Annotated in this window: 59 protein-coding genes and 1 tRNA gene (2 of these 60 only partly in view); 28 read left to right on the plus strand and 32 right to left on the minus strand. The window is 33.7% G+C overall.

Annotation, left to right across the window (positions count from 1 at the left end; genetic code table 11):
- On the plus strand, positions 1 to 370 hold the 3' end of the coding sequence (gene pafA / locus J0383_RS15865) for an alkaline phosphatase PafA (protein ID WP_207294964.1). The gene continues 1,250 nt to the left of window position 1, outside the view; the window shows 370 of its 1,620 coding nt (coding positions 1,251–1,620); its start codon lies off the left edge, out of view; it ends in the stop codon at positions 368 to 370.
- A 124-nt stretch (positions 371 to 494) separates the two neighbouring features.
- Here pafA and ald read toward each other — a convergent pair whose 3' ends face one another.
- Positions 495 to 1,613, minus strand: a complete 1,119-nt coding sequence (gene ald, locus J0383_RS15870) for an alanine dehydrogenase (RefSeq protein ID WP_207294965.1) — start codon at positions 1,611 to 1,613, stop codon at positions 495 to 497.
- 200 nt (positions 1,614 to 1,813) lie between these two features.
- Between ald and J0383_RS15875 the strand changes: the two genes are divergently transcribed.
- Positions 1,814 to 2,272, plus strand: a complete 459-nt coding sequence (locus J0383_RS15875) for an Lrp/AsnC family transcriptional regulator (protein WP_207294966.1) — start codon at positions 1,814 to 1,816, stop codon at positions 2,270 to 2,272.
- Positions 2,273 to 2,333: 61 nt separating this feature from the next.
- On the opposite strand, the gene J0383_RS15880 is transcribed toward J0383_RS15875, so the two are convergent.
- Together J0383_RS15880 and J0383_RS15885 are read right to left on the minus strand one after the other, a co-directional pair.
- On the minus strand, positions 2,334 to 3,782 hold the full coding sequence (locus J0383_RS15880; protein WP_207294967.1) for a glyceraldehyde-3-phosphate dehydrogenase: 1,449 nt from the start codon (positions 3,780 to 3,782) through the stop codon (positions 2,334 to 2,336).
- 199 nt (positions 3,783 to 3,981) lie between these two features.
- Positions 3,982 to 5,382 carry a Do family serine endopeptidase gene (locus tag J0383_RS15885; RefSeq protein WP_207294968.1) on the minus strand — a complete coding sequence of 467 codons (1,401 nt, stop codon included), beginning with the start codon at positions 5,380 to 5,382 and terminating at the stop codon, positions 3,982 to 3,984.
- A 163-nt stretch (positions 5,383 to 5,545) separates the two neighbouring features.
- Here J0383_RS15885 and dapF point away from each other — a divergent pair, with 163 nt between their 5' ends.
- From dapF to J0383_RS15905, 4 genes are all read left to right on the plus strand, one after another.
- On the plus strand, positions 5,546 to 6,328 hold the full coding sequence (gene dapF / locus J0383_RS15890) for a diaminopimelate epimerase (RefSeq protein WP_207294969.1): 783 nt from the start codon (positions 5,546 to 5,548) through the stop codon (positions 6,326 to 6,328).
- A 64-nt stretch (positions 6,329 to 6,392) separates the two neighbouring features.
- Positions 6,393 to 6,932 carry a GNAT family N-acetyltransferase gene (locus J0383_RS15895; protein ID WP_207294970.1) on the plus strand — a complete coding sequence of 180 codons (540 nt, stop codon included), beginning with the start codon at positions 6,393 to 6,395 and terminating at the stop codon, positions 6,930 to 6,932.
- A gap of 6 nt (positions 6,933 to 6,938) precedes the next feature.
- Positions 6,939 to 7,979: an endolytic transglycosylase MltG gene (gene mltG / locus J0383_RS15900; RefSeq protein ID WP_207294971.1), complete on the plus strand. Its 1,041-nt coding sequence runs from the start codon at positions 6,939 to 6,941 to the stop codon at positions 7,977 to 7,979.
- Positions 7,980 to 8,372: 393 nt separating this feature from the next.
- Entirely contained in the window at positions 8,373 to 9,017 is a 645-nt protein-coding gene (locus J0383_RS15905) for a peptidoglycan-binding protein LysM (RefSeq protein WP_207294972.1), read from the plus strand.
- A gap of 28 nt (positions 9,018 to 9,045) precedes the next feature.
- On the opposite strand, the gene scpA is transcribed toward J0383_RS15905, so the two are convergent.
- From scpA to dnaA, 10 genes are all read right to left on the minus strand, one after another.
- Positions 9,046 to 11,187 (minus strand): methylmalonyl-CoA mutase, encoded by a 2,142-nt coding sequence (gene scpA, locus J0383_RS15910; protein WP_207294973.1) that lies wholly within the window; start codon positions 11,185 to 11,187, stop codon positions 9,046 to 9,048.
- A 42-nt stretch (positions 11,188 to 11,229) separates the two neighbouring features.
- Complete coding sequence (locus tag J0383_RS15915; protein ID WP_207294974.1) at positions 11,230 to 12,591, minus strand: methylmalonyl-CoA mutase subunit beta; 1,362 nt, start codon at positions 12,589 to 12,591, stop codon at positions 11,230 to 11,232.
- An 18-nt stretch (positions 12,592 to 12,609) separates the two neighbouring features.
- Positions 12,610 to 12,942 carry an FtsB family cell division protein gene (locus J0383_RS15920; protein ID WP_207294975.1) on the minus strand — a complete coding sequence of 111 codons (333 nt, stop codon included), beginning with the start codon at positions 12,940 to 12,942 and terminating at the stop codon, positions 12,610 to 12,612.
- A gap of 86 nt (positions 12,943 to 13,028) precedes the next feature.
- Positions 13,029 to 13,637, minus strand: coding sequence for a uridine kinase (gene udk / locus J0383_RS15925; RefSeq protein ID WP_207294976.1), 609 nt, complete (start codon positions 13,635 to 13,637; stop codon positions 13,029 to 13,031).
- Between the two features lie 264 nt (positions 13,638 to 13,901).
- Positions 13,902 to 14,783 (minus strand): SDR family oxidoreductase, encoded by an 882-nt coding sequence (locus J0383_RS15930; RefSeq protein WP_207294977.1) that lies wholly within the window; start codon positions 14,781 to 14,783, stop codon positions 13,902 to 13,904.
- Between the two features lie 75 nt (positions 14,784 to 14,858).
- A complete protein-coding gene (locus J0383_RS15935) occupies positions 14,859 to 15,986 on the minus strand; it encodes a methionine aminotransferase (protein WP_207298713.1) in 1,128 nt (375 codons plus the stop codon).
- Entirely contained in the window at positions 15,970 to 16,452 is a 483-nt protein-coding gene (locus J0383_RS15940; protein ID WP_207294978.1) for an energy transducer TonB, read from the minus strand. Before J0383_RS15940 ends, J0383_RS15935 begins: the two co-directional genes overlap by 17 nt.
- Before the next feature lie 22 nt (positions 16,453 to 16,474).
- Positions 16,475 to 17,188: an SAM-dependent methyltransferase gene (locus tag J0383_RS15945; protein WP_207294979.1), complete on the minus strand. Its 714-nt coding sequence runs from the start codon at positions 17,186 to 17,188 to the stop codon at positions 16,475 to 16,477.
- Between the two features lie 60 nt (positions 17,189 to 17,248).
- The gene (locus J0383_RS15950) at positions 17,249 to 17,716 is read right to left on the minus strand and encodes a low molecular weight protein-tyrosine-phosphatase (RefSeq protein WP_207294980.1); all 468 of its coding nucleotides are present in this window, start codon (positions 17,714 to 17,716) and stop codon (positions 17,249 to 17,251) included.
- An 8-nt stretch (positions 17,717 to 17,724) separates the two neighbouring features.
- Entirely contained in the window at positions 17,725 to 19,152 is a 1,428-nt protein-coding gene (gene dnaA, locus J0383_RS15955) for a chromosomal replication initiator protein DnaA (protein ID WP_207294981.1), read from the minus strand.
- Between the two features lie 186 nt (positions 19,153 to 19,338).
- On the opposite strand from dnaA, the gene J0383_RS15960 reads away from it, so the two are divergent.
- A complete protein-coding gene (locus tag J0383_RS15960) occupies positions 19,339 to 19,743 on the plus strand; it encodes an acyl-CoA thioesterase (RefSeq protein WP_207294982.1) in 405 nt (134 codons plus the stop codon).
- A 31-nt stretch (positions 19,744 to 19,774) separates the two neighbouring features.
- Here the strand turns inward: J0383_RS15960 and J0383_RS15965 are convergent, their stop codons facing one another.
- From J0383_RS15965 to ribD, 3 genes are read right to left on the minus strand one after another with little or no spacing between them, the layout of a single operon-like run.
- Positions 19,775 to 20,407 carry an IMPACT family protein gene (locus J0383_RS15965; RefSeq protein ID WP_207294983.1) on the minus strand — a complete coding sequence of 211 codons (633 nt, stop codon included), beginning with the start codon at positions 20,405 to 20,407 and terminating at the stop codon, positions 19,775 to 19,777.
- An 11-nt stretch (positions 20,408 to 20,418) separates the two neighbouring features.
- Complete coding sequence (locus J0383_RS15970; RefSeq protein WP_207294984.1) at positions 20,419 to 21,021, minus strand: HAD family hydrolase; 603 nt, start codon at positions 21,019 to 21,021, stop codon at positions 20,419 to 20,421.
- Positions 21,014 to 22,063, minus strand: a complete 1,050-nt coding sequence (ribD, locus tag J0383_RS15975) for a bifunctional diaminohydroxyphosphoribosylaminopyrimidine deaminase/5-amino-6-(5-phosphoribosylamino)uracil reductase RibD (RefSeq protein WP_207298714.1) — start codon at positions 22,061 to 22,063, stop codon at positions 21,014 to 21,016. The genes J0383_RS15970 and ribD overlap by 8 nt, the downstream gene beginning before the upstream one ends.
- A gap of 128 nt (positions 22,064 to 22,191) precedes the next feature.
- On the opposite strand from ribD, the gene J0383_RS15980 reads away from it, so the two are divergent.
- Together J0383_RS15980 and prmC are read left to right on the plus strand one after the other, a co-directional pair.
- Positions 22,192 to 22,689 carry a GNAT family N-acetyltransferase gene (locus J0383_RS15980; RefSeq protein WP_207294985.1) on the plus strand — a complete coding sequence of 166 codons (498 nt, stop codon included), beginning with the start codon at positions 22,192 to 22,194 and terminating at the stop codon, positions 22,687 to 22,689.
- 76 nt (positions 22,690 to 22,765) lie between these two features.
- Positions 22,766 to 23,620: a peptide chain release factor N(5)-glutamine methyltransferase gene (gene prmC / locus J0383_RS15985; protein WP_207294986.1), complete on the plus strand. Its 855-nt coding sequence runs from the start codon at positions 22,766 to 22,768 to the stop codon at positions 23,618 to 23,620.
- 67 nt (positions 23,621 to 23,687) lie between these two features.
- Here prmC and J0383_RS15990 read toward each other — a convergent pair whose 3' ends face one another.
- Positions 23,688 to 24,929 (minus strand): ABC transporter permease, encoded by a 1,242-nt coding sequence (locus J0383_RS15990; protein ID WP_207294987.1) that lies wholly within the window; start codon positions 24,927 to 24,929, stop codon positions 23,688 to 23,690.
- Between the two features lie 240 nt (positions 24,930 to 25,169).
- Here J0383_RS15990 and hisS point away from each other — a divergent pair, with 240 nt between their 5' ends.
- The 11 genes from hisS (at position 25,170) to J0383_RS16045 (ending at position 35,371) form a co-directional block, all read left to right on the plus strand.
- Positions 25,170 to 26,594 (plus strand): histidine--tRNA ligase, encoded by a 1,425-nt coding sequence (gene hisS, locus J0383_RS15995; RefSeq protein ID WP_207294988.1) that lies wholly within the window; start codon positions 25,170 to 25,172, stop codon positions 26,592 to 26,594.
- A gap of 162 nt (positions 26,595 to 26,756) precedes the next feature.
- Positions 26,757 to 26,830, plus strand: a tRNA-Trp gene (locus J0383_RS16000).
- Between the two features lie 332 nt (positions 26,831 to 27,162).
- Positions 27,163 to 27,741: a nucleotide exchange factor GrpE gene (locus tag J0383_RS16005; RefSeq protein ID WP_207294989.1), complete on the plus strand. Its 579-nt coding sequence runs from the start codon at positions 27,163 to 27,165 to the stop codon at positions 27,739 to 27,741.
- A 72-nt stretch (positions 27,742 to 27,813) separates the two neighbouring features.
- A complete protein-coding gene (gene dnaJ, locus J0383_RS16010; protein WP_207294990.1) occupies positions 27,814 to 28,923 on the plus strand; it encodes a molecular chaperone DnaJ in 1,110 nt (369 codons plus the stop codon).
- Between the two features lie 159 nt (positions 28,924 to 29,082).
- Positions 29,083 to 30,012, plus strand: coding sequence for an ABC transporter ATP-binding protein (locus tag J0383_RS16015; protein ID WP_207294991.1), 930 nt, complete (start codon positions 29,083 to 29,085; stop codon positions 30,010 to 30,012).
- A gap of 79 nt (positions 30,013 to 30,091) precedes the next feature.
- Positions 30,092 to 31,408 carry an ABC transporter permease gene (locus J0383_RS16020; protein ID WP_207294992.1) on the plus strand — a complete coding sequence of 439 codons (1,317 nt, stop codon included), beginning with the start codon at positions 30,092 to 30,094 and terminating at the stop codon, positions 31,406 to 31,408.
- A 191-nt stretch (positions 31,409 to 31,599) separates the two neighbouring features.
- Positions 31,600 to 32,763, plus strand: coding sequence for a sigma-54-dependent transcriptional regulator (locus tag J0383_RS16025; protein ID WP_207294993.1), 1,164 nt, complete (start codon positions 31,600 to 31,602; stop codon positions 32,761 to 32,763).
- Between the two features lie 99 nt (positions 32,764 to 32,862).
- Positions 32,863 to 33,522 (plus strand): DEAD/DEAH box helicase, encoded by a 660-nt coding sequence (locus J0383_RS16030; protein WP_207294994.1) that lies wholly within the window; start codon positions 32,863 to 32,865, stop codon positions 33,520 to 33,522.
- 219 nt (positions 33,523 to 33,741) lie between these two features.
- Positions 33,742 to 33,960 (plus strand): putative signal transducing protein, encoded by a 219-nt coding sequence (locus J0383_RS16035; RefSeq protein WP_207294995.1) that lies wholly within the window; start codon positions 33,742 to 33,744, stop codon positions 33,958 to 33,960.
- Positions 33,961 to 34,043: 83 nt separating this feature from the next.
- A complete protein-coding gene (locus tag J0383_RS16040; RefSeq protein WP_239023084.1) occupies positions 34,044 to 34,835 on the plus strand; it encodes a Cof-type HAD-IIB family hydrolase in 792 nt (263 codons plus the stop codon).
- A gap of 5 nt (positions 34,836 to 34,840) precedes the next feature.
- Positions 34,841 to 35,371 carry a GNAT family N-acetyltransferase gene (locus J0383_RS16045; RefSeq protein ID WP_207294997.1) on the plus strand — a complete coding sequence of 177 codons (531 nt, stop codon included), beginning with the start codon at positions 34,841 to 34,843 and terminating at the stop codon, positions 35,369 to 35,371.
- 69 nt (positions 35,372 to 35,440) lie between these two features.
- On the opposite strand, the gene J0383_RS16050 is transcribed toward J0383_RS16045, so the two are convergent.
- On the minus strand, positions 35,441 to 35,962 hold the full coding sequence (locus tag J0383_RS16050) for a hypothetical protein (RefSeq protein ID WP_044048609.1): 522 nt from the start codon (positions 35,960 to 35,962) through the stop codon (positions 35,441 to 35,443).
- Positions 35,963 to 36,439: 477 nt separating this feature from the next.
- Between J0383_RS16050 and mtaB the strand changes: the two genes are divergently transcribed.
- A complete protein-coding gene (gene mtaB, locus J0383_RS16055) occupies positions 36,440 to 37,774 on the plus strand; it encodes a tRNA (N(6)-L-threonylcarbamoyladenosine(37)-C(2))-methylthiotransferase MtaB (RefSeq protein WP_207294998.1) in 1,335 nt (444 codons plus the stop codon).
- A gap of 85 nt (positions 37,775 to 37,859) precedes the next feature.
- On the opposite strand, the gene J0383_RS16060 is transcribed toward mtaB, so the two are convergent.
- From J0383_RS16060 to J0383_RS16090, 7 genes are all read right to left on the minus strand, one after another.
- Positions 37,860 to 38,375, minus strand: coding sequence for a hypothetical protein (locus J0383_RS16060; protein WP_207294999.1), 516 nt, complete (start codon positions 38,373 to 38,375; stop codon positions 37,860 to 37,862).
- Positions 38,376 to 38,466: 91 nt separating this feature from the next.
- Positions 38,467 to 39,183, minus strand: a complete 717-nt coding sequence (locus J0383_RS16065; RefSeq protein ID WP_207295000.1) for a 3-ketoacyl-ACP reductase — start codon at positions 39,181 to 39,183, stop codon at positions 38,467 to 38,469.
- A gap of 114 nt (positions 39,184 to 39,297) precedes the next feature.
- Entirely contained in the window at positions 39,298 to 39,885 is a 588-nt protein-coding gene (locus J0383_RS16070; RefSeq protein ID WP_207295001.1) for an LURP-one-related/scramblase family protein, read from the minus strand.
- 84 nt (positions 39,886 to 39,969) lie between these two features.
- Positions 39,970 to 40,383, minus strand: a complete 414-nt coding sequence (locus J0383_RS16075; protein ID WP_207295002.1) for a hypothetical protein — start codon at positions 40,381 to 40,383, stop codon at positions 39,970 to 39,972.
- Positions 40,384 to 40,451: 68 nt separating this feature from the next.
- The gene (locus tag J0383_RS16080) at positions 40,452 to 41,414 is read right to left on the minus strand and encodes a hypothetical protein (protein WP_207295003.1); all 963 of its coding nucleotides are present in this window, start codon (positions 41,412 to 41,414) and stop codon (positions 40,452 to 40,454) included.
- A 2-nt stretch (positions 41,415 to 41,416) separates the two neighbouring features.
- On the minus strand, positions 41,417 to 41,917 hold the full coding sequence (locus J0383_RS16085; RefSeq protein ID WP_207298715.1) for an RNA polymerase sigma factor: 501 nt from the start codon (positions 41,915 to 41,917) through the stop codon (positions 41,417 to 41,419).
- A gap of 223 nt (positions 41,918 to 42,140) precedes the next feature.
- Positions 42,141 to 42,977 carry a DUF6929 family protein gene (locus tag J0383_RS16090; protein ID WP_207295004.1) on the minus strand — a complete coding sequence of 279 codons (837 nt, stop codon included), beginning with the start codon at positions 42,975 to 42,977 and terminating at the stop codon, positions 42,141 to 42,143.
- A 113-nt stretch (positions 42,978 to 43,090) separates the two neighbouring features.
- Between J0383_RS16090 and J0383_RS16095 the strand changes: the two genes are divergently transcribed.
- Positions 43,091 to 43,969 (plus strand): PPK2 family polyphosphate kinase, encoded by an 879-nt coding sequence (locus tag J0383_RS16095; RefSeq protein WP_207295005.1) that lies wholly within the window; start codon positions 43,091 to 43,093, stop codon positions 43,967 to 43,969.
- Positions 43,970 to 44,101: 132 nt separating this feature from the next.
- Here J0383_RS16095 and J0383_RS16100 read toward each other — a convergent pair whose 3' ends face one another.
- Positions 44,102 to 44,620: a hypothetical protein gene (locus J0383_RS16100; protein ID WP_207295006.1), complete on the minus strand. Its 519-nt coding sequence runs from the start codon at positions 44,618 to 44,620 to the stop codon at positions 44,102 to 44,104.
- A gap of 190 nt (positions 44,621 to 44,810) precedes the next feature.
- Between J0383_RS16100 and J0383_RS16105 the strand changes: the two genes are divergently transcribed.
- The 4 genes from J0383_RS16105 (at position 44,811) to J0383_RS16120 (ending at position 49,197) form a co-directional block, all read left to right on the plus strand.
- Complete coding sequence (locus tag J0383_RS16105; RefSeq protein WP_207295007.1) at positions 44,811 to 46,196, plus strand: MATE family efflux transporter; 1,386 nt, start codon at positions 44,811 to 44,813, stop codon at positions 46,194 to 46,196.
- An 84-nt stretch (positions 46,197 to 46,280) separates the two neighbouring features.
- Entirely contained in the window at positions 46,281 to 46,508 is a 228-nt protein-coding gene (locus J0383_RS16110) for a hypothetical protein (protein WP_012026986.1), read from the plus strand.
- Between the two features lie 36 nt (positions 46,509 to 46,544).
- Entirely contained in the window at positions 46,545 to 48,485 is a 1,941-nt protein-coding gene (locus J0383_RS16115; RefSeq protein WP_207295008.1) for an LTA synthase family protein, read from the plus strand.
- A gap of 175 nt (positions 48,486 to 48,660) precedes the next feature.
- A complete protein-coding gene (locus J0383_RS16120) occupies positions 48,661 to 49,197 on the plus strand; it encodes a hypothetical protein (RefSeq protein WP_207295009.1) in 537 nt (178 codons plus the stop codon).
- 28 nt (positions 49,198 to 49,225) lie between these two features.
- Here J0383_RS16120 and meaB read toward each other — a convergent pair whose 3' ends face one another.
- The 3 genes from meaB to J0383_RS16135 form a co-directional block, all read right to left on the minus strand.
- Positions 49,226 to 50,317: a methylmalonyl Co-A mutase-associated GTPase MeaB gene (meaB, locus tag J0383_RS16125; protein ID WP_207295010.1), complete on the minus strand. Its 1,092-nt coding sequence runs from the start codon at positions 50,315 to 50,317 to the stop codon at positions 49,226 to 49,228.
- Positions 50,318 to 50,608: 291 nt separating this feature from the next.
- Positions 50,609 to 51,250 (minus strand): NAD(P)-dependent oxidoreductase, encoded by a 642-nt coding sequence (locus J0383_RS16130; protein ID WP_207295011.1) that lies wholly within the window; start codon positions 51,248 to 51,250, stop codon positions 50,609 to 50,611.
- Between the two features lie 57 nt (positions 51,251 to 51,307).
- Complete coding sequence (locus J0383_RS16135) at positions 51,308 to 51,715, minus strand: Rrf2 family transcriptional regulator (RefSeq protein WP_207295012.1); 408 nt, start codon at positions 51,713 to 51,715, stop codon at positions 51,308 to 51,310.
- Between the two features lie 215 nt (positions 51,716 to 51,930).
- Between J0383_RS16135 and J0383_RS16140 the strand changes: the two genes are divergently transcribed.
- Together J0383_RS16140 and J0383_RS16145 are read left to right on the plus strand one after the other, a co-directional pair.
- Positions 51,931 to 52,839 (plus strand): AEC family transporter, encoded by a 909-nt coding sequence (locus J0383_RS16140; protein WP_207295013.1) that lies wholly within the window; start codon positions 51,931 to 51,933, stop codon positions 52,837 to 52,839.
- Positions 52,840 to 52,949: 110 nt separating this feature from the next.
- A complete protein-coding gene (locus J0383_RS16145) occupies positions 52,950 to 53,588 on the plus strand; it encodes a peroxiredoxin (RefSeq protein ID WP_207295014.1) in 639 nt (212 codons plus the stop codon).
- 113 nt (positions 53,589 to 53,701) lie between these two features.
- On the opposite strand, the gene J0383_RS16150 is transcribed toward J0383_RS16145, so the two are convergent.
- The 3 genes from J0383_RS16150 to J0383_RS16160 form a co-directional block, all read right to left on the minus strand.
- On the minus strand, positions 53,702 to 55,978 hold the full coding sequence (locus J0383_RS16150; RefSeq protein WP_207295015.1) for a cation:proton antiporter domain-containing protein: 2,277 nt from the start codon (positions 55,976 to 55,978) through the stop codon (positions 53,702 to 53,704).
- A 175-nt stretch (positions 55,979 to 56,153) separates the two neighbouring features.
- Entirely contained in the window at positions 56,154 to 57,500 is a 1,347-nt protein-coding gene (gene purB / locus J0383_RS16155) for an adenylosuccinate lyase (protein ID WP_207295016.1), read from the minus strand.
- 68 nt (positions 57,501 to 57,568) lie between these two features.
- Positions 57,569 to 57,671, minus strand: partial view of a sterol desaturase family protein gene (locus J0383_RS16160; RefSeq protein WP_207295017.1) — the end only. The gene runs 590 nt beyond the window's last position; the window shows 103 of its 693 coding nt (coding positions 591–693); the start codon falls outside the window, past its right edge; it ends in the stop codon at positions 57,569 to 57,571.

Genomic DNA, 57,671 nt, shown 5'->3' on the forward strand with positions numbered 1-57,671 from the left:
ATTTTTAATTACTCAGCCTCAAGTTAAAAAAGTTTATACAGAAGAAGAAATTTTGGCAAATGCTGGAAATGATTATTCTCTTAATTTTGTAGCAAAAGGATATGATGTAACACAAAACGGTGATTTAGTTATTGTAGATAAGCCGGGAGATATAGAATATTCAACTACTGGTACATCTCACGGAACTATTTATAGTTATGATACACACGTTCCGGCCATTTTCTACGGATGGAATATTAAGAAAGGAGAATCTTATGATAAAAAGGCTATTACAGAAATTGCTCCGACAATAGCTCAGAAAATTAAAGTTACTTTTCCAAACGGAACTGAAGCTAAGGTAATGACTGAAGTTCTTGATAACAAGAAATAATAAAATATACTATTTTAAACCTGTCTTGTGTGAGACAGGTTTTTCTTATGCATAAAAAAAGGCTTTTCAATTAAGAAAAGCCTTTATAATAGTGACTTAGTAAGCACTTATATAAGTATTAGCACTATGCGTTTGCTAATACTATTTCTTCGTTAAAAGGAAGATTCCAAGCTTCAGCAACTCCTTTGTAAAGGATTTTTCCATTAGCTACGTTTAATCCTTTTTTCAATTCTTCATTTTCTGCACATGCTTTTTCCCATCCTTTGTTTGCTAATTGTACAGCATAAGGTAAAGTTGCGTTTGTTAAAGCTAAAGTAGACGTGTAAGGAACAGCTCCCGGCATATTAGCAACACAGTAGTGAACGATATCGTCAATAATGAAAGTTGGGTTTTCGTGAGTTGTTGGAGTACAAGTTTCAATACATCCTCCTTGGTCAACAGCGACATCAACAACAACAGTTCCTGGACGCATTAATTTAAGCATATCACGAGTAATTAAGTGAGGTGCTTTTGCTCCTGGAATTAAAACTGCTCCAACAATTAAGTCAGCATCTTTAATTGCTCTTGTAATATTATAATGGTTAGACATTTCGGTATTTACGTTAGCTGGCATAATATCGTCTAATTGACGTAAACGTGGCAAGCTTAAGTCCATGATAGTTACTTGAGCACCTAATCCAGCAGCCATTTTAGCAGCTTGAGTTCCTACAATTCCTCCACCTAAAACTAATACTTTCGCTGGTGGTACACCTGGAACACCTCCTAAAAGAATTCCTCTTCCTTTTAATGGTTTTTCAAGATATTTTGCTCCTTGTTGAATTGCCATACGACCTGCAACTTCAGACATTGGAACTAATAATGGTAAACTTCTGTCTGTTTTCTCTACCGTTTCGTAAGCTAAACAAACAGCTCCTCTTTCTAACATTGCATGCGTTAATTCCTCAGAAGATGCAAAGTGGAAATAAGTAAATAATAATTGATCTTTTTTGATCAATGGGTATTCAGAAGCAATTGGCTCTTTTACTTTGATGATCATTTCTGCAATTGCATAAACTTCTTCAATAGTTGGTAAAACTACTGCACCAGCCTCAGCATATTCTGCATCAGCAAAACCACTTCCTAAACCAGCAGTAGATTGTACATAAACTGTATGTCCGTGTTTTTTCATTTCAGAAACACCGGCAGGAGTTAGAGCAACTCTGTTTTCGTTATTTTTTATTTCTTTAGGAACACCTATTATCATTTTGTTATATTTTTTGTTTTTATTGAAATTGTTTTTACAAATCTACAGATAGAGAATAAATTATGGTTTAACATGCGATAAATAAGAAAATATTATTTTATTTTTTACTTTTACAGAAAAATATTCTGATTCTGTTAAGAATTGATTCTCCAAAAAGAAAAAATGACTAAATCAGCTTATTTTAATAAAACGTTTTCGTTATGGCTTTAGATGAAATTGACAAAAAAATCTTACGTCTTTTACAGGAAGATGCGCATTATACTTTAAAAGATATTGCAAACAAAATAAATTTGTCCTTGACACCTGTTCATGATAGGGTGAAACGTCTTGAAAAAGATGGTATTATCGAAAAATATGTGACGCTTTTAGACAAGAAAAAATTGGGAAATAATTTGACAGTTTATTGTCAGGTCACACTCGTAAAACAAACTTATGACACGTCTGAAGGATTTAATCAGTCAATTTTAAATCTACCCGAAGTTGTAGAATGTAATTATGTTTCTGGAAATTTTGATTACATGCTTAAAATTATCATTCCGGATATGGAAAGCTATCATCATTTTCATCAGAAAAAATTATCGGTTCTTCCAGAAGTTTCTCTAATTAATACTGTTTTTGTTATTTCGGAAGTGAAGAGTACCACAGTTCTGCCTATTTAAAACAAAATAAAAACCATCAGGAACTCCCGATGGTTTTAGAAAAAAGTTAGTTTTGGTTGAATTAATAATAGGTATAACGTCTTACTTTGGCAATATATTTTGCTAAACGAATAACTTGATGGCTATATCCGTATTCATTATCGTACCAGATGTATAAGACTATATTTTTTCCGTCTTTTGACACAATTGTAGCATTGCTATCATAAATAGATGGAGCAGAAGTTCCTACAATGTCAGACGAAACTAATTCGTTGTTTAAAGAATATTTTATCTGCTCTACCAATTCTCCTTCAAGAGCATATTTCTTCATGATTTTATTGATTCCAGAAATTGATGTTGCTTTTTTAACTTCTAAATTTAGAACAGCAAGTGATCCATTTGGCACCGGAACGCGAATTGCATTTGAAGTTAATTTCCCTTCTAATGATGGTAAAGCTTTTGCTACAGCGCTTCCTGCTCCGGTTTCGGTAATGACCATATTTAAAGCTGCAGCTCTTCCGCGGCGGTATTTTCTGTGCATATTATCAACGAGATTCTGGTCGTTAGTGTAAGCATGAATGGTTTCTAAATGCCCTTTTACAACACCAAGACTTTCTTCCACCACTTTTAAAACTGGTGTAATAGCATTTGTGGTGCAAGAAGCTGCCGAAAATATACTTATTTCGTCTGGATTAAAATCATTATGATTAACGCCATGAACAATATTGGGAACTCCTTTTCCAGGTGCGGTCAATAAAACTTTGTTTACTCCATTTGAAGTTAAATGTCTTTTTAGGGCTTCTTCTGTTGTAAAAGCACCTGTATTGTCAATTACTAAAGCATCATTGATTCCGTATGTTGTATAATCAATTTCTTCAGGTGAATTTGCAGTAATGATATGAACTGTTGTTCCATTAATAATCAAAGCATTATTTTTTGGATCGGCAATTACAGATCCCTGAAAATCGCCATGAATAGAATCATATCGCAATAGAGAAGCTCGTTTCTCTAAACTCGATGCATCATTTTTGTCACGCGTTACAATAGCTCTTAAACGCAGTTGATTTCCTTTTCCGGTTTTTGACATTAGCTCTCTTGCTAATAAACGCCCAATTCTTCCGAAACCATATAAAACAACATCTTTAGGTTGTATTTCTTTAGAAGATTTTGCTTTTTTCAATTTTTCAATAACAAAATATCGTGCATCAGGATATTTTTCATCTTCTAAACGATATTCGTAAGTTAGTTTTCCCAAGTCAATTTTGGCTGGTGGAAGATCTAAGGATAAAACAACTTTTGCGATTTCAACCGAATCAAAAATAGTGATTGGTTTACCCACAAATTCACCAGCATATTGATGAAGGTTAATAATATCGCTTACGTTTTTATCCAATAATTGATTTTTGAATAAAACCATTTCGATGGATTTGTCATACCATAAATCGCTTATGACTTTGATTAATTCGACACCGGCTTTTCGTCGGTCAACTTGTAATGTTACCTCTTTTTGGTACAATGATTTGTTACTCATAATTGAAAAAATAAAATGCTCACTATTTTAAAATTTTGCGCAAAAGTATCTATTTCAATCGATTTCGTAAACTATTTTAGCATTTATTTTTGAAAACAAAAAAGCCACCTTAAATTTTTAAGATGGCTTTTTATTTGTTTTCAGTCGGAGTCACTGTTTACAGTTTTGTTATACTAAAAACTGTGACCGAAAATTGCGACTATATAATAATTCTGAATATCTCCCCGTTTTTGTTGATCATTTCGATACGAACGCTTTGTCCTTCATCTTTTTTGTTCAAAAGTTTTGAAACGGTTTCAACATTTGTTGCTTTCACATTATCAATACTTAAAATGATATTGCCTTGTAATTCATTTTGATACTGCATCAAATTTTCATTAGTGATGTTTTTAATTTTTACACCATAATCAATTCTGAATTTTTTCTTATCGGCAGCGTCAATATTTTCTAATTCAATTCCTTTAAATTCAGTGCTGAAGAATTCATTTTTACTTAAAGTTACAGGAACTGTTTTAGTTTTGCCGTCTTTTATATACGTTACTTTTACAACATCGTTAGGACGTTTTGTATTGATGTAACCAGAAAGATCAGCAAAAGTAGAAATGTTTTGATCGTCTAATTTTACAATAATATCACCTTTTGTAAGCCCAGCTTTTTCTGCGCCAGAGTTTTTCGAAACTTTATTGATGTAAAAACCTTGAGTTTCTGTAACGCCTAATTCTTTTGAAGCTGTGCTATTAAGTTCGCCGCCTTCAACGCCCAGAATTCCTCTCTGCACATTTCCATATTCCATAATATCCTCAATAATTTTTCGGGCAATATTAGATGGAACAGCAAAAGAATATCCAACATACGATCCTGTCATTGACGAAATCATGGTGTTAATTCCAATTAATTCTCCTCTTGTATTTACTAACGCTCCACCGCTATTACCTGGGTTAACTGCGGCATCTGTCTGAATAAATGACTGAATTCCGCTTTGGTCTAAATTTCTGGCTTTCGCCGAAACAATTCCAGCAGTAACAGTAGATGTTAAATTATAAGGGTTACCAACTGCCAAAACCCATTCTCCAACTTTAACAGAATCTGAATTTGCAAATGCAGTGTAAGGTAATTTTTCATCAGCATTGATTTTTAATAATGCGATGTCCATTTTAGAATCCGTTCCTATAAGCTTCGCTTTGTATGATTTTTTGTTGTTTAAGGTAATCTCAATTTCAGAAGCATCTTTGATAACGTGATTGTTGGTTACGATATAACCATCTTCAGAAATAATAACACCAGAACCAGTTCCAACCTGTTCTTGCTGCTGTTGTCCGCCATATCCGTAAAAGAATTCCAGCATTGGGTTGCTAATTGTTCTTCTAGATACATTTTTTACGTGCACAACGGTGTGGATTGTTTTATCAGCTGCTTCGGTGAAATCAACTGCATCTCCGGGTAATCCAACTGTTTTTCCATATGAATTAGGGGCAAGGGTAACAACAGAATTTCCTTTTCCTAAAAGTGAATCACTGCCGTCAAATAATAACTTGTAAGCACCAAGTGTAGTAGCACCACTTAGAAGTGAAACTAAAAATAAGGTTGAAAATTTTTTCATATTACAGTTTATTTTTTTGAGTTGTTTAGATATTTGTTTTTAACATTTAGTAACGTAAAATTATGCCAAAAAATTATTTGAAAAAATGGTTTAACGCTCTTTAACAATGATTAACATTTCATTAATTAATAGTTCGTACTTTTGTATTTCTAACAACTAAAAAATGCAAATAGAATTTTATAAATATCAAGGAACTGGAAATGATTTTGTAATGATTGATAATCGTTCAGATTTCTTTCCAAAAAATGATGTAAAACTTATTGAGCGTCTGTGTGACAGACGTTTCGGAATTGGGGCAGACGGACTTATTTTGCTTGAAAATGATTCTGAAACTGATTTCAGAATGGTATATTACAATTCAGATGGAAATCAAAGTTCGATGTGTGGAAACGGCGGAAGATGCCTTGTTGCCTTTGCCAATCAGCTTGGTGTTATTGATGATAAAACTACTTTTATAGCTACAGATGGACTTCATCATGCTTCTGTAGGTGATGATGCCATTGTATCTCTTCAGATGATTGATGTGAATGAAGTACAAAAAAAAGATTCTTATACTTTTCTAAATACAGGATCACCACATCATGTTCAGCTTGTTGATGATTTAGAGCATTATAATGTAAAAGAAAATGGTGCAGCTATTCGTTACGGCGAATTGTACGGTGAAAAAGGAAGTAATGTTAATTTTGTAAAGAAAGTTGATGATGGAACATTTTCGCTTCGTACTTACGAAAGAGGTGTTGAAGATGAAACCTTGGCTTGCGGGACTGGTGCAACAGCTGTAGCAATTGCTATGAATGCCATTGGAGAAACAGATAAAACTTCTATCAATTTAAATGTTGAAGGAGGAAAACTGGTTGTTTCTTTTGATAAAGAAAATGATCATTATACAAATGTATTTCTTACCGGACCAGCCAAATTTGTTTTTAAAGGCACTATAGAAATTTAATACATCCAATTTTTAAATTCTCAATCACAATCTTTAATTTTAAATTCAATAATCTAAAAATCAGATGATCACACTCAAAGGCGAATCCATTTATCTTCGTGCACTTGAACCCGAGGATTTAGAATTTGTATATTCTATGGAAAACGATCAAAGCATTTGGGAAGTCAGTAATACCAATACACCATACAGCCGATATCTGATTAGACAATATCTCGAAAATGCACAGCAGGATATTTATGAAGCAAAACAGCTTCGTCTGGCTATCTGTCAGGATGAAGATTTTCCTGCTATTGGTTTGATAGATTTATTTGAATTTGACCCGAAAAATAATAGGGCAGGGATTGGTATCGTAATTCAGAAGAATGAAAATAGAGGACAAAATATTGGTTCTGAGGCATTAGAACTTTTAATAAAATACTCTTTTTTCAATTTAAATCTCCATCAGATTTATGCAAATATTAGTACAAATAATGAAGCAAGTATAGCTCTTTTTACTAAATTTGGTTTTGAGAAAATAGGAATTAAAAAAGATTGGATTTTGCTGAATAACCACTATTACGACGAAGCAATTTTCCAGTTAATCAATAAAACATTTAAAACTTAAGAAACTTTGAACTTAAAAAAAATCATCACCATAACCGCTGTAGCCGTAATTTCTGTTTTGTTGATTTACGGATTTATTTTAATCAGCCGAATTTTTAGTGCCAATACTAAATTTGAAGAAAATGAAGTGTATGTGCATGTGCCAACGGGATCGAATTACAGTGATGTTAAAAAGATATTAGCACCATATATTAAGAATTTTGACAATTTTGAATTAGTGGCAAGCAAAAGAAGTTATCCTGAAAATGTAAAACCAGGACGTTTTCTTCTTAAAAAAGATATGAATAATATTGATTTAGTTCGTGCCATGCGCGCTAATGTTCCAGTAAAATTGGCATTTAACAATCAAGAACGCTTAGAGAACTTTGCTGGTAGAGTAGGTTCAGAAATTGAAGCAGACAGTACTTCTTTATTAAAAGCTTTTAGAGATCCTGCTTTTTTAGAAGCAAACGGATTTAATGAAGAGAATGTTTTTGCGATGTTTATCCCAAATACATATGAGGTATATTGGAATACATCTGCAGAAAAGTTCCGTGATAAAATGATCAAAGAATATCATAAATTCTGGACTCCTGAAAGAATCGAGCAAGCTAAAAAACAAGGATTGACTCCTGTTCAGGTTTCTATTTTGGCTTCAATTGTACATAAAGAATCGGTTAAAAGAGATGAAAGACCACGTATTGCTGGAGTTTATTTAAACCGTCTACGTCTTGAAATGCCATTACAAGCAGATCCAACGGTTATTTATGCTTTAAAATTAAGAGACAATGATTTTGATCAAGTTATTAAAAGAGTGTTTTATAATGATTTGATTATGAAATCTCCTTATAATACCTATGTAAATATCGGACTTCCTCCGGGACCAATTGCAATGGCGGATATTACAGCTCTTGAAGCCGTTTTAAACCCAGAAAAACACGATTATATTTACTTTTGTGCTAGTGTAGATCGTTTCGGTTATCATGAATTTGCATCCAATTATGCAGATCATACTAAAAATGCTAAAAGATATTCAGACTGGATTGCCAGTCAAGGGGTAACTAGATAACTTTGATTTTCGAATAATTTTCAATTCAAAATAACTTAAAAAAAGCTTTCAATCTGATTCAAATTTTTGAAAAGGATTGAGAGCTTTCTTTTATTTAAATATAAAAATCTTACAAAATTTACATTTTAAATTGTAAGTTATTTCTTTCTTTTTAATCGAATTTACCTAAAATTGATATAAAATTGCACTTTTTTTAAATTTGTTTTTCCTGTTTTTGCTCTAAAATTTATTGATAGATTTCCTCTCGAACCTTGCGTAATTAAAGGGCTTAACTGGAATTGGCAGAATTTTGATTATCGTTTAAATCACTGATAATCAGATTTTTTTGTTTTTAATTACTTTTGCATCGTAGAAATTTCAAAGAGGTGACAGCGATTTGAAGAAAAACAATTTATGATAAAGAAGTGGTATTTTTATGCGAGTTTGATCGTAATTATTACATTTTTAAGTTTGGGTTTTAAACCCTTTAGTGTCGAAACCAAACCGTGGTTTCTAACAGAAAAAACAGATGGCGCAGAATACATGTTTCCGTCTGAAGAAAAGGATGATTATCCTAAAGTAAATCTAAACGTTCCATATACCGGAAAACGTCTTATCGGTTTTAAAGAAGCAGTCGCTTTTAAAGAATCTCAGGGAAAATACAAATTAGTGAATTCGCTGGGGTATATGGGAAAATATCAATTTGGTTCTAAAGCTTTACGTGCAATTGGTATCAGTGATGACAAGGACTTCTTAAAAGATCCTGCTTTACAGGAAAAAGCTTTCGTAGCGCTATTATCCAAAAACAAATGGATTTTGCGTAATGAAATCGAAAAGTATGAAGGAAAAGTCATTAATGGCGTTAAAATCACCGAATCGGGAATTTTAGCGGCAGCACACTTAGGAGGTGCAGGATCAGTAAAGAACTTTTTTAAGCATGGAGGCAACAGGCATTTTAGAGATGCTTTTGGAACTTCTTTAAAAAGTTACTTAAGAGATTTTGCAGGCTATGATCTTTCTTTTATTGAGGCAGATAATAATGCCACAATTGACAATTAAAAAAGAAGCCCCGTAAATCGGGGCTTTTTTAATCTATTAGTATTTCTAGGATTTGTATGGCAGCTTCGCTTATTTTGGTTCCAGGACCAAAAATGGCTGCGGCGCCCGCATCAAATAAGAATTGATAGTCCTGTACCGGAATTACACCGCCTACAATTACCATAATATCTTCACGTCCATGTTTTTTAAGTTCTTCAATAACTTGCGGAACCAGCGTTTTATGTCCAGCCGCTAGAGATGAAACGCCCAAAATATGAACGTCATTTTCAACAGCTTGTTTTGCAGCTTCTGCAGGAGTTTGGAATAAAGGACCAATATCTACATCAAAACCTACATCGGCGTAACCTGTCGCTACTACTTTTGCGCCGCGATCGTGACCGTCTTGTCCCATTTTGGCGATCATAATTCGAGGACGTCTTCCTTCTTGTTTAGCAAAAGCATCGGCTAACTGCTTTGCTTTTTCAAAATTTTCGTCGTTTTTTATTGCTGCACTATACACACCGCTAAAAGATTTAATCTGCGCTTTAAACCTTCCAAAAATGCTTTCAAGGGCAAAACTGATCTCACCTAATGTGGCTCTATTTCTAGCAGCTTCAACAGCGATTTCTAATAAATTACCTTCTCCGGTTTTAGCGCAGTGAATTAATTTTTCAAGTGACTGATTTACTTTTTGAGTATCTCGCTTTGCTTTAATATGTTCCAATCGCTCAATTTGTTGTCGGCGTACCATTTGGTTGTCAACATCTAAAATATGAAGCGGATCTTCTTTTTCTAATCTAAATTTATTTACTCCGACAATAATGTCTTGCCCGCTGTCAATACGAGCTTGTTTTCTTGCGGCAGCTTCTTCAATTCGAAGTTTTGGTATTCCAGCTTCAATAGCTTTGGTCATTCCGCCTAACTCTTCAACTTCATTAATAAGTTTCCAAGTATTTTCTAAAATATCATTGGTAAGCTTTTCAACATAATAACTTCCTCCCCATGGATCTACCGTTTTGGTGATTTTGGTTTCTTCCTGTAAATAAATCTGAGTATTACGAGCAATTCTGGCTGAGAAATCTGTTGGTAGTGCAATAGCTTCATCCAAAGCATTTGTATGTAAAGACTGCGTTCCGCCAAAAGCTGCAGCTGCGGCTTCAATACAAGTTCTGGCAACATTGTTAAACGGATCTTGTTCTGTCAAACTCCATCCGCTGGTTTGGCAATGTGTTCGTAATGCTAATGATTTATCACTTTTTGGATTAAACTGCTGAATCAATTTTGCCCAGATCATTCGGCCGGCTCTCATTTTGGCAATTTCCATAAAATGGTTCATTCCAATAGCCCAAAAGAAAGAAAGGCGGGGAGCAAATTCATCGATTGTCATTCCGGTTGATAATCCTGTTCTAATATATTCTAAACCGTCGGCAAGGGTATAAGCTAATTCAATATCAGCTGTTGCTCCGGCTTCCTGCATGTGATATCCTGAAATTGAGATCGAATTGAATTTCGGCATTTTTTTGCTTGTAAATTCAAAAATATCTGCAATAATTTTCATCGATGGAGCAGGAGGATAGATATACGTATTACGAACCATGAACTCTTTTAGAATATCATTTTGAATGGTTCCAGAAAGTTTATTCAATTCAACTCCCTGCTCTTCAGCAGCAACAATATAAAAAGCCATAATAGGAAGAACAGCGCCATTCATAGTCATCGAAACCGACATTTCGTCTAACGGAATCTGATCGAATAATACTTTCATATCTTCTACAGAATCTATGGCGACTCCAGCTTTTCCAACATCCCCAACTACTCGTTCGTGATCTGAATCGTAACCGCGGTGTGTTGGTAAATCAAAAGCGATAGAAAGTCCTTTTTGTCCCGCAGCAAGATTTCTTCTGTAAAAAGCATTGCTTTCTTCTGCAGTCGAAAATCCGGCATACTGGCGAATTGTCCACGGGCGACGAACATACATCGTAGCATAAGGTCCGCGAAGATTTGGAGTAAAGCCAGCCCCAAAATCAAGAAATTCTAAATCTTCTATATCTTTTTCAGAATAGTTTTTTTTAATCTCGATTCCTTCGGCTGTGGTGAAGTTATAGGTTAAGTGTGAAGGATTATGCGTTTGCTCGCTTAGCTCTTTACTTTTAACATCTAACTTTATATGTGTAAGGTCTTTTCTTGTCATAGACGCTTTTCGGTTTATTTAAATATTAAATTACCATTTAGATTATTCCTGTTCCAGCCTTTCCTGTTCCAGTTTTTCAGCTAATCTTTTTTCTATTATAGGGGTAATTAATGTTTTTCTTGGTTTGATTTTTACAAAAGGGAACAATTCTAAATCATGTTTCATTTTGTCATCTTTATTGGGATATTTATTGGTGCCTAACAAGATTTCTTTTTTTGAATCGAATAATTCCTGTTCTTTATTGGCACTTTCCTGAATTTTCTTCTTGATAATTCCTTCGTTCAAAAGTTTTAGGAATCCACCATTCGCTTCAATATCTTTGAATAATGCCAGACTTTTTTCAGCAAGTTGCATTGTTAAACTTTCTATATAATAGCTTCCGTCGGCAGGATTGTCTACTTTGTCAAAGTAACTTTCGTGTTTTAAAACTAACAACTGGTTACGGGCAATTCGGTCCCCAAATTCATTGTCCTTGTGATACAATGAATCATAAGGTAAATTTGCCACTGCATCTGCACCGCCTAGAATTGCCGACATACATTCGGTTGTGGTGCGAAGCATATTGACATTGTAATCGTAAATCGTTTTGTTTCGTTTTGTTGGCGTTACCAAAAAATGACAGTCTAAATTTGGATTATATTCTGCAGCAATTAATTTAAAAAGCATTCTTAAAGCGCGAAGCTTTGCGATTTCAAAAAAATAGTTGGTTCCAACGGCAATTTGAAAAACAATAGGTTTTGTAAAATCAGGAAAACGATTTAAATATTCATTAGCATGTGCTAAACTGTAAGCGATTTGCTGTGTAATATTGGCTCCGGCGTTTTGGTATAAACCTGAATCAATACTTAGTAAAGAAAGATTTTGAGCTTCCTTTGAAATTTTCTCAAGTGTCTCGAAATTATTTTTATCAGAAGTTAAAAACCAGTTTCCTTCTCGTGCCAAATGACCAATTGGATCTAAATTGCAATAAAAAACTGCTTTTCGAGCAATAGAAATTTGGTTTAATTTTTTAACGAAATCGATTGAGAGAAAGCTTAAATTGAAGTAAACAATTTTATTTTCTAAAGGAATATTTTCCAATAGTTTAGTAATGTCAATATTTTCGTTTTGAATTGTAAAACGTAAACTTTCAGCGCCTCTTTCAAGTGTATTGTTTGCTCTTCGAATCGATTTTTCAATGTCGTGAACAAATATATTCTGGCAGATTTTAAAATGAGAAGCCTGTGTGTTAACAGAAGCTGATTTGGAAAACTCATCTCTGTGATAAAAAGGCTTAACCTGAATATCTTCTGGAGAATTCCAAATTACAGTTTCGTTATAATCGGCTCCATCTAATTCAAACTGAATTTTTTGTTTCCATTGTTTGGATGAAATCGGATTAAAATCGTCGAATAGGTTAGCCATTGGTTGTTTTTTTCTTGATTATTCTTCTTTTTGAATAGTATCTCCCTCAAAGTGTATGATGTAAATATCTTCGCTGTCTTTTTTCATGAAGTACTTTTCGCGAGCATATTTCTCTATTTGTTCAGGATTTTTAAGTTGTTTAATCTGTTCCTGATCTTTTTTGATTTCTTCCTGATAATATTTTTTATTGTCTTGGAGTTCATTAATCTGCTGGTCTAAAAAACGATGATCAAAATAGGAGTAATTGTCTAAAAATAACATCCAGATTATAAAGAACAGTAAAACCCAAACGTATTTGTTTCCCAGGTATTTAAACCATTTTTTATCTTTATAAGGATTTTTAAATTTCATTTTTAAACGAATATTTCTTTTGAATTGGAGAGTTGTCTCTAGTTCGGATTACTTCTAATTTTTATGGATTAAATTTACAATAAAAATTATAAAATTCTTTGATTAATTACAGCACGAACTACATCAATCGCTACCGTATTGTATTTGTCGTTTGGAATAATAATATCAGCAAAAGCTTTAGAAGGTTCGATAAACTGCTCATGCATAGGTTTTAAGGTGTTTTGATAACGGTTTAAAACTTCGTCAATATCTCTTCCTCTTTCAGAAATATCCCTTTTTAAACGACGAATTAATCTTTCATCAGAATCAGCATGAACGAAAATTTTAATGTCAAACATATCACGTAATTCCGGATTGGTCAGAATTAAAATACCTTCCACAATCATTACTTTTCTTGGGTGAGTTGATACCGTATCGTCCGTTCTGTTGTGCTGAATAAAAGAATAAACCGGCTGATCAATAGTTTCTCCGGCTTTTAAAGCTTTTAAGTGTTTTACCAGTAATTCAAAGTCAATAGCACGAGGATGATCAAAGTTAATTAATGCTCTTTCGTCGAAAGATAAATTGGTAGTTTCTTTATAATAAGAATCCTGAGAAATTACGCCCACTTCTGTATCTGGTAATTCATTCATAATTTGGTGTACTACCGTTGTTTTTCCACTTCCTGTTCCTCCTGCGATTCCTATAATGAGCATAAATTTGATGTTATAATTTGTTTCGCAAAAATAATAATTTAAGTGAATTGCTAAACATATTATGTGTTTTAAACCATATAAGTAATATAAGTAAATTTAAGCGGAAAAATTTTTAAGCAAAACAGTACTTAACTGAACTTATATCACCTATATGGTTAAAATGTTTATTTTTATTTTAAAAAAAATCCCGAAAGTAAACCTTCGGGATTTGGTGCAATCAGTATAGTTTTAAAAAAATATTCTGAATTTAGTAAGCACTTGTAATTATTTGTTCTTTTTTGCTTTTATCATCATTTCAAGCTGATCCCAAAGTTCTTCTGGAATTGCTTCTAATAAATTGAATTGTCCCGCACCTTTCAGCCATTCACCTCCATCAATTGTAATAACGTCTCCATTTACATAAGCTGAAAAATCAGAAACTAAATAAGCAGCCAAATTGGCTAATTCCTGATGATCTCCAACTCTTTTTAAGGGAACTTTTTTGGCCATATCGAATTTTTCTGAAAGATCACCCGGCAATAATCGGTCCCAAGCACCTTTCGTTGGAAATGGACCCGGAGCAATAGCATTAGAACGGATTCCGTATTTTGCCCATTCTACCGCAAGACTTCTGGTCATAGCCAAAACTCCCGCTTTTGCTGTAGCACTTGGTACAACATACGCAGAACCTGTCCATGCGTAAGTAGTAACTATATTTAAAATCGTTGCCGATGTTTGTTTGGTGTCAATCCAATGTTTTCCAAAAGCGAGCGTGCAGTTTTTGGTACCTTTTAATACGATATCAATAACAGTATCAAAAGCGTTTGCAGATAAACGTTCTGTTGGTGAAATAAAATTTCCAGCCGCATTGTTTAAAAGAACATCTACTTTTCCGAAAGCTTTTAAAGTTTCCTGCAGCATGTTTTCAACTTCTTCGTAATGACGAACATCACATTGAAGAGGTAAACATTTGCCTCCTGTTTCTTTTTCAAGCTCTGAAGCAGTATTTTTTAGTTTTTCTAAGTCTCGGGAAGTAATGGCAACCTGAGCACCTAATTCTAAAAAATATTTTGTCATTGCTTTTCCAAGACCGCTTCCGCCGCCGGTAACTACAATGACTTTACCTTTCAAAGCGTCGTCTCGTAACATCTTATCTGTATAGCTCATACTTTTCTTTTTTTGCAATATTAATTAAATAAAATAGGATGCACGCATAATATTGTTATAAAATTTTAAAAAACTTTATATATCGCATAATTTTTTAGCGGCTGATTCTAAAGTATGATTGTCTTTTGCAAAGCAGAAACGTATTAATTTCTGGTCCTTATGATCCGAATAAAAAGTTGAAATTGGTATTGCGGCTACTCCATGATCGATGATGAGATTTTTACAGAAACTCACATCGTCTTGATCTGAAATGTTGGCATAAGAAGCCACCTGAAAATAAGTTCCTTCACAAGGTTTTAATTCGAAACGGCTGTTTTGAAGTAATTTTTGAAAATAATCTCTTTTTTCCTGATAGAATTTTCCAAGAAGATTTACATCCACAACATCTAAATATTCGCTGATCGCAAATTGAGAAATACTGTTAACGCTGAAAACCAAAAACTGATGCACTTTTTTGATTTCTTTCATTAAATGTTCAGGGGCAATGGTATAACCAATTTTCCAGCCTGTAATATGAAATGATTTTCCAAAAGAAGAAACCATCACACAACGGTCTAAAAGAAAATCTTTAGTATGTGCCGAAATATGTTTCTCTTCGAAAGTAATGTATTCGTAAACTTCATCAGATAAAATGATGATATCTGGATGTTTTTCAAGAAGTTTTTTTAGTTGAACAAAATCATTCTCTGTTAAAATTTTCCCAGTTGGATTATGCGGATTGTTGATAATCATCATTCTGGTTTTCACAGAACATGCTTTTTCGATTCTTTCCCAATTTGGAGTATAATCGTCGTTTAATGCTACTCGAACAGGTTTTGCTTTGCAGAGTAAAACGGGAGATTCATACGAATCATAACTCGGATCGAGAATAATTACTTCATCATTTTCTTTTACTAAAGCTAAAATCGTAGTGAAAATTCCCTGTGTTGCTCCGGCCGTAACCAAAAGATCAGTATCTGGATTGATTGTTCTGTTATAAGAACTCTGAGTTAATTTCGCAATTTTATTCATCAATGGTGGATAACCTGCCATTGGTGTATATTGGTGAACATTTTCTTTAGCTAATCTCGCGACAATATCGGTCAGTCTTTCGTCAACTGGAAAATTTGGAAATCCCTGAGAAAGGTTTATCGCATTGTATTCGATTGCCATTTTTGACATTACCGTAAAAATGCTTGTGGTTACGTTAGGGAGTTTGCTCATCATTTGTATTTATTGGAATCGTTAAGTAATAACGAACTCTTACGGGTTTTTTGTTCAGTGTTCCAGGTGTCCATCTGGGGCATTTTTTGAGAATGCGAATTGCTTCGTTTCCAGTTCCAAAGTCTGCATCTTTAACAACTATTATATTGCTTAAATAACCATCCTTTTCAACTATAAAATTTACATCAACGATTCCTTTTACCTGAAGTTCTTCTTCTGGATATCTATAATTTTGCCTAATGAATTTATGGAGCTTTTTAATTCCTTTTTCAAATTCGGGTTTTACATCTATTGAATCAATATTGTATACTTTGGTGTCTTCCTTTATTTTAATTTCAGTAACGTCGGCATTTGTATCTATTTTCGATACAGAATTGCTAAAGTCAGTGTCTTTTGAAGCTTTTTTTTCTGTTGAAGAAATGCATTGTGTTAATACAAGGAATAGCAGAGCCGACATTCTTTTCATAAATAAAGATTTATAAAGTAATTTACATTTTATGAATAATAAAAATTGCAGGACGTTTGTCAATATCAATTTTTAACTTTTTCCAATCCGAAACTTTCATCGTTTTAATGAATTCTGTTGGAAGCGTAATATCAGCAGCAATGCAAAGATGGGTTGACGGATTTAAAATCTGTAAAAGATCTTCAATCAATTTGTTGTTTCTATATGGAGTTTCAATGAATAATTGCGATTGATTTTTGTCCTGAGATAATCTTTCGAAGTGACGTATTGCCGATTTCTTCTCGTCTTTATCGATTGGTAAATATCCGTTGAAGGTAAAGCTTTGGCCGTTCATTCCAGAAGCCATCATGGCCAGTAGGATAGAAGAAGGACCAACTAAAGGCACAACTTGAATTCCTTTTTCGTGAGCCAATTTTACAATTGCTGCACCTGGATCTGCAACGCCCGGACAGCCGGCTTCGCTCATTAATCCCATATTTATCCCCTCTAATAAAGGTTTTATGAAATCATTGTGTTCGCTGGTTTCTGTTCTTTTATTTAAGGTAAAAAGAACTAATTCAGATTGTTTTTTTTCTGGATAGACTGCTTTTATAGATTTTCTGGCAGTTTTATCATTTTCAACAATATAATGGTCGATAACTTCTATCGTTCTTCTAACGGTTTGAGGTAAAACATCCATTGGATCACTTTCGCCCATTGTAGTTGGGATAAGATATAATTTGCCAAAAAGTTTCATGAGTTTTTGTTTAAAATTAAAAAATTCAATTATCTCTGTTTCAGAAACAATTGAATTGAATTAGGAGTGTTTTTTCAGAAGCTGATCAGCAATTAGATCAGTTACTTCGTCCAGCATTTGGTAAACATTGTCAAAACCGTTTGCAGAACCATAATACGGATCTGGAACGTCAACATTTTCATCTGGAAATAATTCGTTTAGAATCAAACGAACTTTATTTTTATGTTCTGGAGTTTTGGCTAAATGAATAACATCGCGAAAATTCGAATTGTCCATTACATAAATGTAGTCGAATTTGTCAAAATCAGAACTTTGGATTTGTCTGCCTTTTTGTGAGCTGATGTTGATTCCGTTTTTTCGGGCAACTTCTATCGAGCGCTTATCCGGACAATGACCAACATGCCAAGAACCTGTTCCAGCCGAATCTACAACGAATTTATCCTGAGGTAATTTTGAGGCTAAAATCCCTTCTGCTAAAGGAGACCTGCAGATATTCCCCAGACAAACCATTAAGATTTTTATAGGCATGATGAGTATTAAAGCGTTAGTTTTTTATTGATGTCTTCGACAAATTTTTTGAATTGTTTGTCTGTAGAAACTAAATTGTCAACCGTTTTACAAGCGTGTAATACCGTAGCGTGGTCACGGTCTCCAATTTGGGAACCAATATTTGCCAAAGAAGCTTTAGTGAATTTCTTGGCAAAGAACATGGCTAATTGTCTTGCTTGTACCACATGTCTCTTTCTCGTTTTAGATTGAAGTGTTTCAATATCTAATTGGAAATAATCTGAAACAATTTTTTGGATATAATCGATAGAGATTTCTCTCTTAACATTTTTAACGAATTTCTCAACAACGCTTTTTGCTAATTCGATCGTCACTTCTTTTTTATTGAAAGAAGATTGAGCAATTAACGAAATGATAGCGCCTTCAAGTTCTCTAACATTCGATTTGATGTTGCGGGCAACATATTCTAAAATATCTTCCGGCATAGTAACACCATCACGATATAAAATGTTTTTTAAGATTGAGATACGGGTTTCATAATCAGGCTGGTGCAATTCTGCAGACAATCCCCATTTGAAACGAGATAATAAACGCTGTTCAATATCCTGCATGTCAACAGGCGCTTTGTCAGATGTTAAAATTACCTGTTTTCCGTTTTGGTGCAAGTAATTGAAAATGTGGAAAAACACGTCCTGTGTTCCTGATTTTCCTGATAAAAACTGAACATCATCAATAATTAAAACATCAATTAATTGGTAAAAATGAATAAAGTCGTTACGGTTATTCTTTTTTACAGAATCAATATATTGTTGTGTAAAGATTTCAGCAGAAATATATAAAACGGTTTTTTCTGGATATTTATCTTTTACTTCAACCCCAATGGCGTGTGCTAAGTGTGTTTTTCCTAAACCAACTCCTCCAAAAATCAGCAATGGATTAAAAGAAGTTCCTCCCGGTTTGTTGGCAACAGCCATACCGGCAGAACGAGCTAAACGGTTTGAGTCTCCTTCAAGGAAATTATCAAAACTATAATTAGGATTTAATTGAGATTCAATTTTTAAATTTCGGATTCCCGGAATTACAAATGGATTTTTCAGCTCTGGATTTAAGTTTTTAAACGGAGCGTCAACCTCTTGCGGTTTCATTGGAACTCTGTTGGAACTTGGCAGCTGCTCGGTAAATGGCTGTTTGTTTCCGTAAGTGTTCTCCATTTTAATTTTATAGAGTAACTTTGCGTTTTTTCCCAGTTCTTTGGTAAGCGCAACTTTCAATAATTTTACGTAGTGTTCTTCTAGCCACTCGTAGAAAAATTTACTTGGAACTTGAATATATAACGCGTTATCGGTTAGCTCAACTGATTTGATTGGTTCAAACCAAGTTTTGTATGCTTGATCTTGAATATTGTCCTTTATGAAAGACAAACAGTTTTCCCATACCGATTGAGCAGTTTTAGTCATAGATTCAAATAAATTTTTATATTATTGTTAAAGATTCTCCTATAAAAAAGGAGCAATTTTATTCCTTAATTCGGGATAACAAATATGTGAACAAATTTCTGTAAAAAAAAATATTTTGTAGTTTAATTTTATTAAAAAAAGTCGTAATAGGACTTGAGTAATTTAAAAGTTTTTAATATATAAATAATGAAAAAACATCAAACGCAAGTACGTGTCCGTTACTCCGAAACTGATCAAATGGGAGTGGTTTATCACGGAAATTATGTGCCGTATTTTGAGATTGGAAGAGTGGAATGGCTTAGAAATAAAGGGATTTCGTATAAAAGTATGGAAGAAAGCGGAATTGGACTTCCAATTGTTTCCATGCAGATCAACTATAAAAAATCAGCTCGATACGATGAACTTTTAACAATTCATACAACCTTCAAAAGTCAGTCATCTGTTAAGATTGAATTTGACTGCGAAATTTATAATGAGGCAAATGAGTTATTAACAACAGCAGTGTTTATTTTAGTATTTATTTCGTTAAAAACGGGTCGCCCAACAGCTCCGCCGGATTATATTTTAGAATTATTTAAAACACTCGAATAATTGTTAAATCGAGATGCATTTTGATGTTAAATTATATAATTTTAATATCGATTTCAAACATTAAATCAAAAATGTCGAATATAGATTCGGCATTTTTTTTACGCGTTTTTGTAATTATTTTTCCAATTGGCTGACCTGTGTTTTCATCCATTTCCATTTCCTGAGAAGTAATCTCAAGTTTCTTTTCTTTAATTACCCGCATTACTTTGTTCATGTTTTTATAATCAAAAGAAATTATAAACTGAACATCGATTGTTTTTTCTATAATCTCACAAATTTCCAGCGTCATTTGTGCTGTTGTTCTGTAAGCACTTATCAAACCGCCAACGCCTAATTTGATACCGCCAAAAATACGAACTACAACTACAAGAACGTTGGTGACTCCAAAAGATTGTATCTGGCCGTAAATAGGTGCGCCAGCTGTATTGCTTGGTTCGCCATCATCATTTGCTCTATATGAAATTTTGGGTGCAGTTCCTAATTGATACGCATAGCAATAGTGTACAGCGTGCGGATGAAGTTTCCTTAAGTTTTCAATAATAGGTTTTACTTCTTCCTCGCTTTCTATAGGATAAGCATAGCCAAAGAATTTGCTTCCTTTTTCTTTAAAAAGCACTTCTTCAGATTCAAAAGCAATGGTTTGATACGTATCGTTAATTTCCAAAAGCGGTATTCTTAAAGTATATTTTTTTTATAAAGATCAATTACATCTTCTTTTCCAACTTGTAAATTCCAGACATTTATACCTAATCTCGCTGCACTGTCTGTGTTTTCTGTTTTGTCATCAACAAACAAAGTATTTTCTGGAACTAAATTATGCTTGTTAAGCAAGAACTGATAAATCTTAGGATCTGGTTTTCTCAATCCGATGTTAAATGAGAAATACACTTTTTCAAAGCAGTTGTAAAAATCCGTGTAAAAAGAAATACCACTTCTTTTTTCAAAAGTTGAAATATGAATAGAATCCGTGTTGCTCAATAAAAACAAACGATATTTTTTTGAAAGTTCTTTTAAGAAATCCAATCGGTACGAAGGAAAATCGGCTAAAACAGCATTCCAAGCTTCGAGAATTTCTTCGATTGATGCATTAGGAAGTTCTTTTTGAAATCCTGCTATAAAATCATCATATGAAACATCTCCAGTTTCAAACAATAAATTCAAACGATCCATTTCAGAATTCCATTCTTTCATACCTAATTTCTGCAATCCCGAAATGGTTCCTTGTTTATTTAAATTGATAAAAATATCGCCAAAGTCAAAAATTATAGTATTAATCATGGTTTCTTATATAAAGTAATTCGTCGGTTAGAATATTTGTTTTGGTGATGTTTTTCTTTAGAATAACAGGAGCTTTTACGCCATTTTCAAAAGAAGTTGTTCCAATAAAAACTCTCGCTTCGTCCCAAATATCTTGATCTATAAAAGATTGAAGCGTTTGTCTGCCGCCTTCAATAATAACAGATTGTATTTGGTGATTGTACAAAACCTCTAAAAGCTGCGAAATCATATTTTTATTAAAATCAATCTTTTCAAAAATCGTATTTTCTGTTGAATGTATATCATCTGCATTCGAAAATACAATTGTTTTTACGCTTTCATCAAAAACAAAACTATCTTTTGAAACTCGGTTGTGCTGATCCAATACTACACGAACAGGATTGTTCCCTGACCAATCTCGGGTATTTAATTTCGGATTATCGTCAATTACAGTTTGTGTTCCTACTAAAATAGCTTGTTCTTCACTTCGCCATTTATGAACCAATTGTCTGGAATATGGATTGGTGATCCAAATTGGTTTACGTTCTTGATCTGTAACTTTTTCTGGAGCTAGAAAACCATCTTGACTTTCGGCCCATTTCAAAATAATGTAAGGTCTCTTTTTTTGGTGAAAAGTAAAAAAGCGCTTATTCAGCTCGTTGCATTCATCTTCTAAAATACCGACAGTAACGTGCGCTCCAGCTTCTATTAATTTTTTAATTCCTCTTCCAGCTACTTTTTCATTTGGATCGACAGTTCCAACGACGACATTCGGAATTTCATTAGCAATAATTAAATCACAGCAAGGTGGTGTTTTTCCAAAATGGCTGCAAGGTTCTAAGCTAACATATATAGTTGCTTTTTTTAGCAGTGATTTATTTTTTACAGAACGAACCGCATTTACTTCGGCATGAGGTTCTCCAGCTTTTTTGTGCCAGCCTTCGCCGATAATTTTGTCTTCATAAACGATTACGCTCCCCACCATTGGGTTTGGATAGGTAGTTCCAAAACCATTTTGGGCAAGTTCAATGCATCGTTTGATATATTTTTCATGTTTATTCACAGTGCAAAAGTAACTATTTTTCAATTTTTTGTCTAATGTTATGGTGTAAGTTGTGAAACAATCCAAAATGTTATGAAAGTATCAAAAAAGTATTTTTATTTTTGTGTAGATATACGTTAATAAAAAAAATGAAAAACTGGGTTATCAGGGAGATTAAAAAAGAAGACAATCAGGCAGTAGCACAATTAATACGGTCTGTTTTTGATGAAATGGAAATTCCAAAAGTGGGAACGGCTTACGAAGATCCGTATTTAGATTTAATGTTTGAGGAATATAGTAAGCCTAAATCTGTTTATTACGTTGTTGAAAGTGATGGTGAAGTTTTAGGATGTGCGGGGATTGCTCCTTTAGAAAATGGTGATCCAAAGATTTGTGAACTGCAGAAGATGTACTTTCTTCCCAAAGTCCGCGGTTTAGGAATTGGCAGTAAAATGATGGAGAAATGTTTGGAGCAGGCGAGAAGTTTTGGTTTTGAAAAATGTTATATAGAAACAATGCCGTTTATGCATTCGGCACAAAAATTATATAGAAAATCAGGTTTCGAATATTTAGATGCTCCAATGGGTTGTACCGGGCATAATTCCTGCCCCGTGTGGATGTTGAAAGATTTGCAAAACGACTTGTAACGAAGTGGCTTTGTAAAATACTTATGTATAGAAAATAATTGGCTTTAGCTGAAAAATAATTCCTCAATAAACCGAAATGAAAATCAAACAATATCGTACACAATTTATTAAAGAATTATCTCCTTTTTACGATGCGTACGAAGCAGAAAGTTTTTTCTATTTAATTTTAGAAGACAAGCACAAGCTGCGTCAGATAGATTTAGCTTTAAATCATGAATTATCTTTTATAGAAGAAGATTTTGTTGTTTGGGATTCGCTTTTAAAACAATTAAAAAAAGAAGTTCCTATTCAGTATTTGTTAGGGAAGACCAGCTTTTATGGTTTAGATTTTGAAGTCAACGAACATGTCTTGATACCGAGACCTGAAACAGAAGAACTGGTAGAATGGATTATCAGCGAAAATGCTGTTCTCGATAAAGATAAGAAATTAAAGATTCTGGATATCGGAACCGGAAGTGGCTGTATTGCTATTTCTCTTGCCAAAAACCTTCCAAATGCAGATGTTTATGCCATTGACGTTTCTAAAAAAGCCATTGAAACAGCCAAGCGAAATGCTATTCGAAATGATGTGAATGTGACTTTTATATTTCAGGATATTTTACAGGCCGAAGAGTTGAAATGTAAATATGATGTCATTGTTTCTAATCCGCCTTATGTACGAAATTTAGAAAAAGAAGAAATCAAAAAGAACGTTTTGGATTACGAACCGCATTTAGCTCTTTTTGTAGATGATAATGATGCGCTAGTTTTTTACAGAAAAATAGCTTCTCTAGCTCATAATAATCTTTTGCCGGAAGGACAACTATATTTTGAAATTAACCAATATCTTGGAAAAGAAATGATCGAATTATTAGGTCAAATGGACTTTATCAATATCGATCTTAGAAAAGATATTTACGACAACGATAGGATGATAAAAGTTAATATTTAGTATTCAGTTTTCAGTCGCAGTTAAACTGTAAACTGAGACTGTAAACTGCGACTGAAAACTAAAAAAATTATTCATATCGCAAAGCCTCAATTGGATCTAGTTTAGAAGCTTTAATTGCAGGATATAAACCAGATACTAAAGCTACGGCAAAACTTGTCCCAAAGGCAATCATAATGGCAAACCACGGAACTACAAAAACAAAACTCATAGCGCTTGCTAAACCATAACCAATGAGCATTCCTAAAATAATACCAACAAACCCGCCTATTTGCCCAATTAACAAAGTTTCAATAAAAAACTGAAAAGCAACTGTTGATCTCTTGGCGCCTAGTGCTTTACGAACACCGATTTCTCGTGTACGTTCTGTAACCGATACAATCATAATATTCATCAAAGCAATTGACGATCCTAATATGGTAATGATGCTGATAATGGCAGATGCCCAATCTAAATATTGTGTAATGCCTAAAATTCGGTTGATTAAATCATCGCTTCGGCCAATACCAAAATTGTTATCACGAACAGGACTTAACTTACGAACCCTGCGCATAGTGCTTGTTGCATTGTCAATTGCCTGGTCTAAAAGTTCTTTTTTAGACACCATGACACTAACAGTGTAATTGATATTGGGTGCAGTAAACAAAGATCTCGCTACCTGAATTGGAATCAAAACGCGTAAATCCTGACTGTTTCCAAATGTAGATCCTTTTTCTTTCAAAACACCAATTACTTTAAAACGAGCGCCTCGAATAGAAATAATTTTATCAATTGGATTAACATCTTTCAATAAACCTTTTTCAAAATCAGAACCTACAATGCAGGAATACGTATTGTTCTCAATATCAAATTGATTGAACGAACGTCCCAAAGTAGTTTCTAAACCAGAATTGCTAATGAAATGTTCGTCAACTCCCACAACCGTAATTTCAGGATCGGTTTTAGTATCTAAATATTTTACTTCAGCTTTTGAAGTAGCGGTAAATGAAAGTGATGTTTCGGTAAAAGGATATTTGTATTTGTTTTTAAAAGCAACAGCTTCAGGATAAGAAATAATCGGATTAATAACTTCACGTTCATTTCCGCCTCTGTTTTTAACTGTGTTCTCGTATTGATTGATATTGAAAGTGTTAGCTCCCATTGAAGCAAAATTGGTCGAAACTGTATTTTCAAGAGCAGTTACCACGGTAAGAATTCCGACCAGAGCGGTAATTCCAATGGCGATAATCAGCACAGTAAGAATCGTACGCAGAATTTGCGTTTTGATCGAGCCAAAAGCAATTCGGATATTTTCTTTAAATAATTTTAGCATGATGACCAATTTGTCACGAAAATACGGTTTTTGTTACAAGTTTGTTTTCCAAGTGTTATTATTTATTTTAAAAAGTAAGATATTTGCAGACTTAATAAGTCAAAAGTTGGAAAGTTTTAAAGTCGAAAGCCAAAAGAACTAACAACCTAAAAAAATCTAAAAATAAATTAATATTATAAGATTTTTAGATAAAGATTGGAACAATCTAAAATCTAAAATCAGAAATCTAAAATAAAAAAGATGGCTTCAAAACCAAGTATACCAAAAGGAACAAGAGATTTTTCACCAGCTGAGGTGTCAAAACGTCAATATATTATTCAAACAATAAAAGCTAATTTCGAAAAATTTGGTTTTCAGCCAATCGAAACGCCTTCGTTTGAAAATTCAGATACCTTAATGGGGAAATATGGAGAAGAAGGAGATCGTCTGATTTTTAAGATCTTAAATTCTGGAAATTTTTTCTACAATAAAAGTAAAATTGAATTGCCAGAATCAATTGAAGAATTACAATTAAATTCTGCTGAGAAAATAACTTTAGAGCAAAGAATCGAACTGAATAAATTTACAGGAAAAATTTCTGAGAAAGCTTTACGTTACGATTTGACAGTTCCATTCGCAAGATATGTTGTGCAACACCAAAGTGAAATTGAATTTCCTTTCAAAAGATATCAAATCCAGCCGGTTTGGAGAGCTGACAATCCACAAAAAGGTCGTTTTAGAGAATTTTTTCAATGCGATGCTGATGTTGTAGGTTCAAAATCACTTTGGCAGGAAGTTGAATTAGTTCAATTGTACGATACTGTTTTTACATCTTTAGGTTTAGAAGGGGTAACAATCAAAATCAATAACCGAAAAATTTTATCTGGAATTGCTGAGGTAATTGGAGCTTCAGATAAATTAATCGATTTTACCGTTGCTCTTGATAAATTAGATAAAATTGGAGAAGATGGTGTAAAGAAAGAAATGATCGAAAAAGGAATTTCAGAAGAAGCGCTTGTTAAAGTACAGCCACTATTTAGTTTCTCTGGAACTTTTGCAGATAAAATTAATCAGCTTTCAGAAATGTTATCTTCATCTGAAGAAGGAATGAAAGGCGTTGAAGAACTTAAATTTATTTGTGACAATGTTGCCGATTTAGGTCTGTCAACTGCAATTTTAGATCTAGATGTTACTTTGGCAAGAGGTCTAAATTATTATACCGGAGCTATTTTTGAAGTTGCAGCACCAAAAACCGTTTCAATGGGTTCTATTGGCGGCGGCGGAAGATACGACGATTTGACTGGTATTTTTGGTTTAAAAAATATGAGCGGCGTTGGAATTTCTTTTGGATTAGATAGAATCTATTTAGTTTTAGAAGAATTACAATTATTTCCAGAAACCGTTGCCGCGACTTCAAAAGCAATATTTTTAAATTTTGGAGATAAAGAAGCTTTGTATGCTTCAAAAGCTATTCAAAAATTAAGACAAGAAAATATAAAAGTAGAATTATATCCAGATAATGTAAAAGTTGGAAAACAATTTCAATATGCCGATAAACGTTTAATTCCGTTTGCAGTAATTGCAGGCGATCAGGAAATTGCATCGAATACTTTTGCGCTTAAAAACTTAGTAACAGGCGAGCAGATTTCTGTTGATTTTGAAGGATTGAAGAATTCTTTGCTTTAAAAAGAGAAACGCTAAGCGACCAAAGACAAAAAGTTTTTAAAAATTTCAGAAGGTTAAAAATTGATTTTTAATTAGATAGCTTTTGCATCGTTAGAAATCTTCCAAATCTGCGAGAAATAATTGCCAGAAAAGAAAAAAAAGCTTTTAATTTGCTGTCAAGTTACGGGCGTAGTTCAAGGGTAGAATAGCGGTCTCCAAAACCGTTGATGGGGGTTCGAATCCCTCCGCCCGTGCCATAAAAATAGATCAAATGACAATAGTTGTTTGGGAACAAAGCAAAAAAAAGCTTCGTCTCTATAGGCGAAGCTTTTTTTAATATAAGGTAAACTTGAATTAATAATTATTTTGAGGCCGAAGCCAACCCTTAAATTCAATTTTTGGTGGTAATAATTTTAGTTTTTTATTGCCATCAAAGATAGGATAAACTACAACGTAATAGTCTTAAAATTATAATAAATTTTTATTTACTATTTTGCACCTTTTAAAAGTCTCATAATTAATAAAGTGACAATTTGACATTTTACAATATTTGGCAGTACTTTTGCAATCCAACAGAAAGAAATAAAAAATGAAGTTTAAGAATATTTTTAAAAATAAAAGTAATATGACTACGGAAAATACAGAATTCGATCAGGAATTAGATGATGCAACGATAGAGACTAACGCTAATGGAGAGCAATTAATTGTTGAAGAATTAAGTGTTGAGGAGCAATTAGCTCAAGACTTAGCCAAAGAAAAAGATAAGTTTTTAAGATTATTCGCTGAATTTGAAAATTACAAAAAAAGAACTTCAAAAGAGCGTCTTGAATTATTTAAAACAGCAAACCAAGAAGTTTTATTGGCGATGCTTCCAGTTTTAGATGATTTTGACAGAGCTGCAGTAGAAATCAACAAATCTGACGACGAAAACCTTAAAAAAGGAGTGGAGTTGATTCATGATAAATTTAAAAATACTTTAGTTTCTAAAGGTTTAGAGCAGGTAGAAATACAGGCAGGTGATGCATTTAATGCTGATATCGCTGAAGCAATTACCCAAATTCCAGCTCCGTCTGATAAATTAAAAGGGAAAATTGTTGATGTTATTGAAAAAGGATACAAATTAGGAGACAAAATTATTCGTTTCCCTAAAGTTGTGGTTGGAAACTAAAAAATGCAATAAGAATTTCAAGTGCGTTTTTTTGGATTTTGGAATTTTTAAGATTTGGAACTTAATCTAATTATGAAAAAAGATTTTTACGAAATACTAGGCATTTCAAAAAATGCTGATGCTGCCGAAATTAAAAAAGCATATAGAAAAAGTGCTTTAAAATACCACCCTGATAAAAACCCAGGCGACAAAGAGGCAGAAGAAAACTTCAAATTAGCGGCAGAAGCTTATGAAGTTTTAAGTGATCCGCAGAAAAAAGCAAAATACGATCAGTACGGTCATCAAGCATTTGATGGTTCTGGTGGATTTGGCGGTCACGGAGGTATGAATATGGATGATATTTTCAGCCAGTTTGGTGATATTTTTGGTGGCGGATTTGGCGGTTTCGGAGGCGGAGGCGGAGGTCCTCGCCGTGCGAAAGGAAGTAATCTTCGAATTAAAGTAAAACTAACTTTAGAAGAGATTGCAAATGGAGTTGAGAAAAAAGTAAAAGTAAAACGTAAAGTTCAGGCAAAAGGAGTTACGTATAAAACTTGTACAACTTGTAATGGTCAAGGACAAGTAATGCGTGTAACCAACACTATTTTAGGAAGAATGCAATCTGCATCAACTTGTCCTTCATGTGGTGGTTCTGGCCAGATTTTAGATAAAAAACCTTCTGAAGCAGACGGACAAGGTATGGTTCAGGAAGATGAGACAGTATCAATCAAAATTCCTGCGGGAGTTGTTGACGGAATGCAGTTAAAAGTTTCTAATAAAGGAAACGATGCACCGGGAAGCAACAGTATTCCTGGAGATTTAATTGTTGCTATTGAAGAAGTAGAGCACGAATTCTTAAAACGTGAAGGAGAAAATGTTCACTTCGATTTATATATTAGTTTCCCAGAAGCAGTTTTAGGAGCTTCAAAAGATATTGAAGCGATCAACGGAAAAGTTCGTATTAAATTAGAAGAAGGAATCCAGTCTGGAAAAATCTTAAGATTAAAAGGAAAAGGAATTCCAAGTTTAAACGGATACGGAAGCGGAGACTTATTAGTTCACGTAAATGTATGGACACCAAGAACGCTTAACAAAGAGCAAAAACAATTCTTTGAAAATGCTTTAAATAATGAGCATTTTGCGCCAAGTCCAGAGAAATCAGAAAAATCATTCTTTGAAAAAGTAAAAGATATGTTCTCATAATCTAACTTCCTTCGAATGTTATACATATTAAAAACCCATTCTAGTGCAAATTAGAATGGGTTTTTTGCGTAATATGACACAATTTCGCTTCGAATTATTTACTTTTACAGTCGCTGAAACCAGAATCGGTAAAGTGACGCAGAAAATCTATAAAACAGCATGAGCAACTTACTTGAAGTACATAAAGTCGTAAAAAAATACGGCGATTATGTAGCGCTTAACGAAGTTTCATTAAATGTGCCTAAAGGCAGTATATATGGACTTTTAGGTCCTAATGGAGCTGGTAAAACTTCCCTTATCAGAATCATAAACCAAATTACCATGCCCGACAGTGGCAAAGTCATTTTGGATGGAGAAAAACTGCAGCCTAAACACGTGCAGACTATTGGTTATCTGCCAGAAGAAAGAGGTTTGTATAGCTCGATGAAAGTAGGAGAACAATGTTTGTATCTGGCTCAAATGAAAGGACTTTCTAAAGCTGAAGCCAAAAAACAATTGGATTACTGGTTCGATCGTTTGGGAATTCAAGGCTGGTGGAACAAGAAAATTCAAGAACTTTCTAAAGGAATGGCGCAGAAAATCCAGTTTGTAGTTTGTGTTTTGCATAAACCAAAGCTGCTGATTTTAGACGAACCTTTTTCTGGTTTTGATCCTGTAAATGCCAATGTTATTAAAGATGAAATTCTGGCATTAAAAGAACAAGGTTCTACGATTATTTTCTCAACTCACAGAATGGAAAGTGTGGAAGAACTTTGTGAAAATATAGCTTTAATTCATAAATCAAATAAACTGATCGAAGGTAAAATTGGCGATGTAAAACGTCAGTTTAAAACCAATAGTTTTGAAGTTGGAATCTTAACGAATAATGTTGAAGGATTAATGTACGATATCACTCAAAAATTTACCGTTTCGCCTGCTAATTTTAAATCGTTGAATGACGAATTAAAACTAAATATTCAAATTGGAAATGCTTCTCCAAACGAATTATTACATGTACTGACACAACGCGGACAAGTAACGCATTTCGTAGAAAAAATTCCGAGTGTACACGATATTTTTATACAAACTGTAACAGAGAACAAAATTTAAAAATTCCAATAATTAAATTCCAAATTCCAATTTAGAGCGTATTCAATTGGAATTTGGAATTTGAAAATTAAAATATTTTATGAGTATTATCTCGTTGATTATAAAAAGAGAATTTATTGCCAAAGTCCGCAATAAATCTTTTGTTGTCATGACTTTTTTGAGTCCGCTCTTATTTGTGGCTATTGCTGTTTTTATTGGCTATCTAAGTACCATGAAAGCAGAAACAAAAAGAATTGCTATTCATGACGAAACCGGACTTTTTGCTTCAGATTTCTTGAAAGAAAATAAAAAAGGAGCAGAATTTAAATATCTGAATTTATCCGAAATAGATGTAAAAGCTTTAAAAGACAGCATTACAAAAGAAAATTTCAACGGCTTAATTGTTATTCCGAAAACAAAAAAAATAAAAGATTTAGAAAGCAAAATCGAGTTTATCTCAAATAACAGTCCAAGTATTTCTTTTATTGAAAGTACACAAGATGTCATTGCTTCAAAAATCACAAAAATAAATCTGGAAAGCGCCAAACTAGATACTTTGGCGATTCAGAAAGCGCAGTCTGATGTCAATATTCATTTGGTAAAAGCTTCTGGAGAAGAAAGTTTAAAAGGATTAAATGAAATAAAAATTGCAATTGGCGGTGCCTTTGGTTATTTGATTATGATGTTTATTATCATTTACGGAAATATGGTAATGCGAAGCGTAATCGAAGAAAAAACAAATAGAATTATCGAAATCATTATTTCATCTGTAAAACCATTTCAACTAATGATTGGTAAAATTGTTGGAACTTCTTTAGCCGGAATTCTGCAATTTATGATTTGGGCAGTTATTGGATTAGGATTAATGTTTGCCTCTTCGGCGTTTTTCGGAATAAATGTTGGACCAACAGCCAGAATTTCGCCAGAGTTAATGCAGTCAGCACAGCACGAATTTTCAGGATCAGCACAAATGTACATCGCTGAATTATGGAATCTGCCAATTGCCAGTATCATAATCGGATTTGTGGTTTATTTTATTGGAGGTTATTTTCTATACAGTTCATTTTATGCGGCAATTGGAGCAGCAGTCGATAATCAAACCGATTCTCAGCAGTTTTTACTGCCAATCATAATGCCATTAATTCTAAGTGTTTATATCGGTTTTTTCACAGTAGTAAACGATCCTCACGGAAGTGTTGCGGTTATCTTTTCGATGATTCCGTTAACCTCACCAATTGTAATGCTTATGCGTATTCCGTTTGGCGTGCCGTGGTGGCAAATTGCAATTTCGGTATCATTATTGTTTGCAACCTTTTTCCTTGTGGTCTGGTTCGCAGCCAAGATTTACCGAGTAGGTATTTTAATGTATGGCAAAAAACCGACTTGGAAGGAATTGTATAAGTGGCTGAAGTACTAATTTTATAAAGTTGCAAAGGTTCAGAGGGACAAAGGTTCAAAGGTTTTGAATTTTTGTAACTTAGAAAAACGACCTTGAAATGTACTAGAAACAGAAGAAATATTATATAACAGGTTAAAAAGTATCATTGCAGATAAAGGTTTTACAACTTTGTCCCTCTGAGCCTTTGCAACTTTGAACCTAAAAAAAAAATGAGTAAAATACTAATTATCGAAGACGAAGCAGCGATTAGAAGAGTTTTGGTAAAAATATTATCAGAAGAGAATGATTCGTATCAAGTTGATGAAGCTGAAGATGGAGTTGCGGGACTCGAAAAAATAAAAAATAACGATTACGATTTGGTTTTGTGCGATATAAAAATGCCAAAAATGGATGGTGTTGAGGTTTTAGAAGAAGTAAAAAAAGTAAAACCAGAAATTCCGATGGTCATGATTTCGGGTCACGGCGATATGGAAACTGCGATTCAAACGATGCGTTTGGGAGCTTTTGATTACATCTCAAAACCACCTGATTTAAATCGTTTACTGAATACAGTTCGTAATGCTTTGGATAAAAAACAATTAGTAGTTGAAAATAAAATCCTAAAGAAAAAAGTCAGCAAAAACTATGAAATGATTGGTGACAGCGAATCAATCAATCACATTAAGGTGATGATTGATAAAGTAGCGCCAACCGAAGCCAGAGTTTTAATTACTGGACCAAACGGAACTGGTAAAGAATTAGTGGCACATCAGTTACACGAAAAAAGTGAGCGCTCTGGTTTTCCTTTAATTGAAGTAAACTGTGCGGCGATTCCAAGCGAGCTTATCGAAAGTGAATTGTTTGGACACGTAAAAGGAGCATTTACATCGGCAGTGAAAGATCGTGCTGGAAAGTTTGAAGCAGCTGACAAAGGAACTATTTTCTTAGATGAAATTGGAGACATGAGTCTTTCGGCGCAGGCCAAAGTTTTGCGTGCACTTCAAGAAAATATGATTACTAGAGTTGGAGCTGATAAAGACATAAAAGTTGATGTTCGCGTAGTTGCGGCAACCAATAAAGACTTAAAAACAGAAATTGCCGAAGGTCGTTTTCGAGAAGATTTATACCATCGTCTGGCTGTAATTTTAATAAAAGTTCCACCTTTGAATGAAAGACGTGACGATATTCCGGCTTTGATTACGCATTTTGCAGAAAAAATTGCTTCGGAACAAGGAAATGCAGTTAAAGCTTTTTCGGCGCAAGCCATAAAATTATTGCAAGAATACGATTGGACAGGAAATATTCGTGAGCTTCGAAATGTAGTAGAAAGATTAATTATTTTAGGAGGAAACGAAATCTCTGAAAGTGATGTGAAAATGTTTGCAAGCAAGTAAATTAATTTAATGATTTAAAAATTTAATGATTTAAAAATTTAAGCAATGAGCTAAGAATTTTTCAATTTTTCAATTTTTTAAATCTTTTAATCATTAAGAATGAAACTAAAAAAAATAAACGAGAAATTACAAGACGCTTTAATTGAAAATGGTTTAACAGAAGCAAACGCTTTGCAGATGGAAACTTTTTCAACCATAAAAAGTGGTGCTGATTGTGTGATTATTTCTCCAAAAGGAAGTGGAAAAACAACTACAATTGTATTGAATGTAATTCAGCAATTGGCAGGAAAAAATGAAGAATCGCCTCGTGCTTTGATTATCGTCGAAGACAAAGATAAAATGAGTGCTATGGTGGAACTTTTCGAGAAATTAGGAAAATATGCTAATCTCGAAGTATATGGTGTACACGATAAAGGTGATATGGATTATGATAAAAATTACATTTCTACTGGAATTGATGTTTTAATTGGAACACCGACCAAATTAAATGATATGTTCAGTACAGCGGGTTATAACGTAAATCGTCTTAAAATGTTTATCATGGATGATGCTGACCCGATTTTGAAATTGCGCCACGATCCGAAAATTACACGTATTTCTAACAGTATTGCCAAAGTACAGCGAATTATCTTTTCTGAAACATTGACAGAACGTGTCGAAATTTTGGCAGATAAAATCATGGTCGAACCTTATTTATTCGATATGGATGAAGAAGGAGAAGAACTTGATGAAGATGAAGACGATATTGAAGAAGAATAGTTTATTATAAGTATACAGTCCCGGTTTTCAGTCTTAGTAATTGGAAAGCGGGATTTTTTATGAGTCGCAGTCTCAGTTTACAATTGCAATACTGAAAATTAAGACCGCTATTGAAAACTAAATTAAAAATATATTAGAATAAATTATAAGTCTCAGTCACAGTTTACGGTTAGAAACTGAAAACTGAGACTGAGAACTTAACATTAAAATACAAGTATCATGGGATTAATGAAAGTGTTTTCGGGAAGCGAAATTTTAGCAATTGCTTTACAAGAAAGATTAGAAGAAGCTGGAGTTGAAACAGTAAAAAAAGACAATATTCAATCAGCTCGTTTAGGTGGTTTTGGCGCAACAGATTTAGCAGTTGAAGTTTTTATTCAAGAAACTGATTTTGCAAAAGCAAATCCGGTTATTGAAGAATTTAGAATGAGCCTTTAAAAAAGTGTTCAGTATTCAGTTTCTGTCCTGTAAACCGAGACTGAAAACTGCGACTGAAAAGTATTAAAAATATGCAATACAAAATGTTAGTACTTGACATGGATGACACCTTGTTGACGGACGATCACAGAATATCTGATTTAAATAAAAAAGTATTATTAGAAGCTCAGGCAAAAGGAGTGCATGTTGTTTTGGCTTCGGGAAGACCAACTTCTGCCATGGCAGCTTATGCCAAAGAACTGAAAATGGATTTGAAAGATTCGTATATGATTTCCTTTAATGGAGCAATTATCAGTAGGGTAAAGGACGATTTTATTTTGTTCGAACAAAGATTAACTCCAGAACAAATCCATGCCTTATACGATTATAGCCAGGAAAAGAAAACGCATATTATTACGTATCTGGATAACGAAATTATAAGCGAAACAGATTCTAAATACATTGATGTCGAAAAAGAAATTACAGGAATGCATCACCATAAAGTTTCGAGTTTTAAAAGTTATGTTGACAGACCTGCTGTAAAATGCATTTTATTAGAAGAACCATCTTACTTAAAAGGATTGGAAAAAGATTTGAAAGAAAGAATGCCTCATTTGAGTGTCTCTATGTCAAAACCGTTTTTCCTTGAAGTGGCTCAAAACGGAATAGATAAAGCCGAAAGCCTAAAACTTCTGGCAGAAAGACTAGGAGTACAGCAAAATGAAATTATTGCTGTTGGAAATGCCGGAAATGATTTAACCATGATTGAATATGCTGGTTTGGGAGTTTGGGTCGATAATGTTGCTCCTGAATTACGCGACAAAGCAGATATAATTGTAGCATCAAACAATAATGATGGCGTTGCCGAAGTAGTACAGCGCTATATTTTAAATTAATCGATATGAAGAAACCAATTGAAACAGAACGATTGCTTTTAAGAGAATTACAGCTCTCAGACGCTGATGGTATGTTTGAATTGGATTCGAATCCAAATGTGCATTTATTTTTGGGCAATAGACCCGTTAAACATATTGAGGAAAGTATCGAATATATTCATTTCGTTCAGAAACAATACAAAGATTTTGGAATTGGCCGCTGGGCAGTTATTTTAAAGGAAACCAATGAGTTTCTGGGATGGTCTGGAATAAAATTCATAACAGATGAAATCAACGGACATAAAAATTTCTACGAAATTGGATATCGTTTCATCGAAAAACATTGGGGAAAAGGATATGCAACAGAAGCAGGAAAAGCTTTTGTAGAATACGCTTTTAATGAAATAAAAGCAGATGCAATTTATGCGTATGCAGATGCAGGAAATGAAAATTCAAGAAGAATACTTGAAAAATTGGGTTTACAGTATGTAAACTCTTTTGAATATGAGGAAGAATTAGAAGTTTGGTACGAACTCAAAAATCCTAATTTAACCTGAGAAGCGTATTCCAAATCTTTATAAACCAAAATCAGATTTGTAAAGATTTGGAAACACTCAGAGGTTTATTTATTTTTTAGCTACAGAAACAAAATACTTATTTCCGTCACCCATTGTCAATTTAACACGCTCATCGCAAAGATCAATTGCGAAGTTAGCACTTTCGTAGCAGCTGCAAGTTGTGTTTTTATCTTTCGACATTTCAGTTTTACAATTGTTGTTTTTAAAAGTCGCCAATTGTGGTGTATATAAACTTACTAAGTCAGTAGAAGCTGTTACTAATGAAATGATACTTGCTGAATTGTTGTTTGTAATTCTGTAAACAATTCTGTCAGTATAATTTACTTCGTTTACAGTTACTTTACGAATGTAAGTGTAAGCTGTAGATCCTTCACCTGGTTCTTTTACTTCAAATTTAAATCCAACGGCACGGATTGCAACATCAAATTGCTGTTGAGAGTTTAAACTTGCCCAAGTTGTTAAAGTACTGATAGAAGGAAATGGATTTGCAACAGGGGCATTAGTAGTTTGCGCTTGCGAACTAAAAACGGTTAAGAACATCAAGCAGATTGTGGGTAAAAATGCTTTCATAAAGCGTGGTATTTGTATTTTAATTTTTGCCTACTCTCTTTGGTTTTCGGCTTTCCCATTTCATTTTGTAACACAAAACAACAACATAACGAGTAAAATTCAAAATTGTTATGGCCGATTTATTATTAAATTAATCAAAACCATCTAAAATTCTTCAAACCGAATAAATCCAGCGCTCGAATTATAGAAAAGTAAATGTAAGATTTTTTCAATTTAAATCGATAAAAAATGCACTTAATCGATAAAATTTGCACTTAATCGATGTTTTTGTCATTTTATTCTTATTGAATTCTATCGATAAAGTTCGTAAAAAATATTGTTCTATCAAAATAAGATATGAAACAATGTTGCATTTTGTTTTAAAGAATATTACAATTTCTTGAAATGAAGTGTCTTATTGATTTTCTTTTACCAATTTTGTTTGTAAATTTGCAGCCTTAAATTTTTTGACAACGATTTCATTAATTTAAGAAAATTATGGAAAATAGAAAAAAAGTTGCCTTTTACACGCTGGGTTGTAAGCTGAATTTTTCAGAGACTTCTACAATCGCCAGAAATTTTACAGACGAAGGTTTTGACCGCGTCGATTTTGAGGAAGTTGCCGATATTTATGTGATCAACACCTGCTCTGTAACCGATAATGCCGATAAGCAGTTCAAGCAGGTTGTAAAAAAGGCAATGAAATTAAATGAAAAGGCTTTCGTAGCAGCAGTTGGCTGTTATGCCCAGTTAAAACCAGAAGAATTAGCGGCTGTAGATGGTGTTGATTTGGTTTTGGGAGCTACAGAAAAATTTAAAATCACAGATTATATTCACGACTTAAGCAAAAACGATATGGGTGAAGTGCACTCATGCGAAATTGCTGAAGCTGATTTCTACGTAGGAAGTTATTCTATTGGCGATCGTACACGTGCTTTCTTGAAAGTCCAAGATGGCTGTGATTACAAATGTACCTATTGTACCATTCCTTTGGCACGTGGAATTTCAAGAAGTGATGCTTTAGAAAACGTATTAAAAAACGCTAAAGAAATCTCAGCTCAAAACATTCGTGAGATTGTTTTAACTGGAGTAAACATTGGCGATTACGGAAAAGGAGAATTTGGAAATAAAAAACACGAACATACTTTTCTGGATTTAGTTCAGGCATTGGATAAAGTGGAAGGAATCGAACGTTTAAGAATCTCTTCGATCGAGCCGAATTTATTAAAAAATGAAACCATCGAATTCGTTTCTAAAAGCCGAACTTTTGTGCCTCATTTTCATATTCCGTTACAATCAGGAAGCAACGATATTTTGAAGTTAATGAAACGCCGTTATCTGCGCGAAGTATATACAGATCGTGTTAATAAAATTCGCGAAGTAATGCCTCATGCTTGTATCGGTGTCGATGTAATTGTAGGTTTTCCGGGTGAGACAGATGAGCATTTCTTAGAAACGTATCATTTCCTTAACGATCTTGATATTTCATATCTGCATGTTTTTACCTATTCTGAAAGAGATAACACAGAAGCTGTCGATATGCCGGGAGTTGTTCCTGCTAACATTAGATCTAAAAGAAGTAAAATGCTTCGTGGATTATCGGTTAAGAAACGCCGTGCTTTTTATGAAAGCCAGCTAGGAACTAAGAGAACTGTTCTTTTTGAAGGAGAAAATAAAGAAGGTTACATTCACGGATTTACTGAAAATTACGTAAAAGTAAAAACACCATGGAATCCAGAATTGGTAAATACGCTGCAAGAAATCAATTTAACAAAAATCGACGAAGACGGAAGCGTTCGCATGGAGTTTGTTAATAAATTGGCCGAAGCTTAAAATTTAGAACTTTGGTCAAAGTTTTAAACTTTGACCAAAGTTGATATACTACAAAAAACAAAGCCTCTTTTAAGAGGCTTTGTTTTTATAACGAATTCTGATCATCAGGAATTACCAGTTTCAAAGAATTAATATAATCGGTATCAAACTCGATTACTCTGATTTTTTCAGGATTAAAACCTAATTCTCCGCCAAACTGACCTCTTGTGTCTAAAAAGTTTATCGTCAATTCTTCGGCGTTCAATTCAATTAATTTTCCTAGATAAGCTGATTTAGATGATTTTTTGGCAATCTGAAAAATGCCGTATTTCTCAGAAATAAAATTCATAATCGTGGCTAAATCTTTGATTGGAATAATATCTTCAGAATTGGTTTTTAAACCTTTTAAGCGAATTACCTTTTCGGTAAAAGCCAAATCAGAATCTCTATTTACGCTTTGAATATTTTTATTTCTCAAAATGACAAAACCATCCAATACAAAATCAACTGGATTGTTTCGAAGCAAAATCCAATCATCAGAATAATCAATAAGGAATCCGGTAAAAATTTCTTTTTTATCCAGAAACTCAATTTCGATTAATTGTCTTAAATATTGTTCCATCATAATAAATTTAAAAACCCCAATATTTTAAATTCCAAATTCCAAACTTGAAAGCAATTGGAATTGGAACTTGAAAAATTGAAATTACTTTTTAAGGATTAGTAGACCAAATACTGCTGTTTTTAATAAACACTCTTCGGTTTAATTTTAATTGCGCAATAATCAAATCGGCCATATCTTCAGACTGCATTACTTTTTCAGGATTTCCGTCTGTCAGGTTTAGATCTTTTGCCATATCGGTTGCAACGGTACTTGGCGTTAAAGCAGTCACACGAATGTTGTGTTTTCTCATTTCCTGCATCAAAGAATCAGTTAATCCTAAAACAGCAAATTTAGAAGCACTGTAAGCACTTGTTAACGCATTTCCGTTTAAACCTGCAGTCGATGAAATATTGATGATGTCTCCAGCTTGTCTTTCGATCATATTTGGAATCACGGCACGTGTTGCATAATACGTTCCCATTAAATTCACTTGAATAATTCTTTCCCATGCTTCTGGTTCTAATTCTAGGAATTTTCCAAAAGAAGCGATTCCAGCGCTGTTAATCAGAATATCAATGTGTTTAAATTCCGCCAAAGCTTTTTCAACGGCAGTAGTAATTGAATTGATATCAGAAACATCGGCGCTTAAGGCCAAAGCTTTTACACCAAGATTTGAAACTTCATCTGCCAGCTGTTCGATATCTTTTTGAGTTCTTGAAACCAAGATCAAGTTTACACCTTCTTTTGCCAAAGCAACAGCAACGGCTTTTCCTATCCCTTTTCCTGCGCCAGTAATTAAAGCGTTTTTATTTTTTAAATCGGTCATGATTGTATTTTTAGAAATGCAGAAAGCATCATTATAAGTCTTACAAAAATAAGATTTTGAAAACTAAAATGATGCTTTAGGATGTATTCTTAATCTAAGTTTAACAACTTTTTATTATTCTTTCAGAACCATGTCAATACACATAACTGCTCCTAAAATTAACTGTCTCAACGAACTATCTGCTGGAACATTCTCTTCGATTTGAAGTACATAATTATCAGCACTGGTGAAAAATTCTTTTCCTAATCCTGCCCATTTTTTACTTACCTGAGCCAATTGTTTGTTTTCGTGCGAAAATTTAAAATCCCATCCCGTCCATTTTCCTTGAAGTGTTGCGACAGGTTTGTCATTTTTGTCCAGAATATCAAATTTACCTCCAATAGAAAAGAACTTTTGCTTGAAAGTTCCAACCAGACGATCTTTTTCATCTAGAACTTCTACAGTTGATCTGAAAATAGCAACGCCACGTCTAACAGTAATTAGTTTTTCGCCCGAAGCAGTTGTGATTTCCACATTAAACGGAGTAGCTCTTTTATAATCAGTAAAACGAAGTATTTTAGTGAAAAAACCAAGATTATTTTCTCGGCAGTTCATGATAATTTGATTGGTTTGCGGATCGTAAATGTCATAGTTGTTAGCCGCTTTAAACATTCCGATATGTTCTTTTACTAAAAATAGATTTTGGCTTAAAATAGGATTCATACGTTTGTAAAAATATTAGTTTTTAGAAATAAGAACCAAATGTAATAAAATATTGATTAATTATTCTTTTAAGGGAATTGCAAACTAATACGAATTTGTTTGTTTTTTTAGTGTAATTAAAACGATACCATCTAAACCTCTGCCGTGACGAATGAAATCTATTTCATCGGCTTTGATGATTTTAATAGATTCAATGTCATTTGGATTGATTTTAGAAAATTGAGATACAGTGATTATATTGCCATCCAGAATGAATAACGGTTCTGTTTTTGAAGCAAGGGAAAGAGGCTCACGAATTATTACACTTTTTTCAGCAGCATAATTTTTATTTTGAGGTGTAATTTGAGTTCCGCTGATTTTTTTCTGTACCGAAGAATCAATTGGAACTGCCCATTTTATAGTATCATTTCCAACTCCTCTAATCTCTTTTTTTTGTGCCGTCGTCACGAAACCTATAAGTATAGCAATGGCTGATGAAATAAGTTTTACACTTTTCATAATCATAAATTTTAGACAAGGTTTGAGTTTAACTTTGTGAAAGTTGTAAACTTTGACAATGCTTGAGATTATTTTTTTGGAGTTGGCTTTCCAGTTTTAGTAGTGATAATCACAACACCATTTCTCCCTTTTTCGCCATATTTTGCTGTGGCTTCAAGATCTTGAAGAACCGTAATGGTTTTTATTTCCTGCTGGTTCAAAGGGGCATACGGACTTGTTGGGTTTGCTCCAAATAAATCATTTTCTGAATAATAAATTCCATCAATAATATACAAAGGTTCGTCTAACACCACAAGCGATTCTACATTTTCCGGCTGAAGATTCGGAAGTTCGGCCTGCATCATTTTATCTCTTTTTTTATCATCGCTGTGAGCCATTGCATTTCCATTTAGAATTACCAAAGGCACACTTTTTTTAGCTCTCTCCATTGATTGGGCTGCATAAGCTCTTTTAGCAGATTCTCTTTCAACACTTCTACCATATCCAAAATCAGTAACGGTTTCTTCTTTTGCAACCGCTGGTTCTTCATAAATAGCATTATCTTTTGACGGTGCCGCGCCTGGAGCAGATTGATCGACTGCCATAGACGGCATAGGCATTGCCAATGCTTTAATAGTATTAACAGTATCTTGCATAGTGACAGTCTGCGGATTCTTAACTTGATCTTCTAATATTTTAGCTGCTTCAGTTTTTGGAACCAATTGAGAATTTGATGAAACTACTTCGTTGTTTTCTTCAACAGAAGCATTTTTATTGGGGTCGTGTTTGTCACCGATTGTTACAACTGAATTATTAATCTCTGTATTTGAAGTTTTATCTGATCTTAAAAATTGAGTGCCTAAAGAAATTAATAGTAAAAGAGAGGCTGCAACAGCGATTTTTTTCCATAATGCAATTGTTTTTTTATCCTCTTTTTTATCGAGTTTATCTTCTAGACGTGACCATACTTTTTCCATTCCTGGAAAATCTTTGGTTTCTGCATTTTCTGCAGCTTCCTTAAATTTGTTAAATATTTTATCTTGATTGTCCATGACTATTTTGCTTTTTGATAATACAATTTACTAACCAGTTCTTTGAGTTTGGTTTTGGCAGCGTTTAGTTGTGATTTTGAAGTGCCTTCAGAAATATTCAGCATGGCCGCTATTTCTTTGTGTCCGAAACCCTCAATCACAAAAAGGTTAAAAACCGTCTTACATCCATCTGGAATGTGGTTTAGTAAATTGAGTAAATCCTCTTCTTCTAATGCATTTACCTCTTCTGTAAAAGGCTGCGAAAGTACTTTTACATCATCAAGATACATATTGAAATTGGTGTTTTTCTTAATGGTCGCTAAACAATGATTTACCGTAATTTTTCTAGCCCAGGCTTCAAATGCTTTTTCTTCTTTGAGCTGATCTAGTTTTGTAAATATGGTATAGAAAGCGTCAGCCATAGCTTCTTCAATTTCTTCTTCTTTCTTGAGGTATCGTTTACATACACGATACAATTTCGGAGCCATGTGTTCATAAACCTGACGCTGAGCATCTCGGTTCATTTTTCTACAGCCGGAAATTAGAGTTTCGTTTATCACAATTTTGGTCTTTACTTATAAAGAGAGCTAAAAAGAAAAAAAGGTTGGGACAGGCATGAAAAATATTAAAATATTTTTTAGGGTCAGAGTTACAAAGTTACAAAGGATCAAAGTTTTAGTGTAGCGGCGCACTGCAGTGTGTCTTGCGTGAGATTCCTCCTTGCCCTCTAATATTAACAAGCAGGTTTTATTTAATCGGCAGACTCAGTTTATAAATCTTAGTTTCTAAAACTTCGGTGTCATTATCTTCGCAAAGTAAAAACTCAATTTTATTATTTTCTTTTTTATAGAAAGTCAGACCTTCAAATTTATTGGTTGACGTTATTTTTTGAGTGAAATCAATTTTCATAGTTTTTAAATCGATTCTTCCAATGAAGCTTCCTAAAATCTCGCCATCGTCATAAGTCGATTTGGTGTCTTCGGCAGTCGAAAGGAAATAGATTTTATCGTCTACCAAAACGGCATCGGTAAAACTGGAACGAACTCCTTTTATTTTGGGTAATTTATAATTGACAGAAATCAATGCAAATTCATCTCCGAGATTCTTGGCATGAATTGTAAAAATGGTGTTTTTATTTGAAATTCCATTTCCGCGATTGAACAAATACCAGTTTTCGCCATCAAAAATAGCGCCTTCTAAATTGAAATCTTCCGGTTTAATTGAACCAAAATTCTGCATTACGGCATATAAATCGGCTAGATTATTTTTTTGTAAAACGGTTTTGGTCTTAAGATCAAATTCGATCATTTTGTTGCGGTTTTCGGTTGAGCCGGAACCAAAAACATAAAGTGTATCGTTATGATGCGTTATAGATTCGAAATCAGGTTTTAGATTTTTTGGAATATTTTGCGTTGGATTGTCAATTAATGCGTGCTGATTTAATTGTTTGCTTTCAATATTATATTCATATAAAAAACCGCTGTTGTCGCCAATAACATAAAGTGCATCGTTATTAAAAAATAATCCCGAAGCAGATCCAATTCCTATAATTTGAAATAATATTTCTAATGTGAATTTTTCCATGAAATGTTTGTTTTGAAAAGATTTTGGCTAATACTAATGCGATGATTGCCAGTTTTGATAGTAACCGTAATTCGTAAAATTACTATATTTATAATATAAAAAATGAAATTAGTATGAAATCAATAGATCCGCAAGATTTTAAAGTTACCGATAAAATAAAATTGAAAAAGCTTCCCACTTTGATTAAAGTGGAAGCAGAAGATGATGAGAAAGAAGAAAAACTCGATAAGGTTAAAGAAAAACTAAGTGATCTGCAGGATATTATGTATGCGCACAATAAATATTCGGTTTTGATTTGCCTTCAAGGAATGGACACTTCTGGAAAGGACAGTTTGGTTCGTGAAGTTTTTAAAGAATTTAATCCGCGCGGAGTAGTGGTTCACAGTTTTAAAACGCCTAATTCGACTGAGTTGGAACATGATTATTTATGGCGTCATTATATTGCACTTCCAGAAAAAGGAAAATTTGCCATTTTTAATCGAACACATTATGAAAATGTTCTGGTAACACGTGTTCATCCTGAATTTATTCTGGCCGAAAATTTACCCGGAATTAACTCAGTTGATGATATTACACCAAAATTCTGGAAAAACAGAATCGAACAGATCAATAATTTTGAAAAACACATTGCAGAAAATGGAACGATCGTTATGAAGTTTTTTCTGCACTTAAGTAAAGACGAACAAAAAAATCGTTTACTGCGTCGATTAGAAGAAGGAAAACACAATTGGAAATTCTCGCCAGGCGATTTAAAAGAACGCGATCATTGGGATGAATACCAGCAATATTATGAAGAAGCTATAAACCAAACTTCTACAGATTATGCGCCTTGGTATGTTGTTCCTGCAGATGATAAAGATATGGCACGTTATATTGTGGCTAAAATTATTTGGGAACAAATGAAACAGTACACGGATATTCAGGTTCCGGAATTAGATCCAGAAATAAAAGACAATTTTGATTTGTATAAAAAGAAGCTGGAGAATAGTTAATTAGATAATTAGTCAATTATATATTGTGTCAATTTACAATTGGCTTCTCTCTAAAAAATACTAAACCCGGCAGACTATGAAAACTGCCGGGTTAGTTACCAAAAACAAAAAAATAAAATAAACCTTGTATTTTTATAAGTCAAAACCATACGCTAAACGAAGCGCGATTTGATTGGTTTTGAATTTGTTGTAGTCCTCATAACGGACACTAATGTCAATGTATTTGTTGGCATAACCAATACTAGGTGACCACAAAAAAGAGGTGTCGTTGTAACCATTTGTTACAGCAAATCCAGCACCTGCTTCACCCATGATATAAAATTGGTCTTCCCAGATAAAAGCTTTAAAACCAGCTTTTGCAGGAATAAAACCTAAGTCTTTCACATTGTTTCCAGCATCATCTTTACCAATAAATAAATTAGTAAAACCTGTAGTCAATGTTAATGATGTTCTTTTAGACAAATCATATTGTAAACGAACGTCTCCGCCTAGCGCCCAGTCGTAATCGCCATCTGTAGGCAGACCACCGCTTAAACCAAAACCTAATCTAAATCCCTGATCGTAATTTGTTGCTGCGCTATCTTGAGCGAAAGTTGTATTTGTGTATAAAAAAGCGAAAGCAGCGAGGCATATAATTTGTAATTTTTTCATGGCACGTATTTTTTTAATTATTAATAATGTAAAAGTATAATCAAGCCCGTTGGAGCTCGTTATATAATTTTTAAAAATCGTTACATAATATTGGGGTGTGCTTAATTTTGGCTTAAAATCACGATATATTTTTATTGATTGAACAGAATTCACCGCTTCTGACTATCTTTGCCGACTAAATAAAATACAAGTGAATTTAAAGCAGTACACCAAAGAGTTTTCGTATAATTTAAAATTGGCATATCCCGTAATTTTAGGGATGGTTGGACATACTTTAATAGGTATTGTCGACAATATAATGGTAGGGAAATTAGGAAGTACTGAACTGGCTGCAGTTTCATTAGGAAACAGTATGATCTTTATTGCCATGTCACTTGGAATTGGTTTTTCTACCGCCATAACCCCAATCGTTGCCGAAGGCGATGCTGAAAAAAACGACTCTAAAATTCGTTCGGCATTTCATCACGGATTGTTTTTGTGTACCATTTTAGGTTTACTACTTTTTAGTGTTATTATGTGCGCAAAACCTGTAATGGAATTATTAAAACAACCTGAAGATGTCATTAAACTGGCAAAACCATATTTAGGATGGGTAGCTTTTTCTTTGATTCCGCTTATTATGTACCAAGGCTATAAACAGTTTGCCGATGGAATGTCTTTGACCAAATATTCGATGTATGCGATGGTTATGGCAAATGTACTTCACGTTGGTTTAAACTATGTTTTGATTTACGGAATCTGGATTTTTCCAAAAATGGGAATTATTGGCGCCGCACTTGGAACAGTAATTTCGAGAATATTTCTGGTCATGTTTATGCATATTATGCTTTCAAGACGAAATGACTTAAAACGCTTTTTCAAAAATTTCAGTTTTAACGAAATCAAAAAAGCGACTATTAAAAAGATCATCAGTATTGGTTTTCCTTCAGCTATGCAAATGCTTTTTGAAGTCGTTTTATTTACGGCTTCTATCTGGCTTTGCGGTAACATTGGCAAAACAAGTCAGGCCGCGAATCAAATTGCCCTGAGTCTGGCTTCAATGACTTTTATGTTTGCCATGGGATTAAGCGTCACTTCGATGATTAGAGTAAGTAATCAAAGAGGTCTTACGGATTATAAAAAACTGATTGTTGTAGCTCGTTCTATATTTTTATTGGCGATAATTTTAGAAACCGTTTTTGCTGTTTTCTTTATTGTCTTCCACGATTATTTACCGCATATCTTTTTGAATATGGAAAACACAGGACAGATTTTAGATAATGAAGAAGTAATAAGCATTGCTTCAAAATTATTATTAATCGCAGCAGTTTTTCAAATCTCAGACGGAATTCAAGTTGTGGTTTTAGGAGCTTTAAGAGGTTTGCAAGATGTAAAAATACCAATGTATATTACCTTTGTAGCCTATTGGATTATTGGTTTTCCAATTTCTTACTATTTAGGAGAGTATACCGGATTAAAAGCACAAGGAGTTTGGATTGGACTTTTGGCGGGATTAACAGCCGCAGCTATTTTTCTGTATCTTCGTTTTCATTACTTAACCAAGAAGTTAATCGCAAATTCATTTTCAGATAATTAAATTTGAAAAATATATAACAGGTTTTTGAGTATCGAAATATTCACAATCTGTATCAAATAGTAACAAACACTAAAAATAAATATAATGGAATTACCTAAATTTTTACTTGGAGACAATACTGATTTTCCAGATGATATTTTTATCATTCACTTAGATTATCCAAGATTTATCATCAATTTAAAAGACGATGAGGTTGAATTTTTGGAAGAAGCAGAAGATCTTGATGAAGCAGAATTAAATGCTGAAATGGAAGGCCTTATCGAAAAGGCGAATGAGTTTTACGACAGAGAAGTAAACCGTTACGAAGAGTAATTGTTTTCAGGATTTACGTTCTTATATTAATTTCAGATGAAAAATTTACGTTTTTTAAAACCGATTTTTAGTTTTATTGCTATTGGATTATTGATAACAACTTTGAGTCGTATATTTCTATTTTTTCTTTTTAAAGAAAGAGTAGTTCAGACACCAAATTATTGGTATATATTTCCAATTGGTCTGCGAATGGATTTGATTTTACTTTGTTATTTATCATTTCTTCCAGCAGTTCTAGTTACATTTCTTCCTAATAAATGGATGAAATTCACCAATAAATTTTTGGTTTTTTACAGCTTTTTGTTCCTGTTTCTGATTCTATTTGTAGAATTGGCTTCACCAGACTTTGTAAAACAATACGATACACGTCCCAACAAAATTTTCTTGGATTATCTAATCTACCCCAAAGAAGTTGTTGGAATGCTTTTAAAAAGCTATTTAACCTCTATTATTGTAACATTCTTAATATTAGGAATTGTATTGTATTTTGCCTTTAAAAAAGGAAAACATCTTTTTCATACTGCTACTTCTCAATACAAATTCAGATTAATGATTTTTCCATTAGTCGCATTTTTATTGTTTTTTGGAGCACGTTCAAGTTTAGTTTCAAAACGTCCTATCAATGCCAGTAATGCTGTTTTCTCAACAGATCAATTAACGAACTGTTTAGGATTGAATTCATTTTATACAGTTGCTTTTGCTGCTTATTCTATTAAGAATGAAGGAAACACAAAAATGTACGGTAAAATGAATGAAGCCGAAGCCATAGCGCGCGTTAAAAAATACATGATTGCCGGGCCAAAAGATTTTACAGATCCCGAAATTCCTTTCTTGCATGTACAGCAGCCAGATTCTGTTGTTAAAAAACCGTACAATCTGGTGATTTTCCTTCAAGAAAGTTTAGGGGCAGAATACGTGGGTATTTTAGGAGGAAAACCATTAACTCCTGAATTTGATAAATTATCGAAAGAAGGAACTTTGTTTACCAATTTGTATTGCACAGGAACACGAAGTGTACGAGGAATTGAAGCTGTTGTGACAGGATTTTTACCATCGCCGTCAGAAAGTGTGGTTAAATTAGGAAACTCGCAGCAAGGATTCTTTACACTTGCTGATGCTTTAAAACACAAAGGTTACGATACCAGTTTTATTTATGGTGGAATGGCCAATTTTGATAATATGGCTTCATTTTTCAATGGAAATGGTTTTGAAGATATTGTAGATCAAACCGATTTTGAATCTGATGGAAAGAAATATGCGTTTAAAGGAACTTGGGGTTATTCTGATGAAGATTTAGTTACCAAAGCCAATGAATATTTCAAATCAAAAGGCAATAAACCGTTTTTCTCTCTGATGTTCTCAACGTCTAATCACGAACCTTTTGAATATCCAGAAGGACGAATTAAACCGTATGATAAAAAAGCTGCTACTGTTAATAATGCCATGAAATATGCTGATTTTTCAATTGGAAAATTCTTCGAAATGGCGAAGAAAGAAGCGTATTTCAAAAACACAATTTTCATTGTCATAGCTGACCACAATACAAGAACGTACGGAAAAAATTTAGTACCCATAAATAAATTCCATATTCCGGCTTTCATTATGGGACCTGGCGTTCCAAAAGGAGCCGTTTACAACAGACTGGCCAGTCAGATCGATATTCCGCCAACTTTATTAGGGTATTTAGGTATTCCGTTCGAAACTCCAATGGTTGGACGAAATCTGAATAAATTAGATCCAAAAGTACTAGGAAGATCAATTATGCAGTTTAATGATATCAATGCTTTTAGAGTTGAAAATCAAGTTGTCATCATGCAGCCGAATTTGAAACCACTGCAATTCGAAATCAAAAATGATACGACTTTAATCCCAGTAAAACTAAACGAAGATTTAGCTAAAGATGCTTTAGCACACGTTATTACGGCAGGCAATTTGTATAAAGAGAATAAATACAAGCTTAGGGATACAAAAAAATAGTTTTTAATTTATTTAAAAAAGCTGTTAGATATGTAATTTCATACTTAACAGCTTTTTTTGTATTAAAATTCAAACGAAAAGGGTAACAAAAAAATAGTTTAATTGATATATACTCAAATCCAAAGGCGTAACCCGAAAAGCCAAAGATAGAGTAGGGACAATTAAATTATTTATTATGAAAAGAATACAACAAAAAAAATCTGGAGTATTAAAAGTAATGTTAGTTTTAATGTTTGCCGCTTTTTTTATAAGCTGCAGCAACGATTCCAGCGAAAATCAAAATGCTCAATTATCAAACACAGAGCAGCAAAATCAGCCCAATACTCAAAAATATTTACCTCATTACGAAGGGTTTATTGTACGAGCTTGGGGAGCACATAATATTGACTGCAGCCAGCCAGATGGTTTTTGTAATTTTGTTTATTACGACTGGATAATCTATGGATTTGGGAAACCAACCTCTGATGGAACACCAGTACGTGTTGCAAATGAAAAAGGAAATTTTGTTATGGAAATTGAAAAAAGCGCTTTAACCCCAGAACATCAAAAAGTATTATTACGAAATGGAGATGTATATGTAATTCCTGAAGGACAAATTATTCAACCGGAATTAGTTAAATCTTTAAAATTCAGTTCAGACATTTTAGTTCCTGGTAAATATCGTATTCAAGAAAGTGAAGAGACCTATACAATTTCAATCAATGTAAAATAAAAGAAATATTAAAAAAAGCTGTAAGGAATTAAAAGCTCTTTTTATATTGATTTAATAAAAGCTGAGCGGCTGCAAAAGGTGATATTTCATTATTTTGCACCGCTTTTTTATTTTGTTCCAATAATGAAATGATTTCTGGCTGATTGTAGAAATTTTGTTTCAATTGTTCATTGATGGTTTCCATCATCCAGAATTGGTTTTGTTCGTTTCTTTTTTCCTGAAAAAATCCCGTTTCTTTAGTCATTTCAAAATAATCCAAAATACTGTTCCAAACATCCGAAATGCCATCTTTTGTAATCGAGCTGCAAGTTGTCACTTTCGGCTGCCAGTTTGATTTTTTGGGAGGAAATAAATGAAGTGCACGATTAAATTCAACTTTTGCTTGATTGGCTCTCTTGATATTATCACCGTCTGCTTTATTGATTACGATTGCGTCTGCCATTTCCATAATACCACGTTTGATTCCTTGAAGTTCATCGCCGGCGCCGGAAATTTTCAATAATAAGAAAAAATCTACCATACTGTGAACAGCAGTTTCACTTTGTCCAACGCCAACCGTTTCTATAATTATGGTGTCAAAACCTGCAGCTTCACATAAAATAATCGATTCACGAGTTTTACGCGCAACACCGCCTAAATTTTCCCCCGAAGCACTCGGACGTATAAAAGCATTTTCATCTTTTACCAATTCTTCCATTCGGGTTTTGTCGCCCAAAATACTGCCATGCGAAATAGAACTGCTGGGATCAACTGCCAAAACAGCAACTTTTTTTTCTAATTGCGTTAAATGTGTTCCAAAGGCTTCAATAAAAGTACTTTTTCCAACACCGGGAACACCAGTAATTCCAATTCGAAGCGATTTATTAGCATGAGAAATACAACCGTTGATAATTTCGTTTGCTTTTTCGGCATGTTCCGGATTCGTGCTTTCAATTAACGTAATGGCACGGCTTAAAGAAGTTCGGTTTCCTTCGAGAATTCCTGCAATTAATTCGGTAGCGGTAGGCTGTTGTCTGCGTTTAAATTTAATTTGATTAATAGCCGAAACGTTGGTGATTTCGGGAGATGAAATTCCAGCTTTTTCAGATAAACTGCCGGCTTGTTTATTAAAATCAGACAAAACGCATTATTTAGAATTGTAAAAGTACTGAAAACAAAAACAGTTTCAAAAGACAAATGTTCCTTTGAAACTGTATAAATTTATTTGCCACGAATTCACGAATTATTGTTGCATTTTTTTATCATTCTAAATGAAATCGAAAGACACGAAATCTCAAAAATCGGTAATTCCGATTATATACAGTTTCGTGTAATCTGTATCTTCATCATGATTAAATATAATTCGGCTAAAAAATAATTCGTGAATTGCTTCGCCTGTTCGCTATCGCTCGAGTCGTGGCGAAAAAAAAAATTAATACCCAGCCGTAAATCTAACTTGGTGGTGTTTTGGAGTTTCGATTTCATCAGCAATTACAACCGCTAAATCTTCTACAGATAAAATACTTCTTTGTTCGTCGTTGAAAACCGGATTTTCTAATCCCAAACGGTATTTCCCAGTTCTGCCTGTTGTAATTCCCTGATGCATTTCGAAAGCCGGGCTAAAGAATGTCCAATCTAATTCTTTTTCTTCTCTTAAAATATTTAAATAATCTCTTGCAGCAGTTGCGCCAGCATAAAATTCTTTTGGAAAATCTGGAGTGTCAACCGCCTGTAAACCTGGAGCAACAAATAAACTTCCTGCACCGCCAATCGTGATGTAACGTTTAACACCCGATTTTTTAACTGCTTCTTGAATTGCTTTAGAACCTGCTAAAAAGTCATCATAAATATTAGGATTTGTCCATCCCGGATTGTAAGCATTAACAACTGCATCGTGACCTTTTAAAATTTCTGCCAAAGCATCAACATTAAAAATGTCAGCCGCAATCCACGTAGCATTTGCAGTATCTTTTGGTGTTCTTGCGATAGCCGTAATTTCCTGTTTTCTATCTGCTAATTCGTTTAAAATAGCTGAGCCTACAAATCCAGTAGCTCCAATAAGTGCGATTTTCATAATATATAAATTTATTTAGTAATAAAAAATGTTACAGTTTAGGTTAAAAAAATAGTTTTAAAATTGATTCGAAAAATCTTCCAATGAAATACCTTCTAGCTGTGCGCCGACTTTCTTGTTCATTTCGCTGTATAAATTTTCTAAATGCTGATTGATGTTTTTTCCAACAGGACAATCAGGATTCGGTTGATTTTTAGCAAAACCCAAACCAATGGTTTCAAAAGTCATTTCGAATATTTGTTTTAAAGTCAGTTCAGCAGCATTAACTGCCAATTTCGTACCGCCATTTTTTCCTTCTTTACTTTCTACAATATGATGTGATTTGAGGTTGGCAATTTCTTTTCGAACCAAAACAGGATTTAAATTAATACTTCCCGCGATAAACTCCGAAGACAAATAGTCGTTTGGGAATTTATGCAGCAGCGTAAGAATATGAATCGTTATAGCGAATTTACCTGAAACCATACTGTAATAAAATATGTTACAAATTTATATCTTTTTATAACACAAAATACTAATTTAACTATTTTTTTGGAAATGAGTGATTAGTGATTAGTGAAAAGTAATTAGTCAATAGTGAAAATTAGGTGTTTACAAAATTATCGTTGTCAGGCTAATTACTCATCACTTTTCAATAATCACTAAAATTTAAATACTTATTTTTGTTATGATCTTACCATATGAACAACTTTCTAATATTTCTATTTCTTTCACTCGGATTGATTTTACAGCGGGTAAAACAATTTCCGACTCATATTTACAAGACGATTAACAAAATTGTTATTTATATATGTCTTCCGGCAATTACCTTATATCATATTCCAAAAATAAAATGGAGCAATGAATTATTGTTTCCGATAGGAGCGGGCTGGATTAGTTTTTTTCTGGCGTTTTTATTTTTTCATTTTTTAGGACGAAGATTAGGCTGGTCAAACAAGCTAATTGGTTGTTTGATTTTAACAGCAGGATTAAGTAATTCTTCGTTTTTAGGATATCCAATTGTGGAAGCTTTATTTGGGAAGAAAGGTTTGGAAACGGCGGTATTAGTAGATCAGCCCGGAACTTTTGTGGTCGTTTCGACTTTGGGCGTTTTTGTCGCAGCTTTTTATTCGAATGGAAATCCCGATTTTAAAAGCATTGCTAAAAAGATTATTTTCTTTCCGCCATTTATAACTTTTGTTGCGGCTTGTTTGCTGAATGTTTTTAACGCTGAATTGGATGCCAATATCGAATCGGTTTTATTGAAATTAGGAAGTCTGGTAACACCACTTGTTTTATTTTCGGTTGGATTGCAGTTGAGTTTTGATCGGAAAAGCCGCCATTGGAAATTTTTGCGTCTCGGACTTTTCTTCCGTTTAATTGTGACTCCTTTCATTATTTTCGTTTTATATGTTTTCATTTTTAACCAGCATTCCGAAGCCATTAAAATTACGATTATAGAAATTGCCATGGCACCTATGATAACGGGCGCAATTCTGGCTTCGACTTATGGATTAAAACCCAAATTAAGCAGTATGATGATTGGTTTTGGAATTCCTATTTCGTTTATAACGATTGCTTTATGGTACCTTATAATGGGATTTATTTAACTTAAAATAGTAATTATATCGAGAAAGTAGAATTTTAACGTTTTTTAAGAAATTTGATGTTTTCTCTATATATTTTTTCTTTAATTTTAGAGAAACTAAAAAATTAAATTATGTCAACATTACGATTAGGCGATATAGCTCCAGATTTTCACGCAGAAACCACACAAGGTCCTATTAATTTTCACGAATGGTTAGGAGATTCGTGGGGTGTTTTATTTTCGCATCCTGCAGATTTTACTCCAGTTTGTACAACTGAGTTAGGAACTGTAGCGAATTATGTTCCTGAATTCCAAAAGAGAAATACAAAAGTTATTGCTTTGAGTGTGGATGGATTGGATTCTCACAAAGAGTGGATAAAAGATATTAACGAGACTCAAAATACAGAAGTAAATTTCCCAATTATTGCTGATGAGGATAAGAAAGTAGCCAATCTATACGATATGCTTCATCCAAATGCAAGCGATAAATTTACAGTTCGTTCTGTTTTTGTTATCGGACCAGATAAAAAAATCAAATTGACTTTAACGTATCCAGCTTCTACAGGAAGAAATTTTGATGAATTACTTCGTGTAATCGACAGTTTACAGTTAACGGCAAATTACAGTGTTGCCACTCCAGCAAACTGGAAAGATGGTGAAGATGTAGTCATTGCTCCTGCAATTCCAGATAGCGATATTCCTGCTAAATTCCCAAAAGGACACACACCAATTAAGCCTTATCTGCGTTTAACACCGCAGCCGAATAAGTAACTTTAAGGTTCAAAGGAGCAAAGGTTCAAAGGAGCAAAGGTTCAAAGGGACAGAGGGACAAAGTTTAAAGGCTGATATTTTTCCATTTGGAAAAATATCAGCCTTTTTATTTTCTACGAGATTTTTGAACCTCTGTCCCTTTGAACCTTTGCACCTTCAAAAGCCATCAAAGCGCTCATTCTTTTCTTATCTCCAACCACCCATAGGATGTCATTTCTTTCTAAGACTAAACTAGATTCTGGGTTTAAGATGCGATTTCCGTTTCGTTCGATTCCTACGACCATTCCGTTAGTTTTGGCTCTGAATTGTCCGATGCTTTTTTTGATGAATTCTTCTTGAGAAACTTCCAGCTGACGTAAAACAATATTTGTTTCTTCGACCTTTCCAGGCGCTTCGGTTTCATTTTGATTTAGGTATTTGGTAAACTCGGCAATTTGGGCATCGGTACCAATTACACAGATTTCATCGCTTGGAAATAAACGTTCGGTTTTGGTTGGAATAGGGATCGTAACATCTCCTCGTTTGATATAAGCAATGTTGATTCCTAATTGCTCCCGGATTTTTAATTCTTCTAAAGTTTTACCAACTAAATTGGATTCTTTTTTAATTTCAAAAAAGGACATATGACCATCCCACGGAGTTAAATTGGCATATCGTCTATCAATTTTTTTGTTTTCGCGGTCGTTGAGGTTTTTCAAGAAATGATTCTCAATTTTATGATATTGTTCGTTTAATTTTTTAGGGAAAATTTGATACGCTCCAATCGCAATAATCAAGGCAATAAATGCGACTAAAGGAGAAAAGAAAATATTCAGCAAAAATCCTACGAAGAACAATCCAAGACTCATTCTAATTAAAATAAGCATTAAAAGGGCGCCGCGGTATTTTCGTTCTTCCCATAATGTTTCAACTTCATCTACTTTTACACGTCGCAGTGAAAGTGCCCATAAAAAAGGAGCAATTACGACTAAGGTTAATAAAGCCGCTAAAGTATTTCCGAATCGCGTATCAGCAACTAAAGGCGCAACGAATTTAGAAGACAATAAAATAATGGCCGTAATAATTATGGTATGGAGAATAATTTGTGTGATTGAAGATCTTAAAACAATCTGCCAAGTGCTTACTGATTTAATGGCTTGCGCATTTACACTGTAACGGTTGATATTTTTAACCCATTTTTTAGGCATTTTAGATTCTAAAAAAAGAGCAAAACCTTCTGAATATTTAATTAAAAATGGAGTTGTAAAAGTTGTGATCGCCGAAACAGCCACGATAATTGGATACAAGAAATCACTGGTTACTTTTAAAGTCATTCCAAGTGTGGCAATGATAAAAGAGAATTCTCCAATTTGCGCCAAACTCATTCCGGTTTGAACAGATTGTTTTAAAGGCTGTCCCGAAAGCAAAGCTCCAATTGAGGAACTAAATGCTTTTCCGAAAATAGTCAATAGCGTAATTAAAGCTACTGGAAGAGCGTATATAACTAATGTTCCAGGATTAATTAACATTCCCACAGAAACGAAGAAAACAGCACCAAATAGATCCTTTACAGGCTGAATTAAATGTTCGATTTTTTCTGCCATTGTGGTTTCAGCAATGATTGATCCCATAATGAAAGCTCCAAGTGCCGGAGAAAAACCAACATTGGCTGCAAAAATTACCATCATTAAACACAAAGCGAGCGAAATAATCAGCAGCATTTCATCGGTTAAAAGATGTTTGGCTTTTTTTAGAATAGTTGGAATAATGAAAATTCCGCCTAAGAACCAAATGATTAAAAAGAAAACCAGTTTTAAAACAGATTGTAAAAGTTCGGCTCCAGAAACCTGATCGCTCACGGCAATTGTTGAAAGGAGTACAAGCATTAAAATGGCAACGATATCTTCAACAATAAGAGCTCCAAATACAATTCCAACGAACTTTTTTCCTTTTACACCTAATTCGTCAAACGCTCTGATAATAATGGTTGTGGATGAAATAGAGAGTGTCGCTCCTAGAAAAATACTGTCCATTTTTCCCCAGCCCATCCATTGGCCCACACAATATCCTATGAGTGTCATGAATAAAATCTGGGTGATGGCGGTGACGGAAGATGTACCGCCCACTTTCATCAACTTCTTAAAACTGAATTCGAGCCCTAAACTAAATAATAAAAATATAACACCGATTTCGGCCCAGACTTCGACACTTTTCATGTCGGTAATCGAAGGGAAAAAATCAAAATGGTTTCCCGCTAAAAAACCTGCAATCAGGTAGCCTAAAACCAAAGGTTGTTTCATTTTTTTAAATAGAAGAACGGCAATTCCGGCAGTCATCAGGATTAATCCCAGATCACTAATTAAGGGTTGTAAGTGGTGTGTACTTTCTGCAGCGGCATTTAAGGCAATCATAAGTGGTATTTTAGTTTTTTAGGAGCTAGTCCAGCTTTCCATTTCAAATAAAATCGGGGAACTTATTATGCATTATAATAGTTAGGTGAAATGATCTGGTTTAACTTCCAAGGTTAAATAAAAAAAGCTATCTCGATAAAGATAGCTTTTTTTGGTAGAATATTTTAGGTTTTCTTTAAATTCCTGTGTAATTACTAGGTGTTATCTGCAATAATTCTGCTCTAACAGCATCAGAAACTTCTAATGTTGCAATAAAATTATGAATTGCATTTTTGTCGATTGCTTCATTGGTTCTAGTTAAACCTTTTAAAGCTTCGTATGGATTTGGATATGCTTCACGACGTAAAATAGTCTGGATGGCTTCTGCTACAACTGCCCAGTTTTTTTCTAAATCTTCAGCAAATTTACTTTCGTTTAAAAGCAATTTGTTCAAGCCTTTAAGAGTGGCTTCAAAAGCAATAATAGTATGTCCGAAAGGAACACCAACATTACGTAAAACAGTACTGTCAGTTAAGTCACGCTGTAATCTCGAAATAGGTAATTTTGCTGCTAAATGTTCTAAAATAGCGTTTGCAATTCCTAAGTTTCCTTCAGAGTTTTCAAAATCAATTGGGTTTACTTTATGCGGCATTGCCGATGAACCAATTTCTCCTGCTTTGATTTTTTGTTTGAAATAATCCATTGAAACATACGTCCAAATGTCACGATCTAAATCGATAATAATGGTGTTGATTCTTTTTAAAGCATCAAAGAAAGCAGCAAAATGATCGTAATGCTCAATTTGAGTGGTTGGGAAAGAATGTTGTAAACCCAGATTAGATTCAACAAATTTATTTCCGAATTGTTTCCAGTCAATTTGCGGATAGGCTACGTGATGCGCGTTGAAGTTTCCTGTTGCACCACCAAATTTAGCCGCAAACGGAATATTGAATAACAAGCGCATTTGTTCTTCAAGACGCTCAACGAAAACCAAAATTTCTTTTCCTAAACGTGTAGGAGAGGCAGGTTGTCCATGCGTACGTGCCAGCATTGGAATGTCTTTCCATTCTACACTTAATTCTTTTAATTTAGAAATTACAGAAATTAATGTTGGCATATAAACTTGCTCAAACGCTTCTTTTGTAGAAAGCGGAATTGCTGTATTGTTGATATCTTGAGATGTTAATCCGAAGTGAATGAACTCTTTGTATTGAGATAAACCTAATTTTTCAAAAGCATCTTTAATAAAGTATTCAACCGCTTTTACGTCGTGGTTGGTTACTTTTTCAGTTTCTTTAATCCAAAGTGCATCTTCGGTTGAGAAGTTTTTGTAGATGTTTCTTAAACTTTCAAATAAAGAAGAATCAATACCTTGTAATTGCGGTAATGGAATTTCGCATAAAGCAATGAAGTATTCAACTTCAACTAAAACACGATATTTTATTAAAGCTTCTTCAGAAAAGAAAGGTGCTAAATTTTGAGTTTTATTTCTATATCTTCCGTCAATTGGCGATATAGCATTCAATTCGTTTAGAGTAGTCATTGTTATGTTGTTTTTCGAAAGGTGCAAATATAAGGTATTGTTAAAACTTCTGAAAGCTATATTCGGCCTTAAATTATGGTTTTGAAAATTTTATCCCAGATGGTAAAGTAAAAACCAAAATTTCGGGATTCATTTTTATGATGATCGTTATGAAATCTGGTAGTCGAAATC

It is taken from the genome of Flavobacterium endoglycinae, assembly GCF_017352115.1.
GTDB classification, from domain to species: Bacteria; Bacteroidota; Bacteroidia; order Flavobacteriales; family Flavobacteriaceae; genus Flavobacterium; species Flavobacterium endoglycinae.

Coding starts and splice junctions, on each gene's coding strand:
- ald (WP_207294965.1), bottom strand. CDS start 1,613: ATGATAATAGGTGTTCCTAAAGAAATAAAAAATAACGAAAACAGAGTT.
- J0383_RS15875 (WP_207294966.1), top strand. CDS start 1,814: ATGGCTTTAGATGAAATTGACAAAAAAATCTTACGTCTTTTACAGGAA.
- J0383_RS15880 (WP_207294967.1), bottom strand. CDS start 3,782: ATGAGTAACAAATCATTGTACCAAAAAGAGGTAACATTACAAGTTGAC.
- J0383_RS15885 (WP_207294968.1), bottom strand. CDS start 5,382: ATGAAAAAATTTTCAACCTTATTTTTAGTTTCACTTCTAAGTGGTGCT.
- dapF (WP_207294969.1), top strand. CDS start 5,546: ATGCAAATAGAATTTTATAAATATCAAGGAACTGGAAATGATTTTGTA.
- J0383_RS15895 (WP_207294970.1), top strand. CDS start 6,393: ATGATCACACTCAAAGGCGAATCCATTTATCTTCGTGCACTTGAACCC.
- J0383_RS15905 (WP_207294972.1), top strand. CDS start 8,373: ATGATAAAGAAGTGGTATTTTTATGCGAGTTTGATCGTAATTATTACA.
- scpA (WP_207294973.1), bottom strand. CDS start 11,187: ATGACAAGAAAAGACCTTACACATATAAAGTTAGATGTTAAAAGTAAA.
- J0383_RS15915 (WP_207294974.1), bottom strand. CDS start 12,591: ATGGCTAACCTATTCGACGATTTTAATCCGATTTCATCCAAACAATGG.
- J0383_RS15920 (WP_207294975.1), bottom strand. CDS start 12,942: ATGAAATTTAAAAATCCTTATAAAGATAAAAAATGGTTTAAATACCTG.
- udk (WP_207294976.1), bottom strand. CDS start 13,637: ATGCTCATTATAGGAATCGCAGGAGGAACAGGAAGTGGAAAAACAACG.
- J0383_RS15930 (WP_207294977.1), bottom strand. CDS start 14,783: ATGAGCTATACAGATAAGATGTTACGAGACGACGCTTTGAAAGGTAAA.
- J0383_RS15935 (WP_207298713.1), bottom strand. CDS start 15,986: ATGAGCAAACTCCCTAACGTAACCACAAGCATTTTTACGGTAATGTCA.
- J0383_RS15940 (WP_207294978.1), bottom strand. CDS start 16,452: ATGAAAAGAATGTCGGCTCTGCTATTCCTTGTATTAACACAATGCATT.
- J0383_RS15945 (WP_207294979.1), bottom strand. CDS start 17,188: ATGAAACTTTTTGGCAAATTATATCTTATCCCAACTACAATGGGCGAA.
- J0383_RS15950 (WP_207294980.1), bottom strand. CDS start 17,716: ATGCCTATAAAAATCTTAATGGTTTGTCTGGGGAATATCTGCAGGTCT.
- dnaA (WP_207294981.1), bottom strand. CDS start 19,152: ATGACTAAAACTGCTCAATCGGTATGGGAAAACTGTTTGTCTTTCATA.
- J0383_RS15960 (WP_207294982.1), top strand. CDS start 19,339: ATGAAAAAACATCAAACGCAAGTACGTGTCCGTTACTCCGAAACTGAT.
- J0383_RS15970 (WP_207294984.1), bottom strand. CDS start 21,021: ATGATTAATACTATAATTTTTGACTTTGGCGATATTTTTATCAATTTA.
- J0383_RS15980 (WP_207294985.1), top strand. CDS start 22,192: ATGAAAAACTGGGTTATCAGGGAGATTAAAAAAGAAGACAATCAGGCA.
- prmC (WP_207294986.1), top strand. CDS start 22,766: ATGAAAATCAAACAATATCGTACACAATTTATTAAAGAATTATCTCCT.
- J0383_RS15990 (WP_207294987.1), bottom strand. CDS start 24,929: ATGCTAAAATTATTTAAAGAAAATATCCGAATTGCTTTTGGCTCGATC.
- hisS (WP_207294988.1), top strand. CDS start 25,170: ATGGCTTCAAAACCAAGTATACCAAAAGGAACAAGAGATTTTTCACCA.
- J0383_RS16005 (WP_207294989.1), top strand. CDS start 27,163: ATGAAGTTTAAGAATATTTTTAAAAATAAAAGTAATATGACTACGGAA.
- dnaJ (WP_207294990.1), top strand. CDS start 27,814: ATGAAAAAAGATTTTTACGAAATACTAGGCATTTCAAAAAATGCTGAT.
- J0383_RS16015 (WP_207294991.1), top strand. CDS start 29,083: ATGAGCAACTTACTTGAAGTACATAAAGTCGTAAAAAAATACGGCGAT.
- J0383_RS16020 (WP_207294992.1), top strand. CDS start 30,092: ATGAGTATTATCTCGTTGATTATAAAAAGAGAATTTATTGCCAAAGTC.
- J0383_RS16025 (WP_207294993.1), top strand. CDS start 31,600: ATGAGTAAAATACTAATTATCGAAGACGAAGCAGCGATTAGAAGAGTT.
- J0383_RS16030 (WP_207294994.1), top strand. CDS start 32,863: ATGAAACTAAAAAAAATAAACGAGAAATTACAAGACGCTTTAATTGAA.
- J0383_RS16035 (WP_207294995.1), top strand. CDS start 33,742: ATGGGATTAATGAAAGTGTTTTCGGGAAGCGAAATTTTAGCAATTGCT.
- J0383_RS16040 (WP_239023084.1), top strand. CDS start 34,044: ATGTTAGTACTTGACATGGATGACACCTTGTTGACGGACGATCACAGA.
- J0383_RS16045 (WP_207294997.1), top strand. CDS start 34,841: ATGAAGAAACCAATTGAAACAGAACGATTGCTTTTAAGAGAATTACAG.
- J0383_RS16050 (WP_044048609.1), bottom strand. CDS start 35,962: ATGAAAGCATTTTTACCCACAATCTGCTTGATGTTCTTAACCGTTTTT.
- mtaB (WP_207294998.1), top strand. CDS start 36,440: ATGGAAAATAGAAAAAAAGTTGCCTTTTACACGCTGGGTTGTAAGCTG.
- J0383_RS16060 (WP_207294999.1), bottom strand. CDS start 38,375: ATGGAACAATATTTAAGACAATTAATCGAAATTGAGTTTCTGGATAAA.
- J0383_RS16065 (WP_207295000.1), bottom strand. CDS start 39,183: ATGACCGATTTAAAAAATAAAAACGCTTTAATTACTGGCGCAGGAAAA.
- J0383_RS16070 (WP_207295001.1), bottom strand. CDS start 39,885: ATGAATCCTATTTTAAGCCAAAATCTATTTTTAGTAAAAGAACATATC.
- J0383_RS16075 (WP_207295002.1), bottom strand. CDS start 40,383: ATGAAAAGTGTAAAACTTATTTCATCAGCCATTGCTATACTTATAGGT.
- J0383_RS16080 (WP_207295003.1), bottom strand. CDS start 41,414: ATGGACAATCAAGATAAAATATTTAACAAATTTAAGGAAGCTGCAGAA.
- J0383_RS16085 (WP_207298715.1), bottom strand. CDS start 41,917: ATGAACCGAGATGCTCAGCGTCAGGTTTATGAACACATGGCTCCGAAA.
- J0383_RS16090 (WP_207295004.1), bottom strand. CDS start 42,977: ATGGAAAAATTCACATTAGAAATATTATTTCAAATTATAGGAATTGGA.
- J0383_RS16095 (WP_207295005.1), top strand. CDS start 43,091: ATGAAATCAATAGATCCGCAAGATTTTAAAGTTACCGATAAAATAAAA.
- J0383_RS16100 (WP_207295006.1), bottom strand. CDS start 44,620: ATGAAAAAATTACAAATTATATGCCTCGCTGCTTTCGCTTTTTTATAC.
- J0383_RS16110 (WP_012026986.1), top strand. CDS start 46,281: ATGGAATTACCTAAATTTTTACTTGGAGACAATACTGATTTTCCAGAT.
- J0383_RS16115 (WP_207295008.1), top strand. CDS start 46,545: ATGAAAAATTTACGTTTTTTAAAACCGATTTTTAGTTTTATTGCTATT.
- J0383_RS16120 (WP_207295009.1), top strand. CDS start 48,661: ATGAAAAGAATACAACAAAAAAAATCTGGAGTATTAAAAGTAATGTTA.
- J0383_RS16130 (WP_207295011.1), bottom strand. CDS start 51,250: ATGAAAATCGCACTTATTGGAGCTACTGGATTTGTAGGCTCAGCTATT.
- J0383_RS16135 (WP_207295012.1), bottom strand. CDS start 51,715: ATGGTTTCAGGTAAATTCGCTATAACGATTCATATTCTTACGCTGCTG.
- J0383_RS16140 (WP_207295013.1), top strand. CDS start 51,931: ATGAACAACTTTCTAATATTTCTATTTCTTTCACTCGGATTGATTTTA.
- J0383_RS16145 (WP_207295014.1), top strand. CDS start 52,950: ATGTCAACATTACGATTAGGCGATATAGCTCCAGATTTTCACGCAGAA.
- J0383_RS16150 (WP_207295015.1), bottom strand. CDS start 55,978: ATGATTGCCTTAAATGCCGCTGCAGAAAGTACACACCACTTACAACCC.
- purB (WP_207295016.1), bottom strand. CDS start 57,500: ATGACTACTCTAAACGAATTGAATGCTATATCGCCAATTGACGGAAGA.